General features: G+C 72.9%; 41 protein-coding genes and 6 pseudogenes (2 of these 47 running past the window's edge). 24 read left to right on the plus strand and 23 right to left on the minus strand.

Annotated features, from left to right (window positions below):
- The 10 genes from ACQEVS_RS03615 to ACQEVS_RS03660 form a co-directional block, all read left to right on the plus strand.
- On the plus strand, positions 1–364 hold the 3' end of the coding sequence (locus ACQEVS_RS03615; protein ID WP_433015094.1) for an IS5 family transposase. It extends 428 nt beyond the left edge of the window; the window shows 364 of its 792 coding nt (coding positions 429–792); its start codon lies beyond the left edge, outside the window; the stop codon is at positions 362–364.
- A 287-nt stretch (positions 365–651) separates the two neighbouring features.
- Positions 652–1,200 (plus strand): EF-hand domain-containing protein, encoded by a 549-nt coding sequence (locus tag ACQEVS_RS03620; protein WP_433015097.1) that lies wholly within the window; start codon positions 652–654, stop codon positions 1,198–1,200.
- Positions 1,201–1,306: 106 nt separating this feature from the next.
- Positions 1,307–1,543, plus strand: a complete 237-nt coding sequence (locus ACQEVS_RS03625; protein ID WP_433015100.1) for a hypothetical protein — start codon at positions 1,307–1,309, stop codon at positions 1,541–1,543.
- Positions 1,540–4,191, plus strand: coding sequence for an amino acid adenylation domain-containing protein (locus ACQEVS_RS03630; RefSeq protein ID WP_433015103.1), 2,652 nt, complete (start codon positions 1,540–1,542; stop codon positions 4,189–4,191). Before ACQEVS_RS03625 ends, ACQEVS_RS03630 begins: the two co-directional genes overlap by 4 nt.
- Positions 4,188–5,486, plus strand: coding sequence for a condensation domain-containing protein (locus tag ACQEVS_RS03635; RefSeq protein ID WP_433015106.1), 1,299 nt, complete (start codon positions 4,188–4,190; stop codon positions 5,484–5,486). Before ACQEVS_RS03630 ends, ACQEVS_RS03635 begins: the two co-directional genes overlap by 4 nt.
- Positions 5,487–5,502: 16 nt before the next feature.
- Entirely contained in the window at positions 5,503–5,925 is a 423-nt protein-coding gene (locus tag ACQEVS_RS03640; protein WP_433015109.1) for a hypothetical protein, read from the plus strand.
- A gap of 86 nt (positions 5,926–6,011) precedes the next feature.
- Positions 6,012–6,758, plus strand: a complete 747-nt coding sequence (locus ACQEVS_RS03645; RefSeq protein WP_433015112.1) for a hypothetical protein — start codon at positions 6,012–6,014, stop codon at positions 6,756–6,758.
- A 70-nt stretch (positions 6,759–6,828) separates the two neighbouring features.
- A complete protein-coding gene (locus ACQEVS_RS03650) occupies positions 6,829–7,926 on the plus strand; it encodes a terpene synthase family protein (protein WP_433015115.1) in 1,098 nt (365 codons plus the stop codon).
- Between the two features lie 59 nt (positions 7,927–7,985).
- Positions 7,986–9,377, plus strand: coding sequence for a cytochrome P450 (locus ACQEVS_RS03655; protein WP_433015118.1), 1,392 nt, complete (start codon positions 7,986–7,988; stop codon positions 9,375–9,377).
- 89 nt (positions 9,378–9,466) lie between these two features.
- The gene (locus ACQEVS_RS03660) at positions 9,467–10,894 is read left to right on the plus strand and encodes an NAD(P)/FAD-dependent oxidoreductase (RefSeq protein WP_433015121.1); all 1,428 of its coding nucleotides are present in this window, start codon (positions 9,467–9,469) and stop codon (positions 10,892–10,894) included.
- A gap of 137 nt (positions 10,895–11,031) precedes the next feature.
- On the opposite strand, the pseudogene ACQEVS_RS03665 reads toward ACQEVS_RS03660, so the two are convergent.
- Positions 11,032–11,346, minus strand: a pseudogene (locus tag ACQEVS_RS03665) (hypothetical protein); the annotation flags it as partial.
- A gap of 386 nt (positions 11,347–11,732) precedes the next feature.
- Here ACQEVS_RS03665 and dhaK point away from each other — a divergent pair.
- Complete coding sequence (gene dhaK / locus ACQEVS_RS03670; RefSeq protein ID WP_433015124.1) at positions 11,733–12,725, plus strand: dihydroxyacetone kinase subunit DhaK; 993 nt, start codon at positions 11,733–11,735, stop codon at positions 12,723–12,725.
- A gap of 13 nt (positions 12,726–12,738) precedes the next feature.
- Here dhaK and ACQEVS_RS03675 read toward each other — a convergent pair whose 3' ends face one another.
- From ACQEVS_RS03675 to ACQEVS_RS03690, 4 genes are all read right to left on the minus strand, one after another.
- A complete protein-coding gene (locus ACQEVS_RS03675; protein ID WP_433015127.1) occupies positions 12,739–14,157 on the minus strand; it encodes an NADP-dependent succinic semialdehyde dehydrogenase in 1,419 nt (472 codons plus the stop codon).
- A gap of 814 nt (positions 14,158–14,971) precedes the next feature.
- Positions 14,972–16,465, minus strand: coding sequence for an MFS transporter (locus tag ACQEVS_RS03680; protein WP_433027222.1), 1,494 nt, complete (start codon positions 16,463–16,465; stop codon positions 14,972–14,974).
- 495 nt (positions 16,466–16,960) lie between these two features.
- Positions 16,961–17,518 carry a hypothetical protein gene (locus ACQEVS_RS03685; RefSeq protein WP_185940874.1) on the minus strand — a complete coding sequence of 186 codons (558 nt, stop codon included), beginning with the start codon at positions 17,516–17,518 and terminating at the stop codon, positions 16,961–16,963.
- A 139-nt stretch (positions 17,519–17,657) separates the two neighbouring features.
- Complete coding sequence (locus tag ACQEVS_RS03690; protein WP_433015130.1) at positions 17,658–18,446, minus strand: glutamate racemase; 789 nt, start codon at positions 18,444–18,446, stop codon at positions 17,658–17,660.
- Positions 18,447–18,623: 177 nt separating this feature from the next.
- On the opposite strand from ACQEVS_RS03690, the gene ACQEVS_RS03695 reads away from it, so the two are divergent.
- Entirely contained in the window at positions 18,624–19,784 is a 1,161-nt protein-coding gene (locus ACQEVS_RS03695) for a glycosyltransferase (RefSeq protein WP_433027225.1), read from the plus strand.
- A gap of 51 nt (positions 19,785–19,835) precedes the next feature.
- On the opposite strand, the gene ACQEVS_RS03700 is transcribed toward ACQEVS_RS03695, so the two are convergent.
- Positions 19,836–21,158, minus strand: a complete 1,323-nt coding sequence (locus tag ACQEVS_RS03700; protein WP_433015133.1) for a TerD family protein — start codon at positions 21,156–21,158, stop codon at positions 19,836–19,838.
- 208 nt (positions 21,159–21,366) lie between these two features.
- Here ACQEVS_RS03700 and ACQEVS_RS03705 point away from each other — a divergent pair.
- The 5 genes and pseudogenes from ACQEVS_RS03705 to ACQEVS_RS03725 form a co-directional block, all read left to right on the plus strand.
- Positions 21,367–21,882 (plus strand): annotated as a pseudogene (locus ACQEVS_RS03705) (DUF6643 family protein); the annotation flags it as partial.
- Between the two features lie 357 nt (positions 21,883–22,239).
- Positions 22,240–23,051 (plus strand): annotated as a pseudogene (locus tag ACQEVS_RS03710) (MOSC domain-containing protein).
- A 354-nt stretch (positions 23,052–23,405) separates the two neighbouring features.
- Positions 23,406–24,068: an Rv1733c family protein gene (locus ACQEVS_RS03715; protein WP_433015136.1), complete on the plus strand. Its 663-nt coding sequence runs from the start codon at positions 23,406–23,408 to the stop codon at positions 24,066–24,068.
- 306 nt (positions 24,069–24,374) lie between these two features.
- Positions 24,375–26,797: pseudogene (locus ACQEVS_RS03720) on the plus strand (right-handed parallel beta-helix repeat-containing protein).
- A 341-nt stretch (positions 26,798–27,138) separates the two neighbouring features.
- Positions 27,139–27,768 (plus strand): hypothetical protein, encoded by a 630-nt coding sequence (locus ACQEVS_RS03725; RefSeq protein WP_433015139.1) that lies wholly within the window; start codon positions 27,139–27,141, stop codon positions 27,766–27,768.
- 264 nt (positions 27,769–28,032) lie between these two features.
- Here the strand turns inward: ACQEVS_RS03725 and ACQEVS_RS03730 are convergent, their stop codons facing one another.
- Positions 28,033–28,998, minus strand: coding sequence for a GlxA family transcriptional regulator (locus ACQEVS_RS03730; RefSeq protein ID WP_433015142.1), 966 nt, complete (start codon positions 28,996–28,998; stop codon positions 28,033–28,035).
- 246 nt (positions 28,999–29,244) lie between these two features.
- On the opposite strand from ACQEVS_RS03730, the gene ACQEVS_RS03735 reads away from it, so the two are divergent.
- The gene (locus ACQEVS_RS03735) at positions 29,245–29,670 is read left to right on the plus strand and encodes a DUF6010 family protein (protein ID WP_433015145.1); all 426 of its coding nucleotides are present in this window, start codon (positions 29,245–29,247) and stop codon (positions 29,668–29,670) included.
- Between the two features lie 344 nt (positions 29,671–30,014).
- On the opposite strand, the gene ACQEVS_RS03740 is transcribed toward ACQEVS_RS03735, so the two are convergent.
- Entirely contained in the window at positions 30,015–30,869 is an 855-nt protein-coding gene (locus tag ACQEVS_RS03740; protein WP_433015148.1) for a DUF2797 domain-containing protein, read from the minus strand.
- A 250-nt stretch (positions 30,870–31,119) separates the two neighbouring features.
- Positions 31,120–32,361, minus strand: a complete 1,242-nt coding sequence (locus ACQEVS_RS03745) for an MFS transporter (protein WP_433015151.1) — start codon at positions 32,359–32,361, stop codon at positions 31,120–31,122.
- 17 nt (positions 32,362–32,378) lie between these two features.
- Here ACQEVS_RS03745 and ACQEVS_RS03750 point away from each other — a divergent pair, with 17 nt between their 5' ends.
- Complete coding sequence (locus tag ACQEVS_RS03750; protein WP_433015154.1) at positions 32,379–33,602, plus strand: ROK family protein; 1,224 nt, start codon at positions 32,379–32,381, stop codon at positions 33,600–33,602.
- 332 nt (positions 33,603–33,934) lie between these two features.
- On the opposite strand, the gene ACQEVS_RS03755 is transcribed toward ACQEVS_RS03750, so the two are convergent.
- The 5 genes from ACQEVS_RS03755 to ACQEVS_RS03775 all read right to left on the minus strand — a co-directional run bounded on the left by ACQEVS_RS03755 (position 33,935) and on the right by ACQEVS_RS03775 (position 38,610).
- Positions 33,935–34,471 (minus strand): nitroreductase family deazaflavin-dependent oxidoreductase, encoded by a 537-nt coding sequence (locus tag ACQEVS_RS03755; RefSeq protein WP_433015157.1) that lies wholly within the window; start codon positions 34,469–34,471, stop codon positions 33,935–33,937.
- Between the two features lie 222 nt (positions 34,472–34,693).
- Positions 34,694–35,266: an ATP-binding protein gene (locus ACQEVS_RS03760; protein ID WP_433015160.1), complete on the minus strand. Its 573-nt coding sequence runs from the start codon at positions 35,264–35,266 to the stop codon at positions 34,694–34,696.
- Positions 35,267–35,493: 227 nt separating this feature from the next.
- Complete coding sequence (locus ACQEVS_RS03765) at positions 35,494–35,808, minus strand: hypothetical protein (RefSeq protein WP_433015163.1); 315 nt, start codon at positions 35,806–35,808, stop codon at positions 35,494–35,496.
- 359 nt (positions 35,809–36,167) lie between these two features.
- Positions 36,168–36,878 carry an SRPBCC family protein gene (locus ACQEVS_RS03770; protein ID WP_433015166.1) on the minus strand — a complete coding sequence of 237 codons (711 nt, stop codon included), beginning with the start codon at positions 36,876–36,878 and terminating at the stop codon, positions 36,168–36,170.
- Positions 36,879–37,386: 508 nt separating this feature from the next.
- The gene (locus tag ACQEVS_RS03775; RefSeq protein ID WP_433027228.1) at positions 37,387–38,610 is read right to left on the minus strand and encodes a geranylgeranyl reductase family protein; all 1,224 of its coding nucleotides are present in this window, start codon (positions 38,608–38,610) and stop codon (positions 37,387–37,389) included.
- Between the two features lie 286 nt (positions 38,611–38,896).
- On the opposite strand from ACQEVS_RS03775, the gene ACQEVS_RS03780 reads away from it, so the two are divergent.
- Positions 38,897–40,282, plus strand: coding sequence for a dipeptidase (locus tag ACQEVS_RS03780; protein WP_433015169.1), 1,386 nt, complete (start codon positions 38,897–38,899; stop codon positions 40,280–40,282).
- A 316-nt stretch (positions 40,283–40,598) separates the two neighbouring features.
- Here the strand turns inward: ACQEVS_RS03780 and ACQEVS_RS03785 are convergent, their stop codons facing one another.
- Genes ACQEVS_RS03785 through ACQEVS_RS03800 form a run of 4 tightly spaced genes read right to left on the minus strand, consistent with a single transcriptional unit; the run spans position 40,599 to position 47,054 of the window.
- The gene (locus tag ACQEVS_RS03785) at positions 40,599–41,390 is read right to left on the minus strand and encodes a colicin immunity domain-containing protein (RefSeq protein ID WP_433015172.1); all 792 of its coding nucleotides are present in this window, start codon (positions 41,388–41,390) and stop codon (positions 40,599–40,601) included.
- A gap of 17 nt (positions 41,391–41,407) precedes the next feature.
- On the minus strand, positions 41,408–46,159 hold the full coding sequence (locus tag ACQEVS_RS03790) for a putative T7SS-secreted protein (RefSeq protein WP_433015175.1): 4,752 nt from the start codon (positions 46,157–46,159) through the stop codon (positions 41,408–41,410).
- Complete coding sequence (locus ACQEVS_RS03795) at positions 46,159–46,740, minus strand: hypothetical protein (protein WP_433015178.1); 582 nt, start codon at positions 46,738–46,740, stop codon at positions 46,159–46,161. The genes ACQEVS_RS03790 and ACQEVS_RS03795 overlap by 1 nt, the downstream gene beginning before the upstream one ends.
- Positions 46,737–47,054 (minus strand): SseB family protein, encoded by a 318-nt coding sequence (locus tag ACQEVS_RS03800; RefSeq protein ID WP_433015181.1) that lies wholly within the window; start codon positions 47,052–47,054, stop codon positions 46,737–46,739. Before ACQEVS_RS03800 ends, ACQEVS_RS03795 begins: the two co-directional genes overlap by 4 nt.
- 375 nt (positions 47,055–47,429) lie before the next feature.
- Between ACQEVS_RS03800 and ACQEVS_RS03805 the strand changes: the two genes are divergently transcribed.
- Positions 47,430–48,314: a sigma-70 family RNA polymerase sigma factor gene (locus ACQEVS_RS03805; protein WP_433015184.1), complete on the plus strand. Its 885-nt coding sequence runs from the start codon at positions 47,430–47,432 to the stop codon at positions 48,312–48,314.
- 74 nt (positions 48,315–48,388) lie between these two features.
- On the opposite strand, the pseudogene ACQEVS_RS03810 reads toward ACQEVS_RS03805, so the two are convergent.
- Together ACQEVS_RS03810 and ACQEVS_RS03815 are read right to left on the minus strand one after the other, a co-directional pair.
- A pseudogene (locus ACQEVS_RS03810) lies at positions 48,389–49,146 on the minus strand (response regulator).
- Entirely contained in the window at positions 49,143–50,021 is an 879-nt protein-coding gene (locus ACQEVS_RS03815; protein WP_433015187.1) for a sensor histidine kinase, read from the minus strand. The pseudogene ACQEVS_RS03810 and the gene ACQEVS_RS03815 overlap by 4 nt, the downstream one beginning before the upstream one ends.
- Positions 50,022–50,157: 136 nt before the next feature.
- Here ACQEVS_RS03815 and ACQEVS_RS03820 point away from each other — a divergent pair, with 136 nt between their 5' ends.
- Positions 50,158–50,868 (plus strand): ABC transporter ATP-binding protein, encoded by a 711-nt coding sequence (locus tag ACQEVS_RS03820; protein ID WP_433015190.1) that lies wholly within the window; start codon positions 50,158–50,160, stop codon positions 50,866–50,868.
- Positions 50,865–53,171 carry an ABC transporter permease gene (locus ACQEVS_RS03825; protein WP_433015193.1) on the plus strand — a complete coding sequence of 769 codons (2,307 nt, stop codon included), beginning with the start codon at positions 50,865–50,867 and terminating at the stop codon, positions 53,169–53,171. The genes ACQEVS_RS03820 and ACQEVS_RS03825 overlap by 4 nt, the downstream gene beginning before the upstream one ends.
- A gap of 227 nt (positions 53,172–53,398) precedes the next feature.
- Here the strand turns inward: ACQEVS_RS03825 and ACQEVS_RS03830 are convergent, their stop codons facing one another.
- The gene (locus tag ACQEVS_RS03830) at positions 53,399–54,436 is read right to left on the minus strand and encodes an NUDIX domain-containing protein (protein WP_433015196.1); all 1,038 of its coding nucleotides are present in this window, start codon (positions 54,434–54,436) and stop codon (positions 53,399–53,401) included.
- A gap of 352 nt (positions 54,437–54,788) precedes the next feature.
- Positions 54,789–55,750, minus strand: a pseudogene (locus ACQEVS_RS03835) (ROK family protein).
- 454 nt (positions 55,751–56,204) lie between these two features.
- On the opposite strand from ACQEVS_RS03835, the gene ACQEVS_RS03840 reads away from it, so the two are divergent.
- Positions 56,205–57,203 (plus strand): LacI family DNA-binding transcriptional regulator, encoded by a 999-nt coding sequence (locus ACQEVS_RS03840; protein ID WP_433027231.1) that lies wholly within the window; start codon positions 56,205–56,207, stop codon positions 57,201–57,203.
- A gap of 392 nt (positions 57,204–57,595) precedes the next feature.
- Here the strand turns inward: ACQEVS_RS03840 and ACQEVS_RS03845 are convergent, their stop codons facing one another.
- On the minus strand, positions 57,596–57,671 hold the final stretch of the coding sequence (locus ACQEVS_RS03845; RefSeq protein WP_433027234.1) for an alpha/beta hydrolase. The gene runs 671 nt beyond the window's last position; the window shows 76 of its 747 coding nt (coding positions 672–747); the start codon falls outside the window, past its right edge; its stop codon occupies positions 57,596–57,598.

The raw sequence follows: 57,671 nt of genomic DNA on the forward strand, positions 1-57,671 counted from the left end.
CGGGGGCAACCGGCATGACGTCACCCAGCTGATACCCCTGCTCGACGCGGTCCCGCGTATCAGGGGACGTACCGGGCGGCCCCGTCACCGGCCCCGGCAGCTGTTCGCCGACCAGGGCTACGACTTCGACAAGTACCGCAGACTGCTGTGGAAGCGGGGCATCAAGCCGGTTATCGCACGCCGTGGAGTCCCCCACGGCTCCGGACCGGGCGTCGTCCGCTGGGTTGTCGAGCGCACAAATGCCTGGATCCACGGCTTCCGCCGCCTTCGCATCCGCTGGGAGATCCGTGACGACATCCACGAGGCCTTCCTCAAACTCGCCTGCTGCGTGGTCGCCTTCAGACGCGTTCAGGCATTCTGTTAACTCCCCTTAGACAGGAGAGGCGGCTGTGACTGCTGCGAGGAGCAACGCGGCGAGTTGTGCCAGCCACTCGATTGAGCTCCACCGACAGCAGCTCCGTCTACAAGGACGCGCATTTTACCCGATGGCACGCCAGGTCCGGGTCGCCCCCTGCCAATTCATCGCATCTCGACCCGCTTGGCCTAACGAAGGCGTCCCTCTTTTGGAGTAACGCCCGCGGGCTCGTCATTAGGACGGTGCCAGGCGGCGCAGATATGGAGTCGTCCGGCAACACGCGAAGGAGTGCCGACATGACCACAGCACCAATCGAGCGGAAGTATGATCTGATTTTTGACCGCCTCGACGCGGACGGAAACGGTGTCCTGGAATACGCCGATTGCGAGCGCATGGGCCAGGACGTGATCCGTGCGGGGTACGTCACCGAGGGCTCCGCCCAGGCCGACGCACTCTTCACCGCCTATCGGGAGGCTTGGGGCCGGCTCACGGCGGCGGCCGACGCCGACGGAGACGGGGTCATCACGCGCGAGGAGTTCAAGGCGGCCATGTCCCGGACGCTGGGCCGGCGGGAGCAGGTCGTAGAGGGCTGCCGGGCGGTACTGGACACGGAGTTCTCCTCCATTGACGGGGACGACGACGGTTTCGTCCCGGTGGCCGACTTCCAGCGCTACCTGGAGGCCCTGGGGTCCACCGCCGAGGAAGCCCGGGCGACATGCGACAGCCTGGACACCAACGGCGACGGCCGGATCTCCCGGGCCGAGTTCCATGAAGGCTGGGCGCAGTATCTGCTCAGCGACGACCTGACCGAGCCGGGAAGTAACTTCCTCGGCAGCCCGGCCTGACCGCTTGGCCGGCCTCTCCGCTCATCCGCACCCGTCGAGGGGGCGGTGCCGGGGACCGGTGGGTGTTCGCATTCCGTCCGCACCGAGAGCGCCCACCGGTAACTGCATGGACCGGGTCCGCTGTCGGGGGTTTCAGGTGCCCCGGCACGCGCTGCGGGAACAGCTCTTCCGGGATCACCCGGCAACGAGCCATCGCAAGAAGGAAAAGACTGCGGCAGCGTGGATCGAAAAGTCTGCGGCCTGGTTCCACCGCACAGATCGGCTGCCTGAATTTCGCATGCCCAAATTGATCTCCACCACTTTTGGTGATGCGCGGGTTTCTGTTTCCCGGGAGGAAATGTGACGGACATTGCCGATGTGCGCCAAGGCGACACGGTACGCGCGGGCGCCACGGCCGGTGCCACATTGTGGGATCTCCTGTGCGCCCGGGCGGCCCAGCGGCCGGCGGCGACGGCGGTGTCCGACTCCGCGGAGAGCCTGGACTACGGGCAGTTGGCCGACGAAGCCCGCCGGTGGGCCCGGTATCTGCGCACGTGCGGTGTCGGGCCGGGCGATCCGGTGGTGTGCGCGGCACCGCGAGGGGTGAGGGCGGTGGTGGCGCAGTCGGCGGTGTTCGCGGTGGGAGCGGTGTACGTGCCCGTATCCGCCGATGATCCACCGGGCAGGCTCCGGGACCTGATCGGCGGGGTGGGGGCGCGGTGGGTGCTCGGGCTGTCCGGGCAGCGTCTGCCCGACGGCATCGGCAGGATCGACCTGGACGACCGGGAGGTCCGGCGGAGCGTCGACGCTTGTCCGGACGGCCCGGAGGTGACCGGTCCCGCGCCGGAGGCGGTGGCCTACATCATTCACACCTCCGGCACGTCGGGCCGGCCCAAGCCGGTCGCGGTCGGCCACCGTGCGATCGCGCACACCATGCGGGCCTACGCGGACGTGTTCCCCGAACCGGTGCGGTGCATGGCGGCCGTGTCGCCGATGACGACGGACGCGTCCCTGCCGGGAATCTGGTGGACGCTGCTGTCGGGCGGGCAGGTGCTGCTGACCTCCCCCGACCCGCGGCGTGCCCTCCAGGAACTCGCCGGGCACCTGTCGCGGGGACCGGTCAGCCACACCGTACTCACTCCTTCCTTGTACGGCGCGTTGCTGCCGTCCCTGGAGGGACCCTCACCGGATCTGCGGCAGATCCTGGTCGCGGGAGAACCCTGCCCCAGCGAGCTGGCCGCCGAGCACCACCGAAGGATGCCGGGTGTGCGGCTCGTCAACGCCTACGGGCCCACCGAGGCGGCCGTGTGGTGCACCGCGGCCGTACTGCGCCCCGGGGACCCGGTCACGGTCGGCACGGCACTGCCGGGCACGCCGGTGCTCGTCGTCGGTGCGGACGGCCGGCCCGTCCCGGACGGCGAGAAGGGCGAGGTGTGCGTGACCGGTGCCGGTCTGGCGGAGGGGTATCACGGGGACACCGAGCTGACCGCGGCCCGGTTCGTCGCGCACCCGCTGGACCCGCGGCAGCGTATGTACCGCACCGGTGACCTGGGCCGCTTCGACGAGCACGGCAGGCTGGAGCTGCTGGGCCGCACCGACGCCCAGGTGAAGGTGCGCGGATTCCGGGTCGAGCCGGACGGCGTCGCTCGTGTGCTGCGGCAGGTGCGGGGGGTCCGCGATGTCGCGGTGAGCGCTCATCAGGGCCGTCTGATCGCCCACGTGGTCCCGCGGTGGGACGAGCGCAGCGCTGCCCGGGAGTTGCGCGACGAGTGGGACCGGCTCTTCGGCACCCTGGACTTCCGTGCCGAGCGCAGCGGCTGGACCAGCAGCTACACCGGCAAGCCGCTGCCGGACGCGGAGATGGACGAATGGATCGGGGCCACGGTACGTCTGGCCACCGAGCAGGGCCTGCCCGACGCCGCGCTGGACCTGGGCTGCGGTACCGGCATGATCATCACGCGGCTTGCCGGGACCGCGTCGCGCGCCGTGGGCGTGGACACCTCCGCCGAGTCACTGGACGCACTGCGCGACCGACTGGCCGGCAGCGGGCTGCGCCACGTCGAACTCCGGCAGGGGGACGTGACGGTCGCCGCCGAGTACACCGGTATGGATCTCGTCCTGTGCAACTCCGTCGTGCCCTACCTGCACAGCGGTGATCACCTGGCGCGAACCGTCTCGGCGGCGCTGGCCGCGTGCGCGCCCGGCGGCCGGGCCGTCTTCGGTGACGTGAAGGACCGCACTCTCCAGGACGCCTTCCACGCATCCGTGGTGCTCTCGGCCGCCGCCGACGACGTGAGCGCCGACGTTCTGCGCGTACAGTGGCGCCGCCGCGTCGCCCTCGACCCCCACCTGCTGGTCGATCCCCGCTGGTTCACCCGCTGCGGGGCGGCCCACGCCGAGGTCAGGCCGCGACGGGGCCGCGCCCGCAACGAGATGAACGACTTCCGCTTCGACGCCGTCCTCACCGCCGGCCGGCCCACCGCACCCGTCGAGGTGGACGAGTGGCAGCCCTGGCCCGGCTCCATGGACGCGCTGCGCGACGTGCTGGCGGCCGCAGCAGGCCCGGTGGGCCTGCTGCGCGTACCCGATCGCCGCACCGCCGGTGCCTGTGCGGTACGGGACGCCCTCGCCTCCGCCGAGCACGACGCGCTCACCGCCGCCGACCTGCGCCGGCTGTCCGCGCGGGCGGAGGTCGGCGCCGTCCATCCCGGCGACCTGGAAGATCTGGCCGCCGCGCTGGGACGGCCGGTACGCCTGTCCCGTGCGGCCGGCCACCGCGACGGCGCCTACGACGTGATGTTCCTCCCCGCAAGCCCCGCGCCCTCGGACCCCGGCGGCGATGCGCCCGCCGCCATCCGCTGGCCCCGGCCCCCGGTGAGGGCGACCTCCTCTCCGCCCCCCTGCACCGCCACGTCCTCGCCCAGGCGTCCGACAGCCTTCTCGCCGCATTGCGCCGTCATGCGGAAGCGCACCTTCCGGAGCCCGAACGACCCCACCGGTACCTGTTTTTGACCGCCCTGCCGACGGGCGCCAACGGAAAGCTCGACCGGGCGGCCCTCCCCGTGCCCTCCACCCGGCGCCCGGGTCTGGCCACCCCCTACCGGGCGCCGGTACTGCCCGTGGAGCAGACCGTCGCCGCGGTCTTGGCGTCCGTCCTGGAACTCGACCAGGTGGGCCTGGACGACGACTTCGTGGAGCTGGGCGGGGACTCGCTGACAGCGGTACGGGCCGCCGCGCGGATCGGTGACGCGCTCGGCCTCCGGCTACCTGCCCGTACCGTCCTCGACCACTCCACCCCGGCCCGCCTGGCCTCCCACCTCGCTGCCGCCACGTCCATCCCGTCGGCGCTGTCCGGTTCCAGGGCCGCGGCGCGGGACGGCCTCCTGGACCCCGGCCCCGACGGGGTACGGCTGGACGCGGGCCCCACCCACCGGTTCCTGCGGGTCAACGACGACCGTGCGGGCGGGCACCTGCCCAGCCACGGACCGCGTTTCGCCCTGGAATGCCACTACCGCATCCGCGGACCTCTCGACACCCACGCGCTGTCGGCGGCCGTCGACCACCTGGTACGCCATCAGCCCGCACTGCGCACCGAAGTGCACCTGAACGGCGACCCCGGCCAAGTCCACCAGCTCGTCCGGCCGGCCCGCGGCGGTGTACTGCGCCACGTCATCGACCCGGCCTCTCCTGCCGGTCCCGTGGAACGCCTGGCCGCTCTGCACGCCGCCGACCCCCTCGACCCGGCCGCCGGCCATGTCTTCACCGCCACCCTCGTCGCCGCGGGACCGCACGACCACCTGCTCGGCCTGCGCCTGCACCACCTGACCTCCGACGGCTGCTCCCTCAACATCGTCGAACAGCAGTTGTCCGCCCTGTACGACGACGTCCGCGCGGGGCGCGTTCCACGGCTGCCGGACATCGACTACCGTGCGCTCAACGCACCGGAACAGCCTCGTTCCGAGGACCTTTCCTTCTGGGCGGAGCGGCTCACCGGCGCTCGCCCCACCTTGCTCGTCCCGCCGGCCCGTCCGGCCGCGAGCACCGTTCCGCACGACTCGCTGCTGCGCACCCGCCGTGTCCCGCCCGCCGTCACCGCGGCCTTCCGCGCCCTGGCCCGCACCGAGCGTCTCACCCCGGCCAGCGCCCTGTACGCGGTCTTCACCGCTGTCGTGGCCGCCGACACCGCACAGGACGAGACCCTGCTGCTCGCCGTCAGCGCGGCCCGGCCGGAGGGCACCGCCCACACCGCCGGCCTGTACGCCCAGGCCGTCCCCGTACGTCACCGTCCCCCGGGGCACCGGACCTGACGGCCCGCCAGGCCCTGTGCGCCGCCGACCACGACCTGCGGGAGGCCCTGCGTCACGACAGCGCCTCCCTGCTCACCCTCGCGGCGGCGCACCCCCGCATCGGCGAGCTGTTCGCCGCCTCGCAGTTCGTCTTCTACGACTTCCTGCCCCCGTCCAGGGTCTGCGTCTGTCCGGCTGTGCCATCGAGCGCACCGACCAGCTCGACGCCGCTTTCACCGGACAGCTCTTCCAACTTCCCTGCGACCTCGGTCTGCTGGCCCGGGAGAACGGCGACGCCCTCGACCTGGCCGTCATCTTCGACCCGGCCTACGCCCCGCCCGCCTACGCCGAGAACCTGCTGCGGCGGGTGGACGACGCCCTCACGGCCCTGGCCGGGTCGGGTGATCTGCCCTGGAAGGGCCTCGTACCCCCCGATCCCTCCGTGGCCGGTCCGCGCTGACCCGGGCCCGCCCCGCCCTGCCCCTCTTCACCCGCCTGCCGTGCCCCCGTCCGGGCACGGCCCGCGACCAGTGGAAAGGCACACCCATGCTCACCTCTGACGACGAACGCCGCGAGGCGCGAACGGCCGGCTGGATCGGCATCGCCATGGTGGCGCTCTTCCTCGTCCCCCTCCCCTTCGTCCGCAACCCGCTGAGCCGCCCCTTCCCCTACTGGAGCGACTCCTCGGATGCCATCGGCACCTGGTTCGCCGAGAACCCCTCCATTTCCGGCTACACGATCGACATCGCCTTCGGCCTGCTCTTCATCTGGTTCGCCGCCGGACTCAAACGGTGGCTCACCGGCCCCGGCCGCGCACCACTGGAGAGCGAACTCCTCGTCCCCTCGGCTCTGTCCGTCGGCGTCTGCTGGATGATGTCCAACGCCGCCTACCTCCTGGGGCCCGTCGCCGCGGAGCGCCCGGAAGCCGTCAAAAGCGCCTACCTGCACCTCAGTTACGACCTGTGCGTCACCTTCGGCTACGCCGGGTCCCTGCCCCTGGCCCTGTTCTCCTACGCCGCGGGCAGCCTGATCCTGAAGAACTCCACGCTGCCCCGCTGGACCGGCCGGACTTCCCAGGTCCTGGCCGTCGCGCACTTCGCGTACTTCTTCAACGTCCTGACCACCGACGACACCCCGTTCACCCCGTGGGGCTGGGGCAGCTTCGGATCGTACGTCGGATTCGCCCTGTGGGCGCTGGCCCTGTGCGTGATGATGATCCGCCGCCCGCGCCCCACACGGCCCGGTACGCACGTCCCCGGCCCCGACTCCATGCAGCAGGCCACCACGGGCTGAACGAACCGAACGGGGCGGGCGCGTTCGGGCCCGCCCCGCCGCATGACCCGCCCGACCTCAAGGAGTGCCGATGAAGACCACCATCCACACCTCCCTTCCGGTCCTGCCCCTGTACTGCCCTTTCCCCGTACGCCGTTCCCCGCACGCCGAGGCCGTGGGCGCCGAGAGCCTCCTGTGGATGCGGCGGTTCGACCTCTTCAAGGACGACACCCACCGGGAGTACACCCGCCGGGCCCGCGTCGGGGACTTCGTCGGCTTCGGCATCCCGGACGGCTGCGCCGACACCCTCCAGGCCGCCACCAACTACTGCAACTGGCTCTTCGCCTTCGACGACGCCCTGTGCGACGAGAAACTCGGCGGGACCACGCCCGACTCCCTCGCTCCCTACCTCGCCCGCATGAGCCGCATGCTCCACACCCCCGAGGCCCCGCTGATGCGCGAGGACAAGTGGGCGGCGTCCCTGCTGGACATCCGGAACCACCTCGCCCGGCAGGGCACCCCCGCCCAGGTGTACCGGTGGGTCGACCAGGTCGACGCCTACTTCTCCGGCCTGGTCTGGGAAGCCGCCATCCGGCAGGAGCCCCGGTCCGCGAGCCTGGACGACTACCTCATGATGTGGCAGAGCAGCAGCGCCGCCCTGTCCGCTCTGGCCTTCATCGAGATCGCCCAGAACTACGTCCTGACAGCCGAGGAATACCACGACCCGCGCGTCCACGCCTTGCACGACCTGAGCGTCGCCCTCATCGCCTGGCACAACGACATCACCTCTTACAACAAGGAAGCCTTCCGCGAGCAGTACTTCGGCTTCCCCGAGGCGATGAACCTGGTGCCCGTCCTCGCCCGGCACCACGCCTGCACCCCGCAGCAGGCACTGCTCACCGCCGCGTCGATGCACGACCGGGCCATGCGCCGCATGCAGCAACTGGCCGAGCGCACCATCGCCGACAGCGCCCCCCACCTCGCCCGGTACGTACGCGCCCTGACGACCTGGGTGGCGGGAAGCCTGCACTGGCATCTCACCAGCGGCCGGTACAACGACCCCAACGACCCCGGCCAGACCATCGCCCCCCGGGTCGACATGCCGGCCGTCGTCACCCGGCCTTCCGGCACCGCCCGCCTCGACGAGCCCCTCACCACCCCCGTGGCCGCCTGGTGGTGGAACACCTGAAGCACCCCGGACCGCGCGCGCCTCTCACCGCTACCCCTCACAGCCCAGCCTGGAGAACCGTGTCCCACACACCTGTCGCCGCCCAGTCCCACCCCGCCCGCTCCGTCCCGCCCGTATTGCCCGGCGCCCTGCCCGTGGTCGGGCACGCCCTGCGCCTGCTGAACAACCCCGCGAAATTCCTCACCCTCGCGCCCGCCCACGGCCCGCTGTCACGCCTGCGCCTCGGCCCCCTGACCGCGACCCTCGTCAGCGACCCGAACCTCACCCGGCAGGTCCTCCTCGACGACGCTCTCTTCGACAAAGGCGGACCGCTGTACGACCGGATCCGCGACGTCATGGGCAACGGCCTGCTGAGCTGCCCCCACACCGATCACCGACCGCAGCGCCGGCTGCTGCAGCCCGCCTTCCACAAGGACCGGCTGCCCGCCCACCTCGACCTCATGGCCCGCGAGATCACGGACGGCGTCGCACGGTGGCAGGGGCGCCAAGTCGTCGACATGGCCGCCCAGGCGCAGGCCCTCACCGCCCGCGCCATCGTCGCCACCCTCTTCGACGGCACCCTCGACGCCGCCACCGTCGAAACCATGGTGGAAGACATGGGGGCCATCACCGCCGGCATCAACACACACGCCCTTCTGCCCGCCGCCTACACCCGCCTGCCCCTGCCCGCCCACCGTCGGTACTCCCGCGCCCAACGGCACCTGCGTTCCACTCTCGGCCGGATCATCGCCGAACACCGCTCCCGGACCACCGACCACGGCGACTTCCTGACCCTGCTCACCCAGGCCGGAACGGAGAGGCCGGCCCTGTCCGACAGGGAGATCAGCGACCAGGTCATCACCTTCTTCATCGCCGGCATGGAAACCACCGGCAACGCCCTCGCCTGGGCCGCACACCACCTTGCCCAAGACGCCGCTCTCCAACGCCAAGTCCACGCGGAGGCCGCCGCGTTGCCCCCAGGGCTTCTCTCCCACACCAGCCTTCCTCACCTGGAACTCACCGGGCACGTCGTCACCGAGAGCCTGCGCCACTACCCGCCCGTCTGGTTCCTGACCCGGACCGTCACCCGTGACACCGAACTGGGCGGCCACCCCCTGCGCCGCGGGGACACCGTCGTCATCAGCGCGCACCTCGTCCAGCACCTGCCCTCCGCGCACCCCCGCCCCGAGACCTTCGATCCAGGCCGCTGGACGTCCCCGCAGACCGAGCAACCCGTCCCCGGCTCCTTCATCCCCTTCGGCCTGGGCGCCCGCAAATGCATCGGCGACTCCCTCGGCGTGGGCGAACTCACCCTGGCCCTCGCCGCACTCACCCGCCGCTGGCACCTGGAACCCGCGAGCACCGCACCGGTCCGTTTCGCCAAGGACATCGTCATCCGCCCCCGCAACCTGCACCTGCGGCTACGGGCCCACCCCGGCACACCGCACACCACACCCCGGCCCGCGGACTGAACACCCCGGGCTCACGCGGAGCCGCCCGCGCGACGACGGCCGTGACCGACGACGCCCGCACACCTGACCGTCAGGAGGAACCACACAGCATGGGCGACCGACGAGAACCACCGGAGGAGACCCGCGACCACGCCGTGGTGCTGGGAGCCGGCCTGGCCGGCCTGCTGGCCGCCGCCGTCCTCAGGCGGCGGTTCGCCCGGGTCACCGTGGTGGACCGCGACCGGCTGCCGAGGGAGGGACCGGCCTACCGCCCCGGAGTGCCGCAGTCCCGCCACCTCCACACGTTCTGGTCGACCGGCATGGACGCCATCGCGGAGCTGCTCCCCGGCGTCATGGACGACTGGCTCCGGGCGGGCGGACGGGTCCTGGAGGTCCCCCGTGAAGTGCTCTGGCTCGGCCCGGCCGACTGGTTCGGGCCGATGCCCGGCGTGCCCGCCCTGTTCGCCCACCGGGAAGCCATCGAGTGGGGCATCCGGCACCAGGTCCTGCGCCAAGAGGGCATCACCCTGCTCGAACGGCACGAGGTCACCGGTCTGCTGCCCGCGGCGGACGGCTCCGTCGAAGGCGTCCGTCTCCGGCCCCGGCCGGCACCGGACGCCCCGGACGCCCGGGCCAGGACCGAACTGCGGGCCGGACTCGTCGTGGACGCCACCGGCCGCACCTCCAAGGCCCCCTCCTGGCTGACCGCCCTGGGACGCCCCGCCCCGGCCGTCTCCCGTTGCGACGCCCACTTCGCCTACGCCTCCCGCATCTTCCGGCCCGCACCCGAGCACCACGACGCCGCCCCCCTCTACGTGCAGGGCCGCCCCGGGGACAGCCGGGCCGGCGCGTGCCTCCCCGTCGGGCCCGACCGATGGGTCGTCACCCTCCTCGGAGTGGGCCCGGAGGCGCCTCCCGTACACGACGACGGCTTCCTCGACCACGCCCGCCGCCTGCGCAGCCCGCTGCTGTTCGAGCGTCTGCGCCACGCCGAGTTCCTCACCCCCACGGCAGGCTTCCGGGACACTGCCAACACACGTGTCCACTACGAGCGGATGACCGACTGGCCTGCCGGGTTCCTTGTCGTCGGGGACGCGGCCTGTAGCCTCAACCCGGTCTACGGCCACGGCATCACCGTGGCGGCGCTCGGCGTCCGCGCCCTCGCCGACGCCCTCACGGTGAGAACCGCGACGCGGCTCCGGGCGGAGGCACACACCGTTCAGCGCGCGATTGCCCGCACGGCACGGACGGCATGGGCCATCGCCACCGGCGAGGACATGCGTCACCCAGGGGCCGAGGGCCCGCGCCCGAACCGGTCCGGACGCCTTCTCCAGGGTTACATGCGCCGCCTGACCGCCGCCGCCGCCGACGATCCGCGGATCTCACGCCCCCTCTTCCAGGTCATGTCCCTCAGCGCGCCGCCCGCCGTTCTCCTGAGGCCCACGACGGTCCTGCGAGTCCTGTCCCACTCACACGCGGCGACCTCCCCGCCCTCAACCGCCCGCCTCGCTCCCCACCGACACGCTGACACAAGCTGACCCCGGCCTCCGGCTTGCCCCAGCCGACGATCTTTCACCACCTCGCAACCGGTGGAGCTGACGGAGGACCGGCTCGGTCCGAGATGGAGGGTGCGGCGACGCACGCGCCGTGAACTCGACCGGCGCCCGTGCCCGCGATCTGGAGCACGCTCCAGGTCCCGGTCCGTGCGCAGCTGCACTTCCAGGTCGCCGGTCCCGTGGTGGCCGAGCGCCGTGACGTCTCGGGTGAACGCGGGGACGAGGTCGACGGAGGCGACGGTCTCCAGTCCGAAGTGGTCGGTGCCGAAGAAGCGATAGCGGACCAGATCGATGCTGCGCCGGTGCTCGCGGATGGCGTGCACGTCGTAGCGGGTGAAATTGCCGGCGACGCAGATCAGCCTCGGTGCGCTCCACAGGACCTGATCCGCGACCGCTGCCCCGAGCCGGTCGCGGACCAGGTGCCCGAACTCCGCCGCGGTGCTGTACTCGCTCGCCAATCGACCGCATGGCCTCAGCCGCAACGGCACTGGTCGAGATTCTGTGACGGAGGCGAGATTCTGTGGCCCGACCGGCCGTCGAAGAACGGATGGCTGCCACAGCCGGCCGGCACATACGGTGCGAGCCACCCCAGTCGGCTTCCGCCTGCTGTCACTCTTGGCTACCGTGCGTCTATTACGCTCAGTGACAAGCCGCAGAAACTGACGAGCAATCAGGAAAGTCAGCATTAGGTCAGCCTCAGCACCGCCACAGACCGCGAACAACCGCCGGAGTCCGCCAAGATCGGTTACCCATGTCACTACACCTGACCTGCGGAAATGCAGGTCAGCGGCCTAACCGTCCGTCACCGAAGGAGTCCCCTGTGAAGATGCTCATCAACGTCCCCGAGTCCGTCGTCCCCGACGCCCTGCGGGGCATGGCCGCCGTTCATCCCGAGTTGGCGGTGGATGTCGAGGGGCGGGTGGTGCGGCGGCGGGATGCTCCGGTGGCGGGGAAGGTGGGGCTGGTGTCGGGGGGTGGGTCGGGGCATGAGCCGTTGCATGGGGGGTTCGTGGGGGTGGGGATGCTGGATGCCGCGTGTCCCGGGGAGATTTTCACGAGCCCTGTGCCCGATCAGATGGTGCGGGCCGCGGCTGCCGTGGACAGTGGGGCGGGCGTGTTGTTCGTCGTAAAGAACTACACCGGTGACGTCCTGAACTTCAACATGGCCGCCGAACTCGCCGAGGACGAGGGGGTCCAGGTCGCCAGCGTGCTCGTCAGCGACGACGTCGCGGTGACCGACAGCACGCACACGGCCGGCCGCCGGGGGACGGGGGCCACGCTGTTCGTGGAGAAGATCGCCGGGGCGGTGGCGGAGGCGGGGGCGCCGCTGGGGCGGGTCGAGTCGGTCGCCCGGCGGGTGAACGAGGCGTCGCGGAGCTTCGGCGTCGCGCTGTCGGCCTGTTCGACGCCGAGCAAGGGCGGTCCCACCTTCGACCTGCCGGCCGGTGAACTGGAGCTCGGAGTCGGGATCCACGGGGAGCCGGGGAGGGAGCGCCGGGCGATGATGACGTCCGGGGAGATCGCGGACTACGCCGTGCACGCGGTGCTGGACGACCTCCACCCCACCGGTCCGGTGCTCGCGCTGGTCAACGGGGCGGGTGGGACGCCGTTGCTGGAGCTGTACGGCTTCGCCGCGGAGGTGCACCGTGTGCTGCGCGAGCGCGGGGTGCCGGTGGCCCGGACGCTCGTAGGGAACTACGTCACCTCGCTGGACATGGCCGGCGCCTCCGTGACGCTGTGTCAGGTGGACGACGAGATGCTGCGGTGGTGGGACGCGCCCGTGCGGACGCCCGCGCTGCGGTGGGGGTGTTGAGCGCGCCCTGCGGTCAGGCGTCGGTGCCGGGCTCGGCTCCGTACCACACCGTGGTGACGTTGCAGAACTCGCGGATGCCCTGCCCCGACAGCTCGCGGCCGTAGCCGGAGCGCTTGACGCCGCCGAAGGGGAAGGCCGGGTGGGAGGCGGTCATGCCGTTGAAGAAGACGCCTCCCGCCTCCAAGTCGCGGACGAAGCGCCGCTGTTCGTCCTCGTCACGGGTCCAGACGTTGGAACTCAGGCCGAACGGGGAGTCGTTGGCGACCTCCACCGCCTCGTCGAGGCCCGCGACGCGGTAGACGGTGGCGACCGGGCCGAACGCCTCCTCGCGGTGGATCCGCATCTCCGGGGTGACGTCGCTGAGCACGGTCGGCTCGTAGAACCAGCCGCCCGCCAGCTTCCCGGGCAGGGCGGGCCGGCCGCCGCCGCAGCGGGGCACCGCGCCCCGCCGTACCGCGTCGTCGACCAGTTCCTCGACGTCGGCGCGGCCCTGCTCGGTGGCGAGGGGGCCGACGTCGGTGGCCTCGTCCAGGGGGTCGCCGACGGTCAGGCCGTCCATGCGGGCGGTGAAGCGCTCCAGGAACGTCTCGTAGACGTCCGTGTGGACGATAAAACGTTTCGCGGCGATGCAGGACTGGCCGTTGTTCTGGACCCGGGCCGTCACCGCCGTCCGGACGGCGCGGGCCAGGTCGGCGGAGGGCATCACCACGTACGGGTCGCTGCCGCCCAGTTCCAGGACCGTCTTCTTGATCTCGTCGCCCGCGACGGACGCGACCGAGCGGCCCGCCGGTTCGCTGCCGGTGAGGGTCGCGGCCGCGACGCGGGGGTCGCGCAGGACGGACTCGACGGCGCCGGAGCCGATGAGCAGCGTCTGGAAGCAGCCCTCGGGGTAGCCGGCCCGGCGGAAGAGGTCCTCCAGGTAAAGGGCCGTCTGCGGCACGTTGGACGCGTGCTTGAGCAGCCCGACGTTGCCGGCCATCAGCGCGGGGGCCGCGAACCGGATCACCTGCCACAGCGGGAAGTTCCACGGCATGACGGCCAGCACGGGGCCCAGCGGGCGGTGGTGGACGCGGACGGCCGACGCGCCCGAGTCCGCGACCGCGTCGGCCGGCGGGTGCTCGTCGGCGAGCAGCGCCTCGGCGTGCTCGGCGTACCAGCGCATGGCCTTCACGCACTTGGCCGCCTCCGCGCGGGCGGCCGCGAGCGGCTTGCCCATTTCGACGGTCATGGTGCGGGCGATGTCGTCCCCGTCCTCCTCCAGGAGGTCGGCGGCGCGGCGGAGGAGCCGGGACCGCTCGGCGAAGTCCCGGGTCCGGTGGTGCCGGAACGCGGCGGCCGCGGCGGCCACCCGCCGCTCGATCCCGTCCGGGGCCAGGGCCTCGAACGTCTTCAGGGTCTCACCGGTCGCGGGGTTCACCGTGGCGATGGGCATGGGCGTCCTTCCTCAGCGGCGGCTCGGGGGACCCGGCGACGGCACCGGGCGCCCCGCGCGGTCCGGCCCGTGGGCGGCCCGTCCCCGTCCGCCCGTACGGCCGGGGCGGCACCGGCGCGGTGCCGGGTCTCCTCGTCTCGACCTTGCGGCGCTCCGCCTGCCCGCGCAAGGCGGCCGTACGCACCGGGCGGGCTGCCCACGGGCCGGACCGCCCCGGCGTCGGGAACGGGCGCGGCCACCCTCTCCGTCCCGGCGCGGCGCGGCTCCGTTCCCGGCCGGCGTGGCACGGGCTTCCTGCCATGGCCCACCCGGCACGGCCGGTGGCCTCCCCCGGCGCGGGCCCGCCCCTCCCCGGTCCCAACCGGGTACGACCTCCTTCCCCAGCCTGGCGCGGCGTGGCTCCCCACCCCGCTCGGCGCGGCACGACCGCCCTTCCCCCGCGAGCACGGCCCCCCGGAGCCGGCCCGGCGCGGCCGGCCTCTCCCGGCGCCGGCCCGACCCCGCCGGGCCCAGGCGCGTTCCCCCGACCCGGCGCGTCCCCGCCTCCTCCCCGCCCGGTCCCGGACGCCGGAACGGCCGCTCCGCCCCGGCCGCGCGCGGCGGGCGGGAGGAGCGGCCGTGCGGTACGACGCGTGGCGGGTGCCGCCAGCGGTCCCCCTGCGGGCCCCCGGGCCACGCGGGGGCCGGTAAGGGGCCCGTTCGGCACCGAGTCACCGCCGGCGGCCAAGCCGCACCGCGGTCACCGCCGGCAGCCAAGCTGCCAAGCCGGCACCGCGTCACCGCCAACGGCCAAGCCGCGGTGTCCGAGCGCCGCTCAGCGCGGCGGCTTCTCCCGGGCCTCGTCCGCCGCCCGGCCCGGGCCCGGCAGCCGGGTGCGGCCGGCGAAGCCCGTATCCCAGCGGCCGACGCTCCCCGCCGTCGGTCCGGCCGGGCCGGAGCCGGCCTCCGCGGCCATCGCGCCGCCCCGCTCCGGCAGGCCGGACGGGATGACGGTGCCCTCCACCGCGGAGACCTCCGGGCGGTCCGGGAGGAGCCGGGTGCGGTAGAGGAGGGTGACGGCGAGGGCGGAGGAGAGGCCGAAGGTGACGCAGCCGATCCAGGGCAGCCACGGGCACTCGTACTGCTTGCTGATGTCCATCGTCCAGCCGACGACGGCGTTGCCGCCGGCGGCGGTCAGCCCGGCGAAGACGTAGAACAGTCCGAAGTAGGTGCCGGCGAGCGTCTCGCGGCCGAACCGGGGGATCATCTCCAGCACGGCCGGGTGGGCGACCATGGTGCCGACGAACAGCAGCAGCGCCCCGATCAGCATGACCACCATCCGCGGCACGACCTCGCGCAGCCCGTCGGGCGGCCCGTCGGTGCAGATCAGCAGGGGTGGGACGAAGCCGAGGCCCATGAGGACGAGTCCGCCGCCGACCCACCGGCTGCCGCCGCCGTGCCGTTCCAGGGCGCGGGTGATGGGCATCTGGAAGAGGTTGACGGCGGCGCCGGCGCCGAGCAGCACCCCGGCGGCGCCCTCCCAGCCGGACGCCTGTTTCGCCCCGGCGGGCAGCAGCAGGCAGAGCTGGTTCTCCACGGTGAACATGCCGGTCGTGGCGAGGGAGAACAGCAGGAACCGGCGGTTGCCGAAGACCTCCAGCCAGTCGCCGAGGACGGTGCTCCGGTCGGCGGCGGGGGCCGGCCGCTCCGGGATGACCATGGCCTGCGCGACGGTGAGCAGCGCGTAGACGCCGGCGGCGGCCACGGCGCAGATCCGGAAGTCGGCGCGGATCAGCACGCTGCCGAGGAGCAGCCCGATCAGCGAGCCGATGGTCGCGTAGACGTTGAGCAGGGCGAACGCCTCGGCCTTGCGGTCCCCCGCCTCCAGGGCGACGTAGGCCCGGGCGGACGGGTAGAAGAGGCCGGCGGCCAGTCCGTTGAGCAGCGAGGCCCCGAGGACGACCGGCAGCGTGGTGCCGAAGGCGAAGAGGGAGAAGCCCATGGTGCGCAGTGCGCATCCGGTGATGATGACCGCGCGCGGGCCCAGCCGGTCGGCGGCCGAGCCGCCGAGGAGGAACAGGCCCTGCTGGCCGAGGTTGCGCACGCCGAGCACCAGCCCGACGAGCGCGTCGGACATTCCGAGTTCCTGACCCAGATATGCCGCGAGAAATGGCACCAGGATATAGAACCCGATGTCGATGCCAAACTGGTTGATCAGTAGCAGTCGCAATGCGAGAGGAAACTCGCGAGTGACCCGAAAAGCTTTCATGCGCGTCCCTGCATTCAGCTCGAACAGGCGAGAAAAATCCCCCTGAACCGAGGTGGGCATGGAGGCCCGGAGGGTTTGACAGTGCGCAAAGCGATAGGGACGGCTGCCGTCCTGACCTCGTGCTTCGTCCTGATCCACAGTGGTGATCAGAGGCCGCGGCACCCCCGCCGTCCGGTTCGTCAGAATGCCCTTCCCACGGGTTGTCACCCGGCGGGAAAAGCCGCACTCACTGACGTGGGATCGAGCGGTCGATCATATGCTTTTGCGGTGCATCCTCAACGACTCCCGACTGCGCTCGGAAGAATACGCACCCCACACGTTAGCAAAGCAAACGGTTCCCGGATAGAGCGGATGTCGGGGACTTCAAGTGACACGGCCGAGGAGTGGCTGAATTTGTTTCCGCCTTTTCCTTCGAACGCTGGAACTCGCGTACTGTGAACTGGCCTCCGACGGCCGGAGCGTCAGGCGGTGGCGGGTCCGGAGGCCCGGCGGACGTCACACGACGGGGGCATTCAGATCCGGGAAGCGCCCTGAGGGGTCCGGAGGGGGCGTGTCTCAGACGGAAGCGGGTCGTCCGCCGGCGAGGCCGAGCCGGTCGCGGATCACCCGCACGGCGGCCTCCGCGTCGTCCACCGTGACCGTGAACGAGCGCCCGTCGCCCAGCCGGAGCACGAAGCCCTCGCCCCGGCGCACCACGACCGCCGTCCCCTGCTCCGGCCGCCAGCGGTAACCCCAGCCGCCCCACTGGCGGGGGGTGACCCGGGGCGCGAACGCGGCGTCGACGACCTGGGCGAGGGGGATGCGGGTCCGGGGCAGCCCGATGTGGCCGCAGCGGACCTCCAGTGTCTCCTTGTCGACACGCACCGCCACGTGCACGAACGCGACCGTGCCGTAGAGCATCAGCAGCCCGGCGGCGACGCAGCCGACGACGGACATCACCAGCGGGATGATCCCCGAGGTCCAGGGGTGCGCGACGGCCAGGTCGATGCCCAGCGCCATGCAGGCGGCTCCGGCGGCGGCGAGCAGCCACTGCACGCGGTTGGTGGCGCGGCCCGTCCAGACGGCGGACTCGCTGTCGTCGTGCCCCTTCGGGGCCTCCGGCTGGTCCCTCATACCAGGCAGCGTACCGAGGTTCCGCCCGGGCGGCAGGGGTCTCCACGGGGACGGCCCGGACGCGTACCGGTCTCCGCACCCGATAAGGGCCCCTCAAGAGCGTCCCGTCCCGGCCCTTACGGGCGGCCCGCCCCGGCCCCTACGGGCGGCCCGCCCCCACCGTCGTCAGGGAACGTGCCTCCGGGTAGCTCAGCGAGGCCGCGTCGAGGGCCCCTTCGCGTCCCCCGAGCAGCACCGTCAGCCGGCCCGTCGGTTCCGCGTCCGGCGCCGGGGCGGCGCCGATCCGGCGCAGCGCCTGGGCGGCCACCGCGCCGGCCGAGTCGTACAGGACCAGCGGCGGCCCGGCGGGCGGCTGGACGGCGGCCCGGATCCGCTCGGCGACCAGCTCGTAGTGGGTGCAGCCGAGGACGACGGCGCGGACGTCGCGCGGGGTGCGGGCCGCCGCCGAGGCGATGGCGGCGTCGATGGCCGCGTCGTCGGCCCACTGGACCGCGTCGGCGAGCCCGGGGCAGGCCACCTCGGTGACGTCGACGCCGGCCGCGAACTCGCGGATGAGGCCGCGCTGGTAGGGGCTGCCGGTGGTGGCCGGGGTGGCCCAGATGGCGAACGGGCCGCCGCCCGCCGCCGCCGGCTTGATCGCGGGCACCGTGCCGATCACCGGAAGTCCCGGCTCCAGCTCGGCCCGTACGGCGGCCAGCGCGTGGACCGAGGCGGTGTTGCAGGCGATGATCAGGGCGTCCGGGCGCTGTGCGGCGGCGGCGCGCGCGCAGCCCAGGGCGAGTTCGGTGACGTCCTGCGGGGTGCGGGGACCCCAGGGCATGCTGCCGGGGTCGGAGGAGAGGACCAGATCGGCGTCGGGCCGCAACCGGTGCACGGCGGCCGCCGCCGCGAGGAGGCCGTTGCCGGAGTCCATGAGCGCGATCTTCACCCGGTCACTTTAATGGATGGGCGGCACACGGGTTAATGGGGCGGACGGCGGATGGGACCGCGGAGACCGCGCCGCCGCCCGTTTCGACCCGACTTCTCCGGCCCCTGACACGGGCCGTCCGCGATCCGGGCGCCCGCGCCCCGGGGCCCGTCGGGCAGACTGCGGCGGGTGAACGCGCTGACATGGATCTCCGTCGGTTCCCTGGCCGCGTGGCTGTGGCTGCTGCTGGGCCAGGGCTTCTTCTGGCGCACGGACGTGCGCCTGCCGGACCGCCGGCCACCGGACGACTGGCCGTCCGTGGCGATCGTGGTGCCCGCCCGGGACGAGGCGGAGGTGCTTCCGGAGAGCCTGCCGTCGTTGCTGGCCCAGGACTACCCGGGCCGGGCCGAGGTGTTCCTGGTCGACGACGGCAGCACGGACGGCACCGGTGAACTGGCCCGGTCGCTGGCCGCCGAGCGCGGCGGGCTGCCGGTGACCGTGGACTCCCCCGGCGAACCGGGGCCCGGGTGGACCGGCAAGCTGTGGGCCGTACGGCACGGGATGGCACTGGCCCGCGCCCGTACCGACGCCGAGTACCTGCTGCTGACGGACGCCGACATCGCGCACGCGCCCGGCAGCCTGCGCGAACTCGTCGCGGCGGCCTGTGCGGCCGACCTCGACCTGGTGTCGCAGATGGCCCGGCTGCGGGCGGTCACCCCGTGGGAGCGGCTGATCGTCCCGGCCTTCGTGTACTTCTTCTCGCAGCTCTACCCGTTCCGCTGGGTCAACCGGCCCGGCGGCCGGACGGCGGCGGCGGCCGGCGGCTGCGTCCTGCTGCGCCGGGAGGCGGCGGAGCGGGCCCGGATCCCGGACGCCATCCGCCACGCGGTCATCGACGACGTGACGCTGGCGCGTGCGGTCAAACGCACCGGCGGCCGCATCTGGCTGGGCCTCGCCGAACAGGTGGACAGCATCCGCCCCTACCCCCGGTTGGGGCAGCTGTGGCGGATGGTGTCCCGCAGTGCTTACGCGCAACTGCTGTACCAGCCGCTGCTGCTGCTCGCCACGGTGGCGGGCCTGGCCGTGGTCTACCTCGCGCCGCCCACGGCCGTGGTGGCGGGCGCCGCCACCGGCAGCCTCCCGGTGCTGGCGGCCGGGGCGGCGGCGTGGGCGGTGATGACGGGCACGTACCTGCCGATGCTCCGCTACTACCGGCAGCCGCCGTGGCTCGCGCCGCTGCTCCCGTTCACCGCCGCGCTGTACCTGCTGATGACGGTCGACTCGGCGGTCCAGCACTACCGGGGCCGGGGCGCGGCCTGGAAGGGGCGGACGTACGCCCGCCCCGAGGCCGCCCCGTGAGAGCCCGCTCCGGGCGCCCGGCCGGCGTCACTTCCGTCCGGGCGTCCGGCGTCACTTCCGTCCGGGCGTCCAGTTCATGCCCCAGCCGTACGCGCGGTCCAGCGTGCGCTGCGGGCTGACGCCCCGGTCGGGGACCAGGTAGCGGGCCTCGCGCTGGACGACGAGGTCGCCGCCGTTGTTGGTGATGAGGGCCAGCGCGCAGACGTTGGACGGCACGGTGCACTCGTCGAGCGAGAAGTCGATGGGCGCGCCGTGCTGCGGCTGGAGGGTGACCGTGGCGTGGAGGCCCGCGAAGCTGCTGGCCCCCTGGTAGATCGTGACGAAGACGAGGATGCGCCGGAAGTCACGGCTGTGGTCGAGGTTGACGGTGAGGTTCTCGCCCTGCGCCGCGGCGCCGGTGCGGTCGTCGCCGTCGAGGTGGATGTAGGGCGGGCGCCGGAGTGAGCCGAAGGAGTTGCCGAGGGCCTGCACCACGCCCTTCGTCCCGTCGTTGAGCTCGAAGAGGCAGCCGAGGTCGAGGTCCAGGTCGCCCTGGAGCGCCCGGGTGAGACGGCGGCCCCAGCCACTGCCCTTGGCCGGTTCCTGCTGCCGCATCTGCCAGTTGAGGTTGACGCGCAGCGCGCCGGACGTGCCGCCCTGCTTGGTGAGCGAGACGGACGGGGCTTCCTTGGTGAGCGTGACCTTGCTCAGGCTCACGGGCCGGGCGGCGGGGGCCGCGGCGGGCGGTGCCGCGGGGGAGGCCGGGGCGGCGGCCGGAGCCGGCGCGGCAACGGGGGCCGGAGGGGCGGCGGGAGCGGCGGAGGCCGGAGGGGCAGTGGAGGCGGCGGAAGCCGGAGGGGCGGCGGGCCCCGGATCGTCCACCGAGATGCCGAAGTCGGTCGCCAGGCCGGCGAGCCCTCTGTCGTACCCCTGGCCGACCGCCCGGAACTTCCACTCCCCCTGCCGCCGGTAGAGCTCGCCGAGCACGAAGGCCGTCTCGACCGTCGCGTCCTCGCTGTCGAAGCGCGCCAGCTCCGCGCCGCCCGCCGCGTCGAAGACCCGTACGTACAGCCCCGGGACCTGCCCGAACGTGCCGCCGTCGGCGGAGGCCGCGACCACGACGGTCTCCACCTCGGGCTCCACCGAGGCCAGGTCGACGGCCAGGGTGTCGGTCACCGCGCCGGCCGCCGGCACCTTGCCCTCGTGCCGTACCGCGCCGGAGGTGTGCACGGCCTGGTTGTAGAAGACGAAGTCCGCGTCGGAGCGGACCCGGCCGCCGGCGAGCAGCAGCGCGGAGGCGTCCACGTCCGGTACGCCGGGGCCGGTCCGCCAGCCCAGTTCTATCCGCACCGCCGGCGCCGGAATCCGGACGTTGGTGCCCTTGAGCATCCCCATCTGCCACCCCTGTAGAGCGATTCCCGGACGAGCCCCTGGTCAGGCCCTGAAGGATCCGGTCTCTCACACCGGTCCAACGTACCGTGGTCCCCGAATTCTCCGACTTCGCCCCGATTGGTCGTCGGCACCGCAGGGGCCTCCGGAACCAACCCGGGTACCTGACTCCCCAACCGGCACACCGTGGGCTTAACTTAAGGGGTATGACCTCCCCCGCAGTGCCTACGGCAGCGGCTACTACTCCGCGTCGTCGTTCCCGGACACCCCCATCTACGACAGTCTCGTCGCCGAGCGGGGCACCCCGCAGATCGCCCCGATCCGGGTGTCGGCCCCCTTCGACGGCGGGAGCAATCTGCCCGCGCTGCCCGCTCTCCCCTCCGGCCCCTCCGGTCACGGCCCGGGCCCGATGCAGGCGGCCAACCCGGTGCAGCCGCTGCACAGCGGGTACGCCCAGCAGCCCCCGCAGTACGGGCAGGGCGCCCCGCAGCCGGCCGGACTGCAGCAGGCGCCCGGGCCGTACATCCCGCAGCAGGCGTCGGCGCAGCGCGGCTACCCCGGCCCGCAGCAGTACCAGCAGCCGCAGGCGGGGCCCGCCGGCCCGGCGGGGTACGACGCGATGCGCCCGGTGGCGCCCCGCCCGGCGCCCGGTCCGTCCGGACAGCCCGGCCAGCCCGGGGCGTACGAAGGTCCGTACCAGCGCCCGTATTCGGGCCCGGGGAGTTACTGACCGGGGGCGACGGACGGCCGGGGCCCCGCACTCGCCCGAACCCGCGGGTGCGCACCGGATCCGGCCGGGCAGGATGGCCCCATGGCTGCGTCTTCCGATATGGCTGTGTCTCCTGGATCTTCGGGCACGCCCGGTTCTGCGGGTTCTGCGGGCACGCCTGGTTCTGCGGGTTCTGCGGACACGCCTGGTTCTGCGGGCACGCCCGGCTCTTCGGGCACGCCCGGCTCTTCGGGCACGCCCGGCTCTTCGGGCACGCCCGGCTCTTCGGGTCCATCCGGCCTGTCCGATCCGACGAGGCCGACGAGTCCGGCGGGTCCGCCCGGCCGTCCCGGTCCTGTCGGCCCTTCCCCCTCGCTCCTGTCGCTCCACGTCCACCCGGTGAAGTCGATGGCGGGGGCTCTCCCGGGTGGGCGACCGTGGAGCCGTGGGGGCTCGCCGGGGACCGGCGGTGGATGGTGACCGCGCCCGACGGCCGGTTCCTCACTCAACGGCAGCTTCCCCGGCTGGCGTTGGGGGCGGCCCGCGGGCTGCCCGGGGGCGGGGTGCGGATCTCCGGCCCGGGGGCCGCCCCTCTGGACGTACCGGTGCCCGATCCCGGGCGGCGGGGCACGGTCACCGTGGAGGTGTTCCGGGACAAGGTCGAGGCGGTGCCCGCGGGCCCCGAGGCCGACGCCTGGCTGACCGCCTTCCTGGGCGTCGAGGCCCGGCTGGTGCACATGGACGACCCGGCGGTCCGGCGCCCGGTCGACCCCCGGTACGGGCGGCCGGAGGACCGGGTCGGCTTCGCCGACGGCTTTCCGCTGCTGCTCACCACCGCCGCGTCGCTCGCGGCGCTCAACTCGCTGATCGCCGAAGGCGAGCACCCGGACGAGGGCCCGCTGCCGATGGACCGCTTCCGCCCGAACGTGGTGGTCGGCGGCACCCGCGCGTGGGAGGAGGACGGCTGGCGCCGGGTGCGGCTGGGCGAGGTGGCCTTCCGGGTCGTCAAACCCTGCGGGCGCTGCGTCGTCACCACCACCGACCAGCGCACGGCCGCGCGCGGCCGGGAGCCGCTGCACACCCTGGCCCGCCACCGGCGCGGCGCGACCGGGCTCGTCTTCGGGCAGAACCTGGTCCCGGAGCATCCCGGAGTGCTGCGGATCGGGGACCCGTTCGAAGTCCTCGGCTGAATCGCCCGAGCCTTCCGAACCACCTGAACAGTCGCGGTCGCCCGAATAGCCCGAATTCGCCGCGGTCTCCCCGAGGCCCTTGCCCAAAGGCCCTTGCCCAAAGGGGCATGCCCGAAGGCGCTCACTCGAAGCCCCCCGCCCTCTTGCCCCTCCTCGGATCTTCGAAGGCCCTCACTTGAAGACCCCCGCCTGAGAGCCCCCTCAAGACCGTCCGCGCGCCGGCGCGCCCCCGTGCGCCCCGGCGCGTCAACGCACAGCCCCCCGCCCTCCACCGGGAGTGATTCCGCCCTCCGCGACGCCTTTTCCCGCATGCGACGCCTCCTGTGAGGTAATGAGACGCAGGGGGTGAGCTTCATGAACGCGACGTCCCGGATGCGGTCCTGGACCCGGCGGTCCGCCCGAGGGTTCGCCGGCCGATTCGCCCGGCGATTCGCCTGGCGCTGGCGGCGGAATCCACTGCGCCGTCCCACCGATGTCCTGGAGAACTGGATCGGGTTGGCGGCGGTGGTCCTGATGCTCGTCGTCGGCCCGCTGGCGGGGCTGCTGGCGGGCTCGTCCGCCCACGCGGTGCTGCGGCAGACGGCCCGTGAACAGCAGTCCCACCGGCACCTGGTGAGCGCGGTCGCGCTCCGCCCGGAGCCGGTGCGCGCCGCCGCGGGCGACCGCGAGGGCACGCCGGGCCGGGACGGCTACCACCGGATCCTGGCCGGCTGGCAGGGCCCGGACGGCGGTCCGCGCACCGGCCTCGTGCCGCTCCGGGGCGCGGAGATACCCGGTCGGCGGTTCCCCCTGTGGACGGACGACCAGGGCCGGCTCGCCGGCCGTCCGCTGGACGGCACCACGGCGTCCGTCCACGCCGTGCTCGCGGGCGTCGGGGCCGGTGTCGCCGCGGCGGGCGCGGTGCACGGGCTGCGCCGCCTGGTCATGTGGCGGATCCTCCGACGGCGGTACGAGCGGTGGGAGCGCGCGTGGGAGCGGGCCGGGCACACCTGGGGCCGGGCCGACGCGGGCAGCTGAGCGCCGACGCGGCGAGCGGAGCGGTGCCACGGGGAGCCGGGCACCGCCACGGCGGGCCGAACGGAGCCGTAGGGAGCCGGGCGTCACCACGACGAGACGAACGGAGCCGTAGGAAGCCGGGCGTCACCACGACGAGACGAACGGAGCCGTAGGGAGCCGGGCGTCACCACGACGAGACGAACGGAGCCGCGGGCGGTCAACTCCCGTGCCCGGCGCACGCTACGGTGGAGCGGCCGGTACGCACCGGTCCCGGGCGGCTCGTCCGTCCCGGGCGGCAGACGCACGAGGTGGGGGCGCGACAGCACCATGGCACAGGGCTCGGTCCAGGTGACGCACGGCGGCCCGTCGCGCTGGCGGCGGCGCACCGGGGAGTACGTATCGCTCGCGGCCGCCCTGGAGGCGGCGGCGGACGGGGACGTGCTGTCCGTCGCCCCCGGCACCTACCGGGAGAACCTGGTGGTCGGCCGCGCGATCACGCTCAGGGGCGCGGACGGGGTGCCCGGTTCGGTGCGGATCGCCCCGCCGGAGGGGGTGGCGCTCACCGTCCGGGCGTCGGCCGCGCTGCGGGACCTCCAAGTGGAGGGGCAGGACGCGGCGGTGCCCGCGCTGCTGGTGGACGGGGGCGCGCCGGAGCTCACCGGGCTGCGGGTGGTGACGCGTTCGTCGGTGGGCATCGAGGTGCGCGGGGGCGCGCGGCCGACGGTGCGCCACTGCACGGTCGACAACGCGGCGGGCGTCGGCGTGGCGGTGCTGGACCGGGCCGGCGGGGTCTTCGAGGAGTGCGAGGTGCTGGCGGCCGGGCAGTCGGGCGTCACCGTGCACGACGGCGGCGGCCCGCGTCTGGAGCGTTGCCGGGTGCACCACGCGCGGGGCGCCGGGCTGTCGGTGACGGGCGAGGCCAGCACGCTGGAGGCGATCGGCTGCGAGGTGTACGAGATCCGGGGCGCCGGTGTGCGGATGGCCGAGCGGGCGGCCGGGCGGCTGTCCGACTGCCGGGTGCACCGGGTGGCGGGCGACGGCGTGACGCTGGACACCGGCGCCGTCCTGGCGCTGGACGACTGCGACATCCACGACGTCCCGGAGAACGCGGTGGATCTGCGGGCGCGTTCGGTGCTGACGATGGCCCGCTCCACGGTGCGCCGGTTCGGGCGGAACGGCCTGTCGGTCTGGGATCCGGGCACCCGCGCGGAGGCCGTCGGGTGCGAGCTCCAGGACAGCACGGGCGACTATCCGGCGGTGTGGGTGAGTGACGGCGCCACGGCCGTCCTCACCTCCTGCCGGGTGCACGACGTGCCGGACGCGCTGTTCGTCCTGGACCGCGGCTCGTGCGCGGAGGTCACCGACAGCGATCTTTCGCGGATCCGCGGGACGGCGGTGTCGGTGAGCGGCGGGGCGACCGCGCGGCTCGACGACTGCCGGATCCGAGAGGCGACGACCGGCGCCTGGTTCCGCGACCACGGCAGCGGCGGGACGCTCAGGGGCTGCGCCGTCGACGCGACGGCCACGGGCGTGATCGTCACCAAGGGCGCGGACCCCACCTTCGAGGACTGTTCGGTGAGTTCGCCGCTGGAGGCGGGGTTCTACGTGTCGGCCGAGGGCCGGGGCACGTTCCGGCACTGCCGGGTGACGGGCAGCGGCGGTTACGGCTTCCACGTCATCGACGGGTGCCGGGCGACGCTGACCCGCTGCCACACCGAGCGCTGCGCGCGCGGCGGTTACGAGTTCGCGGACAGCGGGGGCGGGCACGCGGACGGCGGCGGTCCGGGCCCGCTGAGCGAGGGCTGCACGAGCGACGAGCCGGTGCCCGTACGCGTCCCGGGCCCGGCGGTGACGGAACGCTCGCGGCCGACACCCGACGCGCCGGCCCTCGCGCCGCCCCGGCCCCCCTTCCCGCGCCGCGTCAGGACGAGGGCTCGGCACGCCCGCCGGCGACGGTCCTCGGCGAACTGGACGCGCTGGTGGGCCTGGAGAGCGTCAAGAAGGAGGTGCGGGCGCTCACCGACATGATCGAGGTGGGCCGCCGCCGGCAGGAGGCGGGCCTGAAGGCCGCCTCCGTCCGCCGCCACCTGGTCTTCACCGGCTCCCCCGGCACCGGCAAGACGACGGTGGCGCGGCTGTACGGCGAGATCCTGGCCTCGCTCGGCGTCCTGGAACGCGGCCACCTGGTGGAGGTCTCCCGGGTGGACCTGGTCGGCGAGCACATCGGCTCGACGGCCCTGCGCACCCAGGAGGCGTTCGAACGCGCCCGGGGCGGCGTCCTGTTCATCGACGAGGCGTACGCGCTGGCCCCCGAGGACTCGGGCCGCGACTTCGGCCGGGAGGCCATCGACACGCTGGTGAAGCTGATGGAGGACCACCGGGACTCGGTGGTGGTGATCGTCGCCGGTTACACGGCCGAGATGGAGCGCTTCCTGACCGTCAACCCCGGCGTGGCGTCCCGCTTCTCCCGCACCATCACCTTCGGCGACTACGCCCCCGAGGAGCTGCTGCGGATCGTCGAACAGCAGGCGGAGGAGCACGAGTACCGCATCGGCGAGGGCGCGGCCGAGGCCCTCCTCCACTACTTCCGCACGGTCCCCCGCGGCCCGGCCTTCGGCAACGGCCGCACGGCACGCCAGACCTTCGAGGCCATGGTCGAACGGCACGCGGGCCGGGTGGCCCAGCTGACGCACCCGAGCAAGGACGACTTGACGCTGCTGTACGCGGAGGACCTGCCGGGGGTGCCGTAGGACGAACGGCCGCGCGGGCACCGGAAGTCGACACCGGTGAAGCTCCTCGGGGGATCCCCTGCCCCGACACCCGCGTGGTCAGGGTCTCCCGGACGAGATCCTCCTCCGCGGGGCGGACCAACTCCACGGAATCGAGCCCGAGCACGGTCCCGGTCCAGGTGTGGGAGGTCAGTTTCCGGAGGCGGCCGCGGCCGGAGCCCGCGTGGGCGAGGGTGAAACGGACGTCGTGCATGGGCGGCCTTCCGGACGAAAGGGACGTACGAGGCTATCCCGGCCCACCGCCGCCCCGGCCTCCGGACCGCCTTCGCGGTACGCGGGGCCGGCACCCTACGCTGCGCCGCATGGGCACCGACATTCGCGGATGCATAGAGATCCGCAACCCGAACGCCGACGAGGACTGGTACACCAGGCCGCCCTGGGAGCGCGCCATCGATCTGTACCCGCTCTACTCCGGGCGGGACTACGCGGCCTTCGGCTGCCTCTTCGGCGTCCGCGACCCGGTGGGCTGGGAGCCGGTCGCCGCCGGCCGGGGGCTGCCGCCGGACGTGTCGCCGGAGTTGCGGAAGGAGTTCGACGAGGTCGCCGGCTCCGATCCGGCGGTGCACGGCCCGACCTGGGTGACCTGGGCCGAGCTGGCCGGGATCGACCTGGACGCGGCCCCGGCGGACGTCCGCGGCGCCCTCGTCCTGCGGGACGACCGCACGCCCGAGCTGGAGGTACGCCGCTGGGTCACCGACGACTGGCCGCCGGACGTCCTGGACCGGCTGGGTCCCGGACCGGCGGCGGACGGCCCCACCGCCACCCCGTTCGGCGAGTGGCGGACGGGCCCGACGAGGGTGGGCTACCGGAGGTTCACCCGACGGGACGCGCTCGGCCCCGGGACGGGGTGGGAGCACGTCTTCGCGGTGATGAAGGCGCTCGCCGCGCGCTTCGGCGACGAGCACGTCCGGCTGGTCGTGTACTTCGACTGAGGGCCGGTCGACCGCCCACGCCCGGTCGCCGCGACGCCACTGCTCGGGGTGAGAACGCGGGAGGGGACCAGCGTCCTCACCGCGGTCGCCGTCCTCGCCGCGGTCGTCCTCGCCCCCGTCGCCGTCCAGGCCGCTACCGTCGGCGTTCTCGCCGTCTTCCGGGCGGGCGCGGGCGGGCCGCCCGGGCCGCTCGGGCACCTCCGGGACGCTGGGCACCTCCGGGCGCCTCCGGGACGCGCAGGGGGGCCGCAGGGCGCCGACGCTTTACCCGACCGGCTCCCCGGCGAAAGCGCGCCGGTAGGCGCGGGGACTGACCCCGGTCGTGCGGCGGAAGCGGTCGCGGAAGGCGGTCGGCGAGCCGAACCCGACCTCCGCGCCGATGTGTTCGACGGGCCGACGGGTGGTCTCCAGGAGCTGCTGCGCCCGGCGGATCCGGGCCCGGTGCAGCCACTGCAGCGGCGTCGTGCCGGTCTGCTCACGGAAGCGGCGGGTGAGCGTCCGGGGGCTGACACCGGCCCGGGCCGCGATGTCGTCGACGGTGAGCGGACGGGCGAGGTTCTCGCCCAGCCAGCGGAGCAGCGGCTCCAGCGCGGAGCCGGCCGGGACGGGTACGTGGTCGTGGGCGATGAACTGCGCCTGGCCACCCTCCCGTTCGAGGGGCATCACGGAGAGCCGGGCGGCGTCGGCGGCCACCGCGGAGCCGTGGTCCCGGCGGACCATGTGCAGGCACATGTCCAGCCCGGCCGCCGCGCCGGCCGAGGTGAGGATCCGGCCGTTGTCGACGTAGAGGACGTCCGGGTCGACGTCCACCCGCGGGTGGTCGGCGGCGAGCCGCCCGGCGGCCAGCCAGTGGGTCGTCGCCCGCAGCCCGTCCAACAGCCCGGCGGCGGCGAGGACGAAGGCACCGGAGCAGATCGACGCGATGCGCGGGCCGCCGTCGTCGGCGGCGGCCCGGCGCAGCGCGGTGCGGACGGCGGGCGTGAGGGGCGCCGCCGGGTCGGCGATACCGGGCACGACGACGGTGTCCGCGCCGCGCAGCCCGTCCAGCCCCCACGGCGCCCGCAGGGTGAACGCCCCGGCTCCGGCGTCGACTTCGGCCTGTTCGGCGCACACACGTACCGCGTAACCAGGGCTCCCGTCGGGCAGTCGGACGCGGCCGAAGGTCTCCACCGCGGTGGAGAGGTCGAACGGGATCACGCGCGGGAGGGCGAGGACGGCGACCGTGTGCATGTACGGACGGTACCTCCGCTTCAGCCGAGTACCGCGTCGGGGACGGCTGACGAGCGGGCGGGGAACGGACGCGGAGCGGGCGGCGGTAATCCGTCGAAACCTGTCGGCAATGCCCCTGTGGCCTGCCGCCCGGCCTTTCTACCGTGTGAGCCGTACGGCCGGGGGCGGCGGCGATCCCCCGCGTCCGCCGTCCGCGGCCGTACCCCGCTCGTCCACCCGCACCACACCCACCACGGAAGGCGCCCCATGCAATACCTGCAGTACATCGCGCCCATCGGCATCGGCCTCGTCTACGCGCTGGTGATGTCCCTGGTCCGCGAGGAACACCGGCTGCGCCTCAACGCCGTCATGGTGGCCGGGGCGGGCGCGACCTACCTCAGCAGCGACGGGCTGGGCGGCTGGGAGCTCGCGTTCACCGCGCTGTCCACGTGCGTCGCGTACCGCGCCCTGAATTCCTGGACGTTCGTCGGCATCGGCTGGCTGCTGCACACCGCGTGGGACATCGTGCACCACATCAAGGGCAGCCCCCTGCTGCCGTTCGTGCACAACGCGTCGCTGGGCTGCGCGATCTGCGACCCGGTCATCGCCCTGTGGTGCCTGCGCGGCGGCCCCTCCCCGCGTGAACTACTGCGCGGCGGACGGCGCGGGGCGGTCGGCGAACCGGCCGCCTGACGGGCGGCGGGCGGCCGAGGCGCCACGGCTGTACGGCGGTACGCCCGTCAGAGCCCGCCGGACGGCCCCGGGCCGGCGCCGCCCGATCCGTCCGCCACCCGGGCCCGTGTCCCGCCGACACCTCATGGACCGCAGGCCGACGCCGCGCGGCACTTGTCACGGCGGGCGCGGCGGGCGCGGCGGGCGCGGCGGGCGCGGCGGGCGCGGCGGACGCGACAGCACGACCGCCACGACGGGACGGCGGGTACGACGGGAGCCCCCGGAAGGCACGCCAGGCACGAAAGACACGACGGCCACGACCGGGCGAACGTCCGGGCCCCGACGCCAAGCCTCAGCACAGACCCTCAGAACAAGCCCTCCGGACCGTCCCCGTCGTCCCCTTCCGGCTCGCGGACCGCCGCCGTGGTCCGCGAGCCGGCCGGTGCCGCCGCGAGTTCCCAGCCCGCGAGCCGCCGCGTGTCGACGAGCACCTGGCGGCCGTCCGTCGTCTCCAGGTACATGTCCGGCCCCGCCGCGGCGACGACGTGGCCGACGACGGCGCACCCGGGCGCGAGGTCGACGACGCCGTGCCGGGGGCCGACGCGGTCCAGGTGGAAGATCTCGTCGTGGTGCACGGGCACGCAGGCCAGGACGTCCAGTGACTCCGGCAGGCCGGGCAGGGCGCGGGCGCGCGCGTGGAGCGCGGCGAGTTCGGCCGCCCGTTCGCCCGGCGGGGTCAGGGGGTGGCGGGCGGCGCGCTTGGCGGCGTACGGGAAGCGGTCCGGGACGCCCAGCGCGGCACCGAGTACGGCCTCCGTCCGCCGGGCGGCCATCAGCGGGCCCCGGCCGAGCAACGCATAGGAGAGGGCGGCCTGTTCGAGGAGCCGGACGCCCTGGCGTCCGGTCGCCGTGATGCCGGCCTTGACCAGGCCGGGGGCGAACCAGGCCAGGTAGACGTCGTACGGGCGCGGGTCGTCGGCGATCGTGTCGGCCGCGACGGAGTGGGAGCGGTCCAGCCGCGCGCACTCCGCGCACTGGGCGGACACCGCGCCGGCCGGCACCTCGGCAGCGGCGGGACAGGGGGTGTACCGCCCGGCGCGCCGGACGCCGACGCAGTGCCGCCGCTCACCGGCGACGAAGCCGAGCGGGCGGCCCGCGGGCAGCGGGGAGCGGCGTTCGCCGTGCCCGGGGTGGAGCCACAGCAGGGCCGGACCGTCCACGCTCCAGCGGGGGCCGGCGCAGAGCCAGCCGGGGGTGCCATCGCTGTCGTCGTCCTTCGGTGAGTCGTACCGGTGAGTCGTCCCAGTAAGCCATCCCTGGCCCCGCCCCTTCCCGTTTCCCGCGGGGGCAAGCCCACGCATCCCCTTCAGCCCGTCCGGCGTTTGAGGACAGCGCGCGAAGCGTGCTTCGGGGTCTGGGGGCTCGCCCCAGGAAACGGCGAAAGGGCGGGACCGGGGCACCCCCTCGCCGTCAGGCGCGCCGCGTCCACCGCCGCGTGGCACCACTGATCAAAGCCGCCATGGCGGCCAGGGCCGCGACCGTGGTGAGAGCGGCAGGCAACGAGAACCGCTCCGCAAGAAGCCCGATGGCAGGCGGCCCGAGCAGCATCCCGCCGTAACCGAACGTCGACGCCGCGGCGACCCCACCCGGCCCGGTCAGCTCACCAGCGCGCCCGATGGCGACGGGAAAGATGTTGGCGAGGCCCAGGCCGGTCAGGGCGAAGCCGACGAACACCGCCCACAGCGCCGGGGTGAGGGAGGCGAGGAGCATGCCGACGGCGGCCGTCGCCCCGCCGAAGACGAGGGTCCGGGTCTGCCCGAGCCGTTCGAGCATCGCGGTGCCGGACAGCCGTCCCACGGTCATGGCCAGCGCGAACACGGAGTAGCCGATGGCCGCGGTGCCCGCCCCGGCACCGACGTCCTGCTGGAGGTGCAGAGCACCCCAGTCGGCGAGCGCCCCCTCGCCGTACGAGGAGCACAGCGCGATCAGGCCGAAGACGACGACGAGGCCGCGCCCGCGCACCTTCGGCAGGGGCCGCTGCGAGGCGCCCGCCGCACGGGGGACGGAACCGGAGACGATCGTCTCAGGCGGCCGAGGCGCCGGATGGGCGAGCAGCACCCGCCCGGCGACGACGGTGACGACGAGTCCGACGGCGGTGAGCATCAGGAGGTGGTGCGTCACCGCGAGCCGCCCGGCGACGAGCCCGCCGAGACCGGCGCCGAGCATGCCGCCGACGCTGTAGGCCGCGTGGAAGCTGGGCATCACCGGCCGCCGCAGCGCCGTGACGAGGTCGACGGCCGCGCTGTTCATGGCGACGTTGATGCCGCCGTAAGCGGCGCCGAAGACGAGGAGGACGAGCCCGAGGGCGGGCGCGGAGCGGGCGAAGGGCGGCAGGGCGATGCCCAGGGCCAGGACGGCCGCCGTGACGACGGTGACCGGGTGGCTGCCGAAGCGCCGGCACAGCCGTCCGGTGAGCATCATGACGGCGACGGCGCCGGCCGAGACGCCCAGCAGGGCGAGGCCGAGCGCGCCGGCGGAGGCGCCGGTACGCTCCTTGATCGACGGGATGCGCACCACCCAGCCGGCGAAGAGGAAGCCGTCGAGGGCGAAGAAGACGGTGAGGGCGGTCCGGAGGCGGCGTAGCGACGGATCGGCCGGGGTGACACGCTGTTCCCCCCGAAGGGCCGTCCGTATTTTGTTTAGCGTCGGCACAAAGTCAGAATAAGGGTGTGACCCAGACTCGGACAACACGTTTGGAGCGCGGCCGGGCCGCCCTCGGCCCCGCCCTGGAGCTCGTCCACACCGGGCGCGCCCCCACCCGCGCCGTGCTCACCGCCGAACTCGGCGTGACCCGCGCGACGGCGGGCGCCGTCGCCGCGGAGCTGGAGGCGCTCGGACTGATCCGGGTGGACGCCCGCCCGACGGCGTCCACCGGGTCGCAGGGCCGCCCCTCCCACCGGCTGTCCGTCGCGCCCGACGGTCCCGTGGTCCTGGCGGCGCAGATCCACGCGGACGGGTTCCGGGCCGCGCTCGTCGGCCTCGGCGGCCGGATGGTCGCCACGGCGCCGGGCTGCATGACGGTCCCCGCCGACCCCGCGCACATCATCGACGCCGTCGTGGAGGCGGGCGCCGGGCTGCTGCGCGAGACGGGCCGGCGCTGCCTGGGCGCGGGACTCGCCGTCCCGTCGGCGGTGGCCGAGCCGGAGGGCACCGCCCTCAACCCGCTGCACCTCTCCTGGCCCGCGGGGGCGCCGGTCCGCGCACTGTTCACCAAGGCCCTGGCCAAGGCCGACGTCCTCGGCCCGGGCGGCCTCCCCGTCACCGGCGTGGCCGGCAACGACGTCAACCTCGCCGCCCTCGCCGAACACCGCCACGGCGCCGGCCGCGGCGCCCGTCACCTGCTGTGCGTGGCCACCGGCCACCGCGGCGTCGGCGGCGCGCTGGTGCTCGACGGCCGCCTGCACAGCGGGAGTTCGGGCCTGGCCCTGGAGGTCGGGCACCTGACGGTCAACCCGGCCGGGCTACCCTGCCACTGCGGCAGCCGCGGCTGTCTCGACGTCGAGGCCGACCCGGCGGCCTTCCTCACCGCCGCCGGACGGCCGCCGGGCCCGGACAGCTCCCTCCTCCACCAGGCCACCGAGCTGCTCCGGACCGCGTACGACGACCCGTCCGTCCGCGAGGCCGCCGAACTGATCGCCGACCGCCTCGGCCTGGGCCTCGCCGGCCTCGTCAACATCCTCAACCCCGACCGCATCGTCCTGGGCGGCCTGCACCGCGAACTCCTCGCCGCCGACCCCGACCGCCTCCGCGCCGTCGTCGCCGACCGCAGCCTGTGGGGCCGCAGCGGCAGCGTCCCCATCCTCCCCGCCACCCTCGACCACAACAGCCTCATCGGCGCGGCGGAGGCGGCGTGGCAGCCGGTGCTGGACGATCCGCTGGGGGTGCTGGGCTGAGTCCGGGGGAGCCGGAGGGCAGTGAGGGACGGAGAGCGGTGAGGACCGGGGGCAGTGAGGACCGGAGGACGGTGAGGACCGGAGGACGGTGAGGACCGGAGGACGGTGAGGGCGCGGCATGCGGCCGGGTGCCGGGCCCTCACCGCCTTCCGCTGAGGACGTCTTCGCCGATGGGCGGCGGTACGACCCCACGCCGCCGCGTGAGCGGCACGCCGGGCGCGGGCCGCGCGTCGCGCTCCGTGCCGGCGTGCGCCGCTCGCCGCCCTCGGCTCCCCGGCCGCGCCGCGCCTTGCCGGGCCGAGCGGGAGGAGCCCGAGGCCCGGTCCACCGTCTCAGTCCACCGTCGGCGCCGGACCCTCCACCCGCCCGGCCGGATGCTCGGGTTCGGGTTCGGGTTCGGATTCGGGCTCGCGTTCGGGTTCGCGTTCGCGTTCGGGTTCGAGTACGAAGACCGGGATCACGCGGTCGGTCTTCTCCTGGTACTCGGCGTACGGCGGATACACGGCGACCGCACGCCGCCACCACTGGGCCCTCTCGTCCCCGGTCACCTCACGAGCCGTCATGTCGTAGCGCCCGGGTCCGTCCTGGAGTCTCACCCGCGGGTCGGCCTTGAGGTTGAGGTACCAGACCGGGTGACGCGGGAAGCCGCCCTTCGAGGCCACCGCCGCGTACCGCCCCTCGTGCTCCACGCGCATCAGCGGAACCTTCCGTATCTTGCCGCTCTTCGCGCCGCGCATGGTGACGACGACGACCGGCAGGCCCGTGTCCCAGAGCGTCGTGCCCTCTGTACCGCCGGAACTCTCGTACAGCTCGACCTGTTCGCGCACCCACTGCGCCGGACTCGGCTCGTACTCGCCGTCAAAAGGCATCGCGTTCCCCCCTTCGTGTGCGGATGATGAGCGGTTCGTGCGCGGATCACGGGCGGTCGGCGGTTCAGGGCACGGCGAGCCGGCCGCCCGTACGGGCCCCGTACGACCTGTACGACCTGTACGGGCGCGGGGTGCCGTTCGCCGTCCGGAAGGTGGCCCCGACACGGCTCCGGAAGCGCACGCGCCGGAGCACACGCCCTCCGAGCTCCGCCGGCCGCGCCGTCACACCGGCGAACGCTCCCGCGCCACCGCCGGAACGGCCCCCGCGCCCGCCGGGTGCAGGGCCGCCGGCTCGGAGAAGGCCGCGGTGCCGAGGGAGGTCAGGGAGGCCGTCGCCCGTTCGAAGGCGACCGCCGGCTCGGCGCCGCGGTCGCGCCAGGGGTCGGCGGCGGGAGCGGAGGCCGGTACGAGCAGGGTGAACCACACCGCCTTCCCGCCGTCGTGGTGCGGCTGCACGCCCCAACCGGCGCTGAGCGCCGCGACCAGGGCGAGGCCGCGCCCATGGGTGCTGGTCTCGTCCGGAGCGCCGACGCGGGGCAGCCGGGGGTCGTGGTCGCGCACGGAGACGGTGAGCCGGTCGAGCATCAGGGTGATCTCGACCGTGCACCGTTTGTCCGGTTCCGCATGCTGGTGGACGTTGGTGAGGAGCTCGGTGACACCGAGCGCGGCGGGGTCGATGAGCGGATCGAGATGCCAGTAACGCAACTGCGCAGAGACGATTCTGCGCACCTGCCGGATCCGCTGCGGCAGGGCTTGGAGCTCGACGGTGCAGTGCTTGTTCACTCGGCTGATCACGGCTGCGACTCCCTGAAGAAGTAGGGCTAGCCTGATGCAGATGCGTGGCGCGGTGCGCGCCCGTCCCGGTCCGGCGGGCGGGCCGGACCGCACGACGGAACCGATCCGGAACGCGACCGTCGATGAACCCTCAGTGATGCTGTACGCCTCAAGGGTCGACCTTCACCGTCGTGGACGCAACTCGTGCGCCCCCACCGTGCACCCGTGCCGCCCCCTGTTTCGCACGCTCACTCCGGCCCGTCCCCGCGCGCGGCCTCCACCGCCTCCAGGAACCGGCGGACCGCCGCCTCCGGGTCCTGGCCGGACTCCCCGAGATCGAGCACGTACCGGTTGCCGTTGAGCGTGGCCCGCGCCCGGTCGCGGGCGGCGAACCAGGCTTTCCGGGCCTGGACGGCGTCCACCGGCGCGCTGTCGATCTCCACCCCGTAGCTGGTCAGGAGCTCCAGGCGACCATTGTGGATCTTCACCTGTCCGGCGCGGGTGAGTGAGCGGAGCGATTTCTCGATCCGTACCCCAGTCGCCTTGAACTCCGGTTCCGCCACGGTGCACCGCCTCCCGGCCGATGGTTGTCTGCTGCGCAGTGTGCCCGCGAGCCGACGCCCGCACCAGGGGCCGATTTTCGTTCTCGTTCCCTCCGGTCCCGGGCCCCGGGGGCGCGCACGGGCGGCTCCCCGACCGGGAGCGGACGCCGGACGGACGGCGACGGGCCCCCGTCCACCACACCACCTGCGCGAACCCGCCGACGAGCGACGCGGCGCAACGGCCATGCGCCCGGCGGTGCCCCGGCGGCTCCCGGCGCGGGGAACGGGCCGTGCGGCCGGATCCGTGCGACGAGCCGCCGGGGCCGCGCCCCCGCGATGCACTCGCCGCCGCCATGCGGGAGGGCTGGACGCGCCGCGGTTCACGTACGTCCGGCGTCCTCCCCTTGATCACCAAAGCGACCCCTGCCTCCAGCAGCTCCTGCACCACCTGTGCCACTCGCATCTCTCATGCCGCTCGTGTCATCCGCGTCACTTTTCGCGGCCAAACGCGCGTCCAACGCGCGCAGTGCGCCGCGGAAAGCGCGGGCGGGTACCGGGCGCGTGAGGAGGACGAGCCAGCGGACCGCCGGCGGCGCGTCCATCGCCAGGGTCCAACGGACGAGGGTGCCGCCGCCGGACGGGACGAGCCGCCAGTCCGCCAGGACGGCGCGGAGGAACGGAACATTGGTGCTGTCCACGCGGTACGCGCAGCGCCGGGGCGCGTCGACGGCCATGACCGTCTCGTGGAACCACACCCCGCCCACGAGCCGGATCTCGCGGCGGCGGCGCCCTTTCCCGTCGAGCGGCCGGGCCAGTCTCACGGCTCGGAACCAGCGGGGCCACGCCGTCACGTCCTCGACCAGCGCGTGGTGCACGCGCTCGGGCGGTGCCGTCGTCCGGGCGACGAACGTCAGCCGCAGCGGCGCGGCGTCACCGCGGCCCGCCGCACGGGGAAGCAGCGCCCGGAGGCGCGCCGCGCGGGAGCGGGGAGAACAGGGGCGTGGAGAAAGGGGACCCGCCGGGCCTGCGACCGCCGCCGCACCCTCCGGGCCGGCGAAATCAGCGCCCACAGGGCGGAGTCTGCGCGCCATCAGGAGCCCCCAGGGGGTCGGCCGGCCGCGTACGCGCACACCCTAGCTCGGGGGCAACGGCTTGTCTGCGGCGCGTGGTCAGGGCCCCGGATCAGGCCCCCCGCGCCAGGGGCCGCCGGACCACGGCTCCCGGGCCAGGGGCCACCGGACCAGGGACCACCGGGCCAGGGGCCGCCGACGGCCGACCCCATGGCGGCCGGCCGACGACCGGTCCCAAGGAGCAGCAGCCGGCCGACGACCGGCCCCCGGTCCGGACACCCGACATCCGACACCCGACACCCGACGTCGGCACCGCCTGCGGACCGCAAAACCGGACGTGCGGCGATCAGCCGACACCGCCCCAGCAGGCCAACTGCTGTCTTTTGCCTATGCCACGCCCCGAGGCCCGACCCCAAGACCAAGGCCCGGACCCTAACCCGCGACCCACGCCCCTACGCCCCGCGCCCCCGCGACCCGCGCCCCGCGACCCGCGACCCGCGACCGACAACCCGTCTCAGAACCGCCCGTCTCAGGACCGCCCGGCCGGCAGCCGGTCCGCCGCGGAGACCAGCCGCCGCGCCATAGGGTGCGTGCGGACGATCTCCGCGAGCGTGGTCGCGCCCTGGGTGACCCGGGCGAACGCCCGCCAGGCGGGGCCGAATCCGGTGACCGCCGCGTGGAAGACGCCGGGCTTGCGGGAGTACAGGGCGAGGATCCGGCGGCCCACGCCCATCTCCACGCCCAGCCCGGCCTTGACGGCGAACGCGTAGTTGAGCGCCTGGCGGCGGGCGTCGACGGCGTCCTGCGCCTCGGCGACGCGCACGGCCCACTCCCCCGCCAGCCGGCCGGAGCGCAGCGCGAAGGAGATGCCCTCGCGCGTCCAGGGCTCCAGCAGCCCGGCGGCGTCGCCGCAGACGACGACGCGGCCGCGGGAGAGCGGGGAGTCGTCGGCGCGGCAGCGGGTGAGGTGGCCGGAGGAGATGCTGGGCTCGAAGCCGGACAGGCCGAGGCGGGCGATGAAGTCCTCCAGGTACCGCTTGGTGGCGGCGCCCTCGCCACGCGAGCAGATCACGCCCACCGTGAGGGTGTCCCCCTTGGGAAAGACCCACCCGTAACTGCCGGGGATGGGGCCCCAGTCGAGCTGCACCCGGCCGGCCCAGTCCTCGGCGACGGACGGCGGGACGGGGATCTCGGCCTCCAGGCCGAGGTCGACCTGGTCGAGCTTCACCCCGACGTGTGCTCCTATGCGGCCGGCGCTGCCGTCGGCGCCGACGACCGCGCGGGCCAGGACCGTCGAACCGTCGCCGAGTACGACGGCGACGGTGCGCCGGTCGGGGACGGCGGGGCCGTGCTGCTCGACGCGGGCGACGGTCACGCCGGTCCGCACCTCGGCGCCGGCCGCCTTGGCCGCCTCGACCAGGCCGGCGTCGAACTCGGCCCGGTTGACGAGCCCGAAGAGCATCTTCTTCGACCGGCGGGTGCGGGTGAGCTTGCCGTCGAGGGAGAAGGTGACGGCGTGCACGCGGTCGCGCAGCGGCAGTTCGAAGCCGGGCGGCAGCGCGTCGCGGGACGGGCCGATGATGCCGCCGCCGCAGGTCTTGTAGCGGGGCAGCTCGGCCTTCTCCAGGAGCAGGACGCGGCGTCCCGCGCCGGCCGCCGCGTGCGCCGCCGAGGCTCCGGCGGGCCCGGCGCCGACCACGACGACGTCCCACACCGGCCCGGCGCCCGAGGGCCCGCCGTCGTCCGCGGACACGTCGTCGACCGGCACGTCGTCGACCGGCACGTCATCCGCCGGCACGTCGTCGCGGCCCGTCTCCCGGGCTGTGTTGTCGCTGCTCACCTGTGCTTCCGCTCCCGCTCGTCCGCCGCCGCCGGCCGTGCCGGCCGTACCGCCCGCATCCTACGGCCCGGCCGTGGGCCCGCCCGCCCCGGGAAGCGCACCCGGCCCACCGGCACCACCGCGGAACGCCATGAAAGGATCGAGCCCGTCAACCATGCCCATCCGTACACCACAACGTGGTGCCCCCGAGGAGCGTTCCATGGACACCGTTCCGGCCCCCCGGCCCGACTCCGCCGCGCTCGCCGCGACCGTCGCCTCCCTCCAGCCCCGCGCCCGCACCGAACTGGCCGAGCTGGTCGCCTTCCGGTCGGTCGCGGACGAGGCGCAGTTCCCGAAGAGCGAGTGCGAGGCGGCGGCGGAGTGGGTGGCCGGGGCGCTGCGCGCCGAGGGCTTCGAGGACGTCGCGCTGCTGGACACCCCGGACGGCACCCAGTCCGTCTACGGCTACCTGCCGGGCCCGGAGGGCGCTCCGACCGTCCTCCTGTACGCGCACTACGACGTGCAGCCGCCGCTGGACGAGGACGCGTGGCTGTCCCCGCCGTTCGAGCTGACGGAGCGCGACGGGCGCTGGTACGGGCGCGGCGCGGCCGACTGCAAGGGCGGCTTCATCATGCACCTGTCGGCGCTGCGCGCCCTCAAGGAGCACGGCGGGGTGCCGGTGGGCGTCAAGATGATCGTCGAGGGCTCGGAGGAGCAGGGCACGGGCGGCCTCCAGCGGTACGCCGAGGCGCACCCGGAGCTGCTGGCCGCCGACACCATCGTCATCGGCGACGCGGGCAACTTCCGGCTCGGCCTGCCGACCGTGACCGCCACCCTGCGCGGCATGATGCTGGTGCGGGTGGAGGTGCAGACGCTGGGCGGCAACCTGCACTCCGGCATGTTCGGCGGCGCCGCCCCCGACGCCCTCGCCGCGCTGATCCGCACCCTCGACTCGCTGCGCGCGCCCGACGGGACGACCGTCATCCACGGCCTGGAGCCGGAGGGCACCTGGGACGGCCTGCAGTACCCGGAGGAGGACTTCCGCTCCGACGCCAAGGTGCTGGACGGCGTCGACCTGATCGGCTCGGGCACGGTCGCGGACCGCCTGTGGGCCCGCCCCGCCGTGACCGTCCTCGGCATCGACTGCCCGCCGGTCGTCGGCGCCACCCCGTCCGTCCACGCCCGCGCGGCGGCCCTGATCAGCCTCCGCGTCCCCCCGGGCGTCAACGCCGCCGACACGGCCAAGCTCCTCCGCGCCCACCTGGAGTCCCAGGTCCCGTGGAACGCCCGGGTCACCACCGAACTCGTCGGCCAGGGCGAGCCGTTCGCCGCCGACACCACCAGCCCGGCGTATGTGTCGATGGCCGAGGCGATGCGCGTCGCCTACCCCGGCCAGGAAATGCAGACCGCCGGCATGGGCGGCTCCATCCCCCTCTGCAACACCCTCGCCGCCCTCTACCCCGACACCGAAATCCTCCTCATCGGCCTCAGCGAGCCGGAGGCCCAGATCCACGCGGTGAACGAAAGCGTCCACCCGGAGGAACTGGAACGGATGTCGCTGGCGGAGGCGCTGTTTCTGCTGAACTACGCGGAGTCGAAGCGGTAAGGAACACCGATCGGGAATGACCATCGAACTTGCCAGCGTCGCCCTCGGAGTATGCGCCCGGTTTCAGGGCCGCTTGACCGCCGTCTGAGAGGCGGACCTGACGGTTCCAGGGCGATACCGGACCCATTTCATGGGCGGCATGTCCGAGTAACGTGATGGGTCCCGGTGTAGGCCAGCTTCGCGAGGTCGGCGAGTAGGAAAAGTGTGTCCCCCGTGGCCGCACTCACCACGTCCGCCGACCTCGCCGCGAAAACCGTCCGGCCACCGCGGCCTTCGAAACGCGAAACAGTCGGCACCACGGCGGTTCGGGCACACGTCACAGTGATTGCAGTTCGGTCAATGCTTCCCTGACAACCGCTTTCAGTTGCTCATCTGTCATGTCGCCTTCTTCCTGAAAAGCCGGATCGATGGCGTAATCATCGAGGGCATAGAACACGCGATCCAGGATGCGGGAAAATTGGTCACGGAGACGCTCTGACCTCTCCAGCGAATCCCTCCGCGCCGCCAGCCACGACCGTGCGAAGCATGCAGCGTCGATGCCACCGGCACTGAATGACTCCATCAATGCGAGTTGAGTAGCGGTCGCGGAGTCCTCGGTTGCATTGGCCGGTTTGGCCCACGCCGTCTGCGTGGGAGCGAATCCGGCCGTCGCCGCACACAGATTCGGGTTTTTTTTCTTCACGCGCTTAGCGAAACGCTCGAAGTCGATGACCGCCCGATCACGCCCCTCCGGCACGCCAGCGTGAAACACTTTACCGGATCCAGCAAACAGAGCGAATCCGTGACGGGTAACCAAAAGCGCTGCGGCGAGGTCGGGAAGCGCAATAGCGAGACCTTCCTGCTGCCCGAACTCGGCCAGTATGGCCTCCGTGCTCGCTGCCACACTGATCGCCTGACCTCCGACGCGGGGCGGGCCCGGAAACCACGCAATAACAGACGCATAACCAGCACTGCGAGCAGCCGCACTAATGCGCCCCGCAAGGGGCTTGTCCATCCCTGAGAGACTGAGGAATGGCACCACTTCCATATTCCCGGCACTGAGCCACTCCTCGCCGAAGGAAAGGAGGCTCGGGTCAACCACTCTTCCCAGACGCTTCTGCGGAATCACCTTCCACCTTTCGACATCTACCACAGATACCCCTTTTCCACAATCATCCTAAACTGCTTGTCACCGAGCCTGTATGCGGACCAGAACCTTCCGTCCGCGTGCAGCATCACCATTTTGCCAGATTGGGGGTCAATGAACCCCACGGCTTGCCCTTGCCCTCGATAGTTGTACCGATAAATCTTACTATCTTCGCCGGCTATGTGCTGGCGTAGCGCTTGCTCAAACTCCTTCAGGTTTTTACCGCTAAGATTCCCGGGATTTTCCAAAAAGTCCTTACCGTGGGCATGATATTTCTTGCTCATAGTCTTCTGGCTCGTGAAATCAGCCTTCCGCTCCCACGCTTGCTTGGGGCATGGGGCGAGACCGTACGGATCCGTCCAGCCGTGAGGATTCGCGACGTATGCGGCGGGGTTCGGCGCCGGCTTCAGCCCAAGAGGATCAAAGGAGATGTAACGCGCGGCCTCTGAGTCGTAATACCGATAAACGTTGTAGTGGAGTCTCGTTTCCGAGTCGAAGTACTGCCCCGGAAAACGCAACGGCGTATAAGCCGAGCTGTCCACAGCCCACGCCGTAGTCCCCCACAGCGTCGCGCGTGAGCGCCAGGCCGTCGTCCCAGTCTCGTCGATGAGTTCCGTCGGTGTGCCGACGAGGTCGGTGACGATGGCGAAGAAGCGTCGGTCGATCTCGCGTTGCGGGGCATCCGCCGCGGAGATGCGTTCGGTCTGGGCGACGGGGTGGAGGCCGTCGTGGTCCCAGGTGAGGGTGACCGGGTTGGGGAACTCTACAGATGTGGTGGTTTGTTCGGTGAGGGTGGGGCCGTCCCAGGTGAAGGTGGTCTCTTCGGCGACCTCCCCTGATGGCGTGAGGCGTTGTTTGGCCGTGCGGCGGCCGAAGGGGTCGTAGAGGTAGCGCCAGTTGGTGCCGTCGGGGGTGATGACCTCGGTCAGGCGGTCTTCTGCGTCCCAGGTGTAGCGCCAGGTTTCCGGTTTGCGGGACAGGCGGGTTTTCTGGCGGAGGGTGACGCGGCCTTGGGCGTCGTGTTCGTAGCGGATCCGGCCCGCCTGGACGATGCGTGTGCCGGTGTAGGTGCGGGGGCCATGAGCTTCCGCGCCCGGGTGGTCCGTGGGCCAGGAAGCCTGTGTCTGGTTGCCCGCCTCGTCGTAGGCGTAGCGCTCTGTCCAGCCGTGGGCGTGGACGGCGGTGACGCGGCCCGCCGTGTCCAGGTCGAAGGTGCGCGTTCCCGTGGTCGAGTCGGTGATGCCGGTGAGGGAGCCGTCGGCGCGGTAGGTGAAGGTGCGGTGCTGGAGCGGGTCAGGGGCGGCGGGTGCCGACAGTGTCTGGGTGGTGAGGCGGCCTGTCGCGTCCCAGCCGTGCGTCAGCGTGAGGCCTTGGCCGAAGTGGCGGGCCACTTCGCGGCCCGCCGCGTCGTGCTCCATGGTGAAGGTGTGGCCGGAGGCGGTCAGGCCGGTTCGTCGGCCCGCCGCGTCGTACGTCCAGGTGGTGACCGCGCCCGCCGGGGTCACTCGTCGGGTGCGCCGGCCGAGTTTGTCGTAGGTGTACGACAGGGTCCGGCCGTTCACCGTCTCGGACTTGACCCGGCCCAGGCGGTCGCGCGAGTACACCAGCGTCACGTCCGGGCCGACCGCCTCCATAAGGCGCCCCGCCGGGTCGTGGGCGTATGTGGTGATCTTGCCTGCCGCGTTCTTCTTGGTGATGCGGCCCACGGGGTCGTAGTGGTAGCCAATGCTCTGGCCGAGGCCGTTGGTCCGCTCGGTCAGTCGGCCCGCGGCGTCGTGCGTGTACGTCAGGGTGCGGCCGTCGAAGTCCGTCTCCGACGTCAGGCGTCCGGCCGGGTCGTAGGCGTAGGACCAGGTCAGGCCCTGGGGGTTGGTGACGGTCTGGAGTCTGAGTTCCGTGTCGTGGGTGAAGGTGTGGCGGACGCCGTCCGGGGTGGTGCGGGCGGTCAGGAGGTCGAAGTGGGTGTATTCGTTGCGCGTTACTCCGCCCAGGGCGTCCGTGTGGGTGGTGCAGTTGCCCTCGCCGTCGTAGGTCCAGCTTTCTTCCGTGCCGTCGGGGTCCGTGCGGCGGGCGAGCAGGCCCTCCGTCGTCCAGGCGAGGCGGGTGACGGCCCCCAGCGGGTCCGTTATGGCGACGGTGCGGCCGAAGGCGTCCCGCTCGTAGCGGGTGGTTCCCCCGAGGGGGTCCGTCACCTGCGACGGCAGGCCCGCCGGGTCGCACCGCAGCCGGGTGACGTTCCCGAGCGCGTCGGTGACCGTCGTCAGGTGGCCGGCCTCGTCGTAGGTGTACCGCGTCGTGGCGCCGGACGGGTCGGTTGCCGACGTGCGGTTGCCGGCCGCGTCGTAGGTCTGCCGCCACGTCGCACCGCCGGGTTCGGTGATCGTCTCGGCAAGGCCCAGGGCGTTGTACTCGGCGGTGCTCTCGCTGCCGTCCGGGCGCAGCACCGAGAGCAGGTCGCCCGCCTCGTCGTAGGAGAAGGATGTGGTGTGGCCCAGCGGGTCCGTGCGCGTAAGGAGACGGTCTCGGGCGTCCCAGGCGAAGAGTGTCGTCGCGCCCGTGGGGTCCGTTTCGGCCACCAGTCGTGAGCGCTGGTCGAAGACGTGCCGACTGGTGTGGCCCAAGGCGCTGGTGAGGGTGGTGACGCGCAGGCCGGTGGCCGGATCCGGCTCGCCGTACTCCAGGGTGCACCGCAGGTGCCCCGCCTCGCCGGTCTCGTACACGCAGCGGTCGCGGTCGTCGTACTCATACCGATAGGAGCGGCCGTTGCGGTCCGTCCAGGACGTGGGGCGGTGACGCTCGTCGTAAGCGAAACGCAAGGGCAGGCCGGAGGAGTTCACGACCTCCGTCAGGTTCCCGTCCGCGTAGCCGTAGCGCATCAGCTCCACGTCGCCCAGGTGCAGGGCCGTGACCCTACTGCCGTGCGTGGTGATGCGGATGTGGTAGCCGGCGTGGTGCGTGATGCCGGTGGGGACGCCCTCGGCCGAGTAGTCGAAGGTGATCCAGTGACCATTGCGGTCCGTGATCTGGTCCAGCAGGGATATCTCGTGCCGGTCGTCGCCGCACGGGACCGGAGCGGTGAAGTGCCATGTCCGGTTTCCGCGCGGGTCGGTGACGGTGTAGCCGCCGTCCGCCATTGGCTCCAGAGGCCAAAGAGGGCCGTGGGACGGGAGGGTGGGGACGCCGGGGGCCGGGTGGGGGTAGGAGAGGATCATGCCGTCCTCGCGGACGAACACCACTCCCTTCGCGTCGATCTCCAGCCGCTGATCGACCGTGCTCGACCAGGAGGGACCGAACCAGTGGCCGGCGCGATAGTTCGAGCCCACTCTTCGGGTGAAGGACAGGGGCAGGGCACCGGGGAGACTGACGTCGCTCTGAGCGAGGAACATATGGCCCGAGGCGAGGTCGACCGGGTCGGTTCCGCCGCAGTCGCGCTCGCCGTCCTTCTTCGCCGCCCCATGAGGATCCTTCTCGAACTGCCCGCGGCCCGCGCCCGCCTCCCGTTCGGCGTCCTTGCCCAGACCTCGCAGTCCCCGGGCGCCCGCCTCCTCCAGGCCGTGCTTGGCCGCGTTCATCGCCGCGCGCCGGGCAGCCGTCGCGCCGATGCTGGTCCCACCGCTGGCCAGGCCGGTCAGCACGTCGAAGCCCACCCGTCCGGAGGCTTCGGAGGGGTCCTTGCCCCAACCGGTGCCCAGCAGAGCCGAGGGTATTCGGTCGGGATGGTTGGCCAAGGTCAGGATCCCGGCCCCCATGTTCGTCATATGGGTCAGGTACTGCCCCGGATGCGTGACGTTGTACGGGTCGATGGGGGCCACTGTCCGGACGAACTTCACCGCGCCCGCCGCGCCCTTGGTCATGCCGCCGGCGAAATGCGTCAGCTCGACACCGGCGGCCGACTCGAAGTCGCCCATGTTCATTTCCACGCGGTCGGTGAACGCCGGCTTCTTCGGGGCATGGGCCAGCGCGCCCTTGACCGCCGCCGCCGCGGCTTCCGCCGCGCTGTTGCGCTGGGTACGGGCATTGGTCAGCACTTCCTGCGCGTGCTGCATCTTGTCCGCACCGGCATTCGGACAGGAACCGGGCGGCGTCGGACGCGTCCCCGGGTCCTTGCCGGCATCCAGCTTCGCGTTGTATTCCTTCGCCGCCTTGTCGAAAGCCTCGACCTGAGCCTTGTAGGCGTCGAACGCCTCCTTCTGCTCCCGCTTCCCCTCCTTGTAGAGGGCGATGGCCTCCTTCGCCTTCCCCTGGGCCCAGACAACCGTCTCCGCGTACCGGGTCAGCGCCTTGCCCGCGTCCTCGCACGCCTTCGCCGCGTGACCCCACTGAGAGGGGTGCATGGCGAACTTCTCACGGAAGGCATCCGCGCCCTTTCCCTTCCAGTGCTCGGAATCCAGCCGGGACATGCCGTCCCGGACCCGCCCGAACGCCGCCGCGAAATCCGACAGGTGGGACGCCGAGGACCGGATCTTCCCCGGTTTCCCGTGGATCAGCTCATTGGCCTCTTCCGTCTCGCCGAGCTGCTGTTCGCTGACATGAGCACCCATACGGGAGGCGAAATTGTCACCGAAGTCGTCCACGCCGTCGGCCAGGCCGTGCATCCCCACCGCGTCAAGCCCGTCACCGACCTCGTGAGAGACGTACCTGACGCCCTTGCCGACCTGCTTCTTACCCTCGTTCCACAGCCCTTCGGCCTTGTCACCGGCCTTGTCGACCTGCTTCTTGAGCCCGTGGCCGAGGTCACCCAGAAAACCCATCAGCGCTCCCCCGCACCGGCGATACGCTTCGCGGCCTCATTCGCGGTCTCATTGGCACTCTCAAGCAGGTGGAGCCTGGTGTTGATGTGGTCCTTCGCCACGTCCTTGCCGGCGCGCACCGCGTTGTCGAAGGCATCCTCGAAGGACTTCTCGCTGTAGTCCACGTGGGCGAAGTTCCCGTGCTCCCGCAACTCGTCCATCGACATCTTCTCGACCTGCTCGTCGGAGAGCGTCGGGTCCGTTCCGAACGCGGCCACCCCTACCTTGAGCGTCCTCTTGACGTACTGATCCTCTTCGTAATAGGAGCCGGCGGCCAGCCCCACCCGGCGGGCGAACTGGTTCCCGTCGCGGACCAACGACCGCACACCCCACTCCCAGCGCTCACAAAAAGACTTCAACGCGCCGGTCAGGCCATCGTGCCCCGTTTCCATACCCGTCATCTGAAGGTCGGAGAAACCCCGGCCCGCCGCCGACTCCCCCGCCATTCCAAGCTCCTTCAGCTCGGCGAGAGCGGCCGTAAGACCCTGGGCTATCTGCCCCAACGCCTCACGGTCCGCCGCCAGATCGGAACCGCCGGTCATCCCTCTCCCCCCTCGGGACCTTCTCCGCCGGCCGCCGCGACCACCGCCACGTCCGGTACGACACCTGCCACGGGAGGCAGGAAGAAAGGCGTGTCGCCGCCCACGTCCAAAGCCACACCGGTGGGTTCGCCGACCGCCGGGATCACCACGTCCAAAAGACGCGCACCCAAAGTCGTGACGTAATCCACCACCGCTTCACCGGGCCGTACCGCCACCCCGCACGCATCGGCCCGAGCCATCACAAACCGGGCCAAGGCCGCCTCGTCAGAAAAAGCGTGGATCCATCCCACACCCTCGTACGACGCCGTCCACAATCCCCGCGCTCATCGAGCAGCACGACGACCGCCGCCCGCCGGAAGGCCCCCACCACCTCCGCAGGCTCAACCTCACCCGCGTACAACGCGGTTACTTCCTCACGCAAAGTCAGCACACCAGTTCCTCCCGATCCAGGAGAATACCGTGTGCTCCCACGAGGACACATGGAGTATCCCGCTCCCTTGAGGGACCGGGGCGCCGTCGCCTTCGAGTGCCATCGAGCCGGCGTCCCTGTGATCAGGCGCACGTTCACCATGCCGCTGTCACATCCATGCCGTCCGGCGCGTCAGTGTTCCGGTCGGGTAATCAGGCGGCGCGTGAGTTGTGTGAGAGAGCGCGCGCTCCTACGAGCAGGACGGCGGGGAATGGACAGCGTGAACGACACCGAGTTTCTGGCGCGGCGGTTCGCGGAGCACCGGTCGCATTTGCGGGCGGTCGCCTATCGGATGCTCGGGTCGCTCACCGAGGCCGACGACGCGGTGCAGGAGGCGTGGTTGCGGCTGAGCCGGGTGGACGCCGGTGAGGTGGCGAACCTCGGGGGATGGCTGACGACGGTCGTCGGGCGGGTCTGCCTCGACATGCTGCGCAGCCGTACGGCGCGGCGGGAGGAACCGATGGAGGAGCGGCTGCGGCTGCCCGATCCGGTCGTCAGCGCGGCGGACGGCGTCGATCCCGAGCAGCAGGCGCTGCTGGCGGACTCGCTGGGGCTGGCGTTGCTGGTGGTCCTGGAGTCGCTGGCGCCGGCGGAGCGGCTCGCCTTCGTCCTGCACGACATGTTCGCCGTGCCGTTCGACGAGATCGGTCCGGTCGTCGGCCGGACCCCGGCCGCCGCCCGGCAGCTCGCCAGCCGCGCCCGCCGGCGGGTGCAGGGCTCGGCGCCCGCCCCGGACCCGGATCTCGGCCGGCAGCGCCGAGTCGTCGACGCGTTCCTCGCCGCCGCGCGCGGCGGCGACCTCGACGCGCTCGTGAACCTGCTGGACCCGGACGTCGTCGCACGGTCGGACGGCGGCGCCGCACGGACGTTCAACGTCGTACGCGGCGCGGAGGCCGTGGCCCGGCAGGCGTCGCGCTTCGCGCGGGTCGCGGAGGCGGCGCGCCCGGCGCTCGTCAACGGCGCGGCCGGGGTCGTCGCGACGGTGGGCGGGACGCCGTTCTCGGTCATGGCCTTCACCGTCGTGGCGGACCGGATCGTCGCCCTCGACATCCTGACCGACCCGCAACGCCTGGCCGCGCTGGATCTTGCCGTGCTCGATCACTGAAGTCGAGTCGAGGTGCCGTGCCATTGGCGAACGGCGTGCCGGGCCATGCGGTGGTTGTCCATGGATCGCCGCCGCTACTGCGCGCTCCCTGCGGAGCCGCCAGGAGCGACAAGTCCTGTCTCATAGGCGAGGACTACGGCCTGGGCCCGGTCGCGCAGGGTGAGTTTGGCGAAGATGCGGGCCACATGAGTCTTCACCGTCGCCTCACTGAGTGTCAGTGTCCGGGCCAGCTCGCTGTTGGACAGGCCCCGGCCCATGAGCGTCAGCACCTCGCGCTCCCGCCGCGTCAGCGCGGCCAGACCTCGGTGGGCGGCCGGGTTCCGGGCGTCGGGGTTCCGGGCGTCGGGGTTCCGGGCGTCAGGGTTCCGGGCCCGGGGCCTCCACCGGCGAAACGCTCCACCAGACGGCGGGTGATCGAAGGCGCGAGCAGTGCGTCGCCGGTCTTCACCAGGCGTACCGCAGCGGCGAGATGTTCAGGGGTGACGTCCTTGAGGAGGAAGCCGCTGGCACCGGCGGTGAGGGCGGCGTACACGTAGTGGTCGAGGTCGAAGGTGGTCAGCATGATCACCCGGCAGTCCGGGACCTCCGCGAGGACGCGGCGGGCGGCCTCCAGACCGTCCAGGACAGGCATCCGGATGTCCATCAGCACCACATCGGGACGCAGCCCGCGCACCACGGTCACCGCCTCCGCCCCATCGGCGGCCTCACCCACCACGTCGATCCCGCGGGCGGTCAGGATCAGCCGGAAGCCGGTGCGTACGAGTTCCTGGTCGTCGGCGACGACGACGCGCGGGGCGGGTTCCGCGGGTGACACGGGGGGCACGGCCGTCATGGCCGGTCCAGGGGGATCCGGGCGCGGACGCGGTAGCCGCCGCCGAGGCGGCGGCGGGCGTCCAGGTCGCCGCCGTAGACGGCGACCCGCTCCCGCAGTCCGAGCAACCCGCGCCCGGCTCCGTCCGCCCGGCCGGCCGCCGGGCCACTCAGGACCGCCGGGCCGCTCGTGCCCGCCGGGTCACTCGTGCCCGCCGGGCTGTCGGCCGTCAGGACGCTCGGCCCGCTGTTCAGGATCTCGACCCGCAGGGAGTGGTCCGCGTACCGCACGGTCACCTCGGCCTTCGCCGCGTTCCCGTGTTTGAGGGCGTTGGTCAGCGCCTCTTGGACGATCCGATAGGCGGTGACGTCGATTCCGCCCGGCAGCGGCCGCGGTACCCCGGAGACGCGTACGTCCACGGGCAGCCCGGCGAAGGCGAAGCGGTCGATCAGCGGGTTGAGTCTGCTCAGGCTCGGCTGGGGCGACAGGTCCGCACGGTAGGGCTCGTCGTCACCGTTCTGCGCGGGGGCGAGCAGGCCGAGCAGGTGCCGCAGTTCGGTCATCGCGTTCCGTCCGGCGTTCTCGACCGCGCTCATCGCGACCGCGGCTTCGTCCGGCATGGTCGCCAGCACCTCGCGGGCGGCACCCGCCTGGACCACCATGAGGCTCACGTTGTGGCTGACGATGTCGTGGAGGTCCGCCGCGATCCGGGCCCGCTCGGCGTCGACCGCGGTCCGTGCCGCGCTCTCCCGCTCCAGCTCCAGCAGCCGGCCCCGCTCCTCGATGGCCGACCGGTGGCACCGTCGCGTCCGGACGAGCGCCACACCCAGCCAGCCGGCTGCGGTACACACCGCCGCCAGCGCGCCGACCAGCCACCCCACACCTGAACTCCCCATGCCGTCAACCTCGCACCTCGCCCCGCGGTCCGCGTCCTCCCCAAGGGCCGGCTCCGTACATCCCCGGGATGACGTGCCCGTACGGTTACATCCGGAGTGGGACGCCGTCCCGTCCCCCCGATCCTAGGTTCGTGCCATGACTCATGATCCCGGCAGTCCGCAGCAGACCGTCGTGCGGTTGGACGGCGTGCACAAGGCATACGGCGACACCAAGGCCCTGGACGGCATGTCCCTGGAAATCCGCGCGGGGGACGCGGTCGCCGTGATGGGGCCCTCCGGCTGCGGCAAGTCCACCTTGCTCAACATGGTCGCGGGCCTGGACCGGCCGACGTCCGGCACCGTCGAGGTCCACGGCCGGGACCTCGGCGAGCTGAACGAGACAGGGCTGGCCCTGTTCCGACGGCGGCACATCGGCATGATCTTCCAGTTCTTCAACCTCATCGACGACCTTCCGGTGCTGGACAACGTGGCACTGGCCGCCCAGTTGACCGGAACCCCGGCCCGGCAGGCGCGCCGCCGGGCGCTGGAGCTCCTCGACGAGCTCGGCGTCGCCGACCGCAAGGACACCTATCCGGCCGCGCTGAGCGGCGGCGAGCGACAACGGGTCGCGGTGGCACGGGCGTTGACGAACCGTCCGGCCCTGCTGCTGGCGGACGAGCCGACCGGTGCCCTGGACAGCCGGTCGGGCGAGCAGGTGATGGATCTGCTGATCGATCTCAACCAGATCGGCCAGACGCTGCTGATCGTCACCCACGATCCACATCTGGCCACCCGCTGCGCCAGTCGTCTGATCGAGGTGGCCGACGGCCGGGTGGCCCGCGAGAGCGCGCTGGAGCCCACCGCGTGAGCGCCGTCGGGTCGGCCTCGCGCGCGGCCGTGAGGCGCCGCAAGGTCCAGACGGCCGTCATAGGACTCGTCGTGCTGTGCTCCACGACGACCATCCTGCTCGCGCTGGCCCTGCTGGGCGCCGCCTCGGCGCCCTTCGAGCGGGCCTTCGACCGGCAGCGCGGCGCCCATGTGGTGGCGGCCTTCGACCGGGCCAAGGTCTCGGACGGTCAACTGGCCCGCACCGCCGGGCGGCCGGGCGTCGAGGCCGCCTCGGGACCGTACCCCCAGGCCGTCGTCGACGTACCCGCACAGTGGCGGTGGGTCCCGCCCGGCCCCCTGACAGTGGTGGGCCGGTCCGATCCGGCGGGCGGCGTGGACCACGTCCGTCTCCTGGCAGGCCGCTGGGCCACCGGGCCCGGGGAGATCGTGGTCAGTTGGCACGGCCGGGAATCCCCCGGCCCGATCGAACCGGGTACGAAGCTCACGCTGCGCGGCACCCCGGCACTCACCGTCGTCGGCTACGCGGGAAGCATGAGCAAGTCCGCCGGCGCGTGGGTCGCGCCCGAGCAGATGGCCGCGCTGCACCCGACCGCCGTGCAGATGCTCTACCGCTTCACCGCGTCCTCCACCGACCGGGAGATCCGCGACGGCCTGTCGCAGGCCACCGCCGGGCTGCCACAGGGCTCGCTGACGAACACGCAGTCCTACCTGACGCTCAAACGGGCCTTCTCCGCGGGGGCCGATTCCTACCTCCCGTTCCTGACGGTCTTCGGCATCCTCGGCCTGCTGGTCTCCGCTCTGATCGTCGGGAACGTGGTCAGCGGGGCGGTCGTCTCCGGATACCGTCACATCGGGGTGCTCAAGGCGCTGGGTTTCACACCGAACCAGGTGCTCGCGGTCTACCTCACGATGGTCTCCGTACCCGCGGTCGCCGGCTGTGTCGTAGGCACCCTGATCGGCGACGCGTTGTCACGGCCCATCCTTCGGGACGCCTTCAGCGGCATCGAGACCGGCGACGCCTCGATCGGCATCAGCGCATGGGTGTACGCCGTCTGCCTGCTGGGCATGCCCGCTCTCGTCCTCCTCGCCGCGCTGGTCCCCGCACTCCGGGCACACCGGTTCTCCGCGGCCCGGGCGATCAGCGCGGGTGACGCACCGCGGACCGGGCGCGGGCTGCGGATCCAGCGGGGGCTGGGCGGCACCCGCCTGCCGCGTGCCGTGAGCCTGGGCCTGAGCCAGCCGTTCGCCCGCCCGGGCCGTACCGCCATGACGATGGCCGCCATCGTCCTCGGCGTCACGACCGTGACCCTCACGACCGGTCTGACCAGCACCATGGTCGCGTTCGGGAAACACGGCCAGAACAACGGCTCCGCCTGGGTGAACGTGGAGGCGGGCAGGCCCGGACTCGGCCAGCGAGCACCAAAACTGACGGACGGTCAGATTGAAGCACGACTGCGGTCCCTACCCGGAGCCGACCGGGTGACCGCCCGCGCCATCACCAAGGTGCGCCTGGCCGGATACACACAGCCCGCCGCCGCCAACTTCCACCGCGGGGACACCCGGATGTACGACTCCGAGGTCATCCAGGGGCACTGGCCGCACGGACCGGGCGAGGCCGCGGTCGCGCCGACGTTCCTGAGCCAGCACGGGCTTACGGTCGGCGACCGGATCACCCTGTACCTGAACGGCAGACAGGCACCCGTCACCATCGTCGGGGAACTCATCGAAGGCCACGCTGATGCCGTGGAATCCACATGGGAGACCCTGGCCGGGCTCGCCCCGGACCTGCCGACCATCCTGTACACGGTCGAACTCGCCGACGGAGCCGACGCCGAGGCGTACGCCCGGGCGGTCAAGGCGTCCGACCCGGGCCTCTACCTGATGCCCGGAGCCTCCCCGAACACCACCACCACGACCGTCATCGGCGTCGCGGCGGCGTTCACCGTGCTACTGACCGTCGTCGCCGCGCTGGGGGTCTTCAACACGGTCCTGCTGAACACCCGGGAACGCCGCCGCGACCTGGGCACGCTCAAGTCGATCGGCATGACGCCACGCCAGGTCACGGTGATGACCGTGACGTCCGTGGCGGGACCGGGCGCGGTCGGCGGGCTCCTGGGGGTCCCCCTCGGGATCGCCGCGCACCGGCTGCTCGTCGACCACGTCGGGCAGGTCGCGTTCCCGGAGTCCATGAAGAACGTCTGGCACACGCCCCAGTTGGCCCTCCTGGTCCTGGCGGGGGTCGCGATCGCCGTCCTCGGCGCGCTGATCCCAGCCCGCTCGGCGGCGCGTATGACGATCGCCAAGGTGCTGCACAACGAGTAGTCGGCGCGGGCCTGTTACGGGCAGGGTGCGATCCTCAAGCATGGAACCGCACCGCCGCGCCCGTCACCTCAACGCCAGGCGCCACTTGAAGCGCCCGCGCGGCTCTGGCGGCGCGTCGCGGGAGGGCGCGGGGTGTGGATGTGTCGCGTCGTCGGGCCGGTGGTCGTCATCGCCATGCCGTTCGTCGGGGCGCGGGTACGCGGCGCAGCTCGTTGCCGGTTCTCGCCTCAGCCGACCGGTTCCCCCGCCTCCAGGTTGAGCGGGCAACCGCGTTCGCGTGCGCGGAGTGCCCAGCGGAGGCGGCGGTGGCGGACGGGGGGCAGGAGGGCGCCGGCCTCGTCCTCGGTGACGAAGCGCCAGCCGCGCAGTTCGGCGCCCGGGAGCAGCAGGCGGCGGGCGTCCGCCTCGGTGAGCCGGCCGCCGTCGAAGAGGAAGCGGAGGCCGCCGAAGCCGGGAGGCCTGGGTGGTTCCCAGTCCACGACCAACAGCTTGGGCACGTCCGGCAGTTCGATGCCGATCTCCTCGGCGACCTCGCGCATGCCGGCCCGCGCCGGTGCCTCGCCCGGTTCGACGATGCCGCCGGGGAACTCCCAGCCGGGTTTGTAGGTGGGGTCGACGAGCAGCACCCGGTCGTGTTCGTCGAAGAGGAGCACCCCGGCGGCCAGCGTCTCGGCCTTCGGTTCGGGCGTCTCGACGATCTGGCACGGCCCGGCGGAGCCGTCGCGGACCGCCTGGGCGACGCGTTCGGCCGCCTCGCGCGGGGTGAGCCGTCCGGTGTCGACGACGAACGCGTCCTCCGTCAGCCAGGTCAGCGCCTCCTGGTAGGCGTCGACGTGGTCCCTGGCCCACTGCCGGGCGGCCTCGCTGCGGACCGGGTCGCCGGGGTCTTCCACCCGGCCGTCGATCCGCTTGCGCAGTATCGTTTCATCGCAGGCCAACAGAATGTGCCGGACGGGTATGCGGCGGGCGGCGAGCGTGCCGAATATCTCGTCCCGGTACTCCTGCCGCAGCAGTGTCATGGGGACCACGAGCACCCCGCCCACCTCCGCGAGCAGCGCCGCCGCCGTGTCGGCGACCAGGCGCCGCCAGATCGGCAGGTCCTGGAAGTCGTCGACCTCGGCCAGCCGTCCGGGCGGCAGGAGATGCCGCAGCCCCCCGCCGACGATCTCGGGGTCGTAGAGGTGGCTTTCCGGCACGAGCCCGGTCAGTTCCCTCGCGGTGCTGGTTTTTCCCGCGCTGAAAGCGCCGTTCAGCCAGACGATCACGGTTCCCCCTCCTCCGAGCGGCCCCCTTGCGATGCCCGGAACACCTTGCCACGGAAGGATGGACGAGCGGGATGGGGCCCTCGGTTCACCGGCGCACCCGTCGTACGGTTCCTGCCTCCCGGGGGCCTCGTGCACCCCATGGACCCCATGGACCTCATATGCTCCCAAGTCTCCCAGGGATCGCGGGACTTCCCATCGTTCACGGCAGACGGACACCGGCGGCGGGCAAGCAGGTAAGTGAGCGAGCAAGCAAGTCAGCAAACGAGCACGTGAGCACCGGACACTACGGCTTCCCGCTCCGCCTCGGGTGAAACCCTTTCCTCAGTGCCCGAGCCCTATCGCGGCCGCCGCCTCACCCCCACACCCCCACCGCCTCCGCCGCGGCCGCCGCCGCGCCCACCACTCCCGCGTCGCCACCGAGCTGAGCCGGTACGGCCTCGACCCCGGCGGCGAAGGACAGCGTCGCGTACGCCCGCAGATGGCGGCGCAGCGGGGCGAAAAGGACGTCCCCCGCCCCCGCGACGCCGCCGCCCACCACCGCGACCTCGATCTCCGTGAGGGTCGCCGTCGCGGCGATGCCGGCCGCGAGCGCCCGGGCGGCTCGGTCGAACGACGCCACGGCGAGGGGGTCGCCGGCGCGGGCCGCCGCGGCGACGCCCGTCGCGCCCGCGTCCCCGTCCGGCCCGGGCCGCCAGCCGGACTCGGCGGCCCGGCGGGCGATGTTCGGCCCACTGGCGATGCGTTCGACGCAGCCTCGGCCGCCGCAGGGGCAGGGGTCGCCGTCCAAGTCCACGCTGATATGGCCGATGTGGCCGGCGTTACCCGTGGGGCCCGGGTGCAGCCGCCCGCCCAGCACCAGACCACCCCCCACCCCGTGGACACCACCATGCACAGGGCGTTCGCCCGGCCCCGCGCCGCGCCGCGCCAGTGTTCGGCGGCGGCCATCGCGACACCGTCGCCGACGAGCACGACGGGCAGCCCGCCGGCCCGCCGTTCCACCTCCGCCACCAGCGGAAAGCCGCGCCAGCCCGGCACGTTGACGGGGCTGACCGTACCGCGCGAGGCGTCCACCGGTCCGGCGCTGCCGATGCCCACCGCACGCACCCGCCGCCAGTCGGCGGACGCGGCGAGCTCGTCCAGCACCTCCGCCACCGCCCCCATCACCACCCCCGCGTCACCCTCGGCGGGGGTCCGGCGCCGGGAGCGGACGAGGAGTCGCCCCTCGGCGTCCACCAGCGCGCCCGCGATCTTGGTGCCGCCGATGTCGAGCGCGGCGACGAGAACATCCGGTTCGGTGCGCGCGGGGTCCGGCACAGAGGACACGGCGGACGACGGCACGAAGGGCGGGGTGGCGGACGAGGTGGCGGACGGCGCGGAGAGCGAGGTGGAAGACGGTGCGGAGGACGGGGCGGAGGACGGGGCGGAGGACGGGGCGGAGGACGGCTCGGAGGACGACGCGGGAGAAAGCACGGAGGAAGGGGCGGGAGAAGGCACGGAGGACGACGCGGGGGAAGGCACAGAGGACAGTGCGGCGGACGACGTGTCGGACGGCATGGGGAACGGCCTCTCCTGCTCCACTCGCGGCGCGGCCGGCCCCGGGCGGTCGGCCGTCGCTTTCCCGCCAGTCTCGGCCACTGTTGACAACGTTGTCCAGGCCCTATGCTCGTTCGACGCACACACCGCGCACAGCACCCGACGGTCATGGAGGACGCGCCTCGTGCCCCACACCGCTCCGAGCCCGCGCCCCCGCTACGGGACCCGGCCGACCATGAAGGACGTGGCGACGCGCGCCGGCGTGGGCCTGAAGACGGTGTCACGGGTGGTGAACGGCGAACCGGGCGTGACCGCCGAGACCGAACGCCGCGTCAGGGACGCCATCGCCGCCCTCGGCTTCCGCCGCAACGACAGCGCCCGCGTGCTGCGCAAGGGCCGCACCTCGTCGATCGGCCTCGTCCTGGAGGACCTGGCGGATCCGTTCTACGCGCCGCTCAACCGCGCCGTCGAGGAGGTCGCCCGCGACCACGGCGCGCTGCTCGTCAACGGTTCCAGCGCCGAGGACCCCGAGCGGGAGCGCGAACTCGCCCTCGCCCTCTGCGCCCGCCGCGTCGACGGCCTCGTCGTCATCCCGGCCGGTGACGACCACCGCTACCTGGAACCGGAGATGGCGGCGGGCGTGGCCACGGTCTTCGTCGACCGTCCCGCCGGGCTGATATCCGCCGACACCGTCCTCTCCGACCACGCGGGCGGCGCCCGCGAGGGTGTGGCACACCTGATCGCGCACGGCCACCGCCGGATCGGCTTCATCGGCGACCAGCCGCGCATCCACACCGCGACCGAGCGGCTGCGCGGCTACCGGGCCGCGATGGACGCCGCCGCGCTGCCGGTGCACGACGGCTGGACCTCGCTCGGCCCCACGACGCCGGACCGGGTACGCGGCGAGGTGCTGCGCATGCTGTCCGGCCCGGCGCCGGTCACCGCCCTCTTCACCGGCAACAACCGGGTGACCGCCACGGCCGTCCGCGTGCTGTCCGAACTCCCGGGCCGCGTCGCCCGCGTCGCCCTCGTCGGCTTCGACGACCTCGAACTGGCCGACCTGCTCTCCCCCGCCGTCACGGTCATCGCCCAGGACCCCGCCCGCCTCGGCCGCACCGCCGCCGAACTCCTCTTCCAGCGCCTCGACGGCTACGCGGCGGACGCCCGCCGCGTCGAACTGCCGACGCGCCTGATCGCGCGCGGCTCGGGTGAGATGCCGCCTGGAGGCGGGTGATTTTCCGCGCGCGGCTCGCGTGAACTGCCGCCGGAAGGCTAGCGACTTGTCCGCGTGCGGCTCGGGTGAAGTGCCGCCCGGAAGCAAGTGACTCCCCCGCCCGTGGCCCGCGTGAGCCGCCGCCCGAAGGCAAGCGAATCTCCCACGCGCCGCTCGCGTGAACCGCCGCCTGGAAACAAGCGACTTCCCCACACGCAGCCCGCGTGAACTGCCGCCCGCGACCAAGCGACTTAGCGCCATCGGCCCTCACGGTCCGCCACGCCTCCTCGTCCGGAGGGGGAGTTTCCGGTACGGAGGGGGAGTTCCCGGTACGGAGGGCCGGGACCCGCCCCGGAAGGGCAGTGTCCCGGCCGACACGGCTTACCGTCCGCTGGTGGCCTGACGGCCCCGCGTCACTTCAGGTGCCGGGCGAGGAACCGGGCCGCTTCCTCTCCCGCGGACCGCGGGACGCCGGTGTGCCCGCCCATG

The sequence above is a fragment of the Streptomyces sp. CA-181903 genome, from assembly GCF_050937075.1.
GTDB lineage: Bacteria > Actinomycetota > Actinomycetes > Streptomycetales > Streptomycetaceae > Streptomyces.

What these genes read in the sequence shown, in the direction of transcription:
- ACQEVS_RS03735 (WP_433015145.1), top strand. Translation starts at nt 29,245, where the DNA reads ATGCAATACCTGCAGTACATCGCGCCCATCGGCATCGGCCTCGTCTAC.
- ACQEVS_RS03725 (WP_433015139.1), top strand. Translation starts at nt 27,139, where the DNA reads ATGGGCACCGACATTCGCGGATGCATAGAGATCCGCAACCCGAACGCC.
- ACQEVS_RS03790 (WP_433015175.1), bottom strand. Translation starts at nt 46,159, where the DNA reads ATGGGTTTTCTGGGTGACCTCGGCCACGGGCTCAAGAAGCAGGTCGAC.
- ACQEVS_RS03755 (WP_433015157.1), bottom strand. Translation starts at nt 34,471, where the DNA reads ATGCCTTTTGACGGCGAGTACGAGCCGAGTCCGGCGCAGTGGGTGCGC.
- ACQEVS_RS03675 (WP_433015127.1), bottom strand. Translation starts at nt 14,157, where the DNA reads ATGCCCATCGCCACGGTGAACCCCGCGACCGGTGAGACCCTGAAGACG.
- ACQEVS_RS03700 (WP_433015133.1), bottom strand. Translation starts at nt 21,158, where the DNA reads ATGGGGATGCTCAAGGGCACCAACGTCCGGATTCCGGCGCCGGCGGTG.
- ACQEVS_RS03660 (WP_433015121.1), top strand. Translation starts at nt 9,467, where the DNA reads ATGGGCGACCGACGAGAACCACCGGAGGAGACCCGCGACCACGCCGTG.
- ACQEVS_RS03715 (WP_433015136.1), top strand. Translation starts at nt 23,406, where the DNA reads ATGAACGCGACGTCCCGGATGCGGTCCTGGACCCGGCGGTCCGCCCGA.
- ACQEVS_RS03620 (WP_433015097.1), top strand. Translation starts at nt 652, where the DNA reads ATGACCACAGCACCAATCGAGCGGAAGTATGATCTGATTTTTGACCGC.
- ACQEVS_RS03625 (WP_433015100.1), top strand. Translation starts at nt 1,307, where the DNA reads ATGGACCGGGTCCGCTGTCGGGGGTTTCAGGTGCCCCGGCACGCGCTG.
- ACQEVS_RS03730 (WP_433015142.1), bottom strand. Translation starts at nt 28,998, where the DNA reads ATGCACACGGTCGCCGTCCTCGCCCTCCCGCGCGTGATCCCGTTCGAC.
- ACQEVS_RS03770 (WP_433015166.1), bottom strand. Translation starts at nt 36,878, where the DNA reads ATGGCGCGCAGACTCCGCCCTGTGGGCGCTGATTTCGCCGGCCCGGAG.
- ACQEVS_RS03650 (WP_433015115.1), top strand. Translation starts at nt 6,829, where the DNA reads ATGAAGACCACCATCCACACCTCCCTTCCGGTCCTGCCCCTGTACTGC.
- ACQEVS_RS03680 (WP_433027222.1), bottom strand. Translation starts at nt 16,465, where the DNA reads ATGCCCACCTCGGTTCAGGGGGATTTTTCTCGCCTGTTCGAGCTGAAT.
- ACQEVS_RS03645 (WP_433015112.1), top strand. Translation starts at nt 6,012, where the DNA reads ATGCTCACCTCTGACGACGAACGCCGCGAGGCGCGAACGGCCGGCTGG.
- ACQEVS_RS03815 (WP_433015187.1), bottom strand. Translation starts at nt 50,021, where the DNA reads ATGGGGAGTTCAGGTGTGGGGTGGCTGGTCGGCGCGCTGGCGGCGGTG.
- ACQEVS_RS03685 (WP_185940874.1), bottom strand. Translation starts at nt 17,518, where the DNA reads ATGAGGGACCAGCCGGAGGCCCCGAAGGGGCACGACGACAGCGAGTCC.
- ACQEVS_RS03840 (WP_433027231.1), top strand. Translation starts at nt 56,205, where the DNA reads ATGAAGGACGTGGCGACGCGCGCCGGCGTGGGCCTGAAGACGGTGTCA.
- ACQEVS_RS03820 (WP_433015190.1), top strand. Translation starts at nt 50,158, where the DNA reads ATGACTCATGATCCCGGCAGTCCGCAGCAGACCGTCGTGCGGTTGGAC.
- ACQEVS_RS03795 (WP_433015178.1), bottom strand. Translation starts at nt 46,740, where the DNA reads ATGACCGGCGGTTCCGATCTGGCGGCGGACCGTGAGGCGTTGGGGCAG.
- ACQEVS_RS03780 (WP_433015169.1), top strand. Translation starts at nt 38,897, where the DNA reads ATGGACACCGTTCCGGCCCCCCGGCCCGACTCCGCCGCGCTCGCCGCG.